This window comes from Persicitalea jodogahamensis (assembly GCF_014651615.1).
GTDB classification, from domain to species: Bacteria; Bacteroidota; Bacteroidia; order Cytophagales; family Spirosomataceae; genus Persicitalea; species Persicitalea jodogahamensis.
Genome location: NZ_BMXF01000003.1, coordinates 115,344 through 173,014, shown reverse-complemented (window position 1 = coordinate 173,014; position 57,671 = coordinate 115,344). Strand labels below are relative to the sequence as shown.

50 protein-coding genes and 1 pseudogene (2 of these 51 cut by a window edge) are annotated in these 57,671 nt (G+C 51.2%); 18 read left to right on the top strand and 33 right to left on the bottom strand.

Translation table 11 applies throughout. From position 1 onward, the window contains the following. Positions 1 to 551, top strand: partial view of a trans-sulfuration enzyme family protein gene (locus IE117_RS16085; protein WP_189565510.1) — the end only. The gene continues 610 nt to the left of window position 1, outside the view; the window shows 551 of its 1,161 coding nt (coding positions 611-1,161); the start codon falls outside the window, past its left edge; the stop codon is at positions 549 to 551. A gap of 6 nt (positions 552 to 557) precedes the next feature. Here the strand turns inward: IE117_RS16085 and IE117_RS16080 are convergent, their stop codons facing one another. Continuing rightward, on the bottom strand, positions 558 to 1,817 hold the full coding sequence (locus IE117_RS16080; RefSeq protein WP_189565509.1) for a TlpA family protein disulfide reductase: 1,260 nt from the start codon (positions 1,815 to 1,817) through the stop codon (positions 558 to 560). Between the two features lie 157 nt (positions 1,818 to 1,974). Here IE117_RS16080 and IE117_RS16075 point away from each other — a divergent pair, with 157 nt between their 5' ends. Then, positions 1,975 to 3,099: a trans-sulfuration enzyme family protein gene (locus IE117_RS16075; protein ID WP_189565508.1), complete on the top strand. Its 1,125-nt coding sequence runs from the start codon at positions 1,975 to 1,977 to the stop codon at positions 3,097 to 3,099. Here IE117_RS16075 and IE117_RS16070 read toward each other — a convergent pair. Next, entirely contained in the window at positions 3,078 to 3,932 is an 855-nt protein-coding gene (locus tag IE117_RS16070; RefSeq protein ID WP_189565507.1) for an SDR family oxidoreductase, read from the bottom strand. The two genes, IE117_RS16075 and IE117_RS16070, sit on opposite strands and share 22 nt — an antisense overlap. A 97-nt stretch (positions 3,933 to 4,029) precedes the next feature. Here IE117_RS16070 and IE117_RS16065 point away from each other — a divergent pair, with 97 nt between their 5' ends. Next, positions 4,030 to 6,600, top strand: coding sequence for a DUF5686 and carboxypeptidase regulatory-like domain-containing protein (locus IE117_RS16065; RefSeq protein WP_189565506.1), 2,571 nt, complete (start codon positions 4,030 to 4,032; stop codon positions 6,598 to 6,600). 49 nt (positions 6,601 to 6,649) lie between these two features. Here the strand turns inward: IE117_RS16065 and IE117_RS16060 are convergent, their stop codons facing one another. Both IE117_RS16060 and IE117_RS16055 read right to left on the bottom strand, forming a co-directional pair. Continuing rightward, positions 6,650 to 7,729, bottom strand: coding sequence for a phosphotransferase enzyme family protein (locus tag IE117_RS16060; RefSeq protein WP_189565505.1), 1,080 nt, complete (start codon positions 7,727 to 7,729; stop codon positions 6,650 to 6,652). Positions 7,730 to 7,806: 77 nt separating this feature from the next. After that, positions 7,807 to 9,651 carry a M1 family metallopeptidase gene (locus IE117_RS16055; protein WP_189565504.1) on the bottom strand — a complete coding sequence of 615 codons (1,845 nt, stop codon included), beginning with the start codon at positions 9,649 to 9,651 and terminating at the stop codon, positions 7,807 to 7,809. 120 nt (positions 9,652 to 9,771) lie between these two features. Between IE117_RS16055 and IE117_RS16050 the strand changes: the two genes are divergently transcribed. From IE117_RS16050 to IE117_RS16040, 3 genes are all read left to right on the top strand, one after another. Further along, positions 9,772 to 11,649, top strand: coding sequence for a CocE/NonD family hydrolase (locus tag IE117_RS16050; RefSeq protein ID WP_189565503.1), 1,878 nt, complete (start codon positions 9,772 to 9,774; stop codon positions 11,647 to 11,649). 65 nt (positions 11,650 to 11,714) lie between these two features. Continuing rightward, positions 11,715 to 13,073 (top strand): hypothetical protein, encoded by a 1,359-nt coding sequence (locus IE117_RS16045; protein WP_189565502.1) that lies wholly within the window; start codon positions 11,715 to 11,717, stop codon positions 13,071 to 13,073. A gap of 231 nt (positions 13,074 to 13,304) precedes the next feature. Beyond that, the gene (locus IE117_RS16040; protein WP_189565501.1) at positions 13,305 to 14,579 is read left to right on the top strand and encodes a DUF5690 family protein; all 1,275 of its coding nucleotides are present in this window, start codon (positions 13,305 to 13,307) and stop codon (positions 14,577 to 14,579) included. A 17-nt stretch (positions 14,580 to 14,596) separates the two neighbouring features. On the opposite strand, the gene IE117_RS16035 is transcribed toward IE117_RS16040, so the two are convergent. After that, on the bottom strand, positions 14,597 to 14,923 hold the full coding sequence (locus IE117_RS16035) for a LytR/AlgR family response regulator transcription factor (protein ID WP_189565500.1): 327 nt from the start codon (positions 14,921 to 14,923) through the stop codon (positions 14,597 to 14,599). 35 nt (positions 14,924 to 14,958) lie between these two features. Here IE117_RS16035 and IE117_RS16030 point away from each other — a divergent pair, with 35 nt between their 5' ends. Together IE117_RS16030 and IE117_RS16025 are read left to right on the top strand one after the other, a co-directional pair. Further along, positions 14,959 to 15,267: a hypothetical protein gene (locus IE117_RS16030; RefSeq protein WP_189565499.1), complete on the top strand. Its 309-nt coding sequence runs from the start codon at positions 14,959 to 14,961 to the stop codon at positions 15,265 to 15,267. A 1,136-nt stretch (positions 15,268 to 16,403) separates the two neighbouring features. Then, on the top strand, positions 16,404 to 16,694 hold the full coding sequence (locus IE117_RS16025) for a 3-keto-alpha-glucoside-1,2-lyase-like domain-containing protein (protein WP_189565498.1): 291 nt from the start codon (positions 16,404 to 16,406) through the stop codon (positions 16,692 to 16,694). 933 nt (positions 16,695 to 17,627) lie between these two features. On the opposite strand, the gene IE117_RS16020 is transcribed toward IE117_RS16025, so the two are convergent. From IE117_RS16020 to IE117_RS16010, 3 genes are all read right to left on the bottom strand, one after another. Then, positions 17,628 to 19,145, bottom strand: coding sequence for a PKD domain-containing protein (locus IE117_RS16020; RefSeq protein ID WP_229581019.1), 1,518 nt, complete (start codon positions 19,143 to 19,145; stop codon positions 17,628 to 17,630). A gap of 156 nt (positions 19,146 to 19,301) precedes the next feature. After that, positions 19,302 to 20,300: an alpha/beta fold hydrolase gene (locus tag IE117_RS16015; RefSeq protein WP_189565497.1), complete on the bottom strand. Its 999-nt coding sequence runs from the start codon at positions 20,298 to 20,300 to the stop codon at positions 19,302 to 19,304. Further along, positions 20,297 to 20,860 (bottom strand): hypothetical protein, encoded by a 564-nt coding sequence (locus tag IE117_RS16010; protein ID WP_189565496.1) that lies wholly within the window; start codon positions 20,858 to 20,860, stop codon positions 20,297 to 20,299. The genes IE117_RS16015 and IE117_RS16010 overlap by 4 nt, the downstream gene beginning before the upstream one ends. Positions 20,861 to 21,746: 886 nt before the next feature. Here IE117_RS16010 and IE117_RS16005 point away from each other — a divergent pair. Then, positions 21,747 to 21,950: a hypothetical protein gene (locus IE117_RS16005; RefSeq protein ID WP_189565495.1), complete on the top strand. Its 204-nt coding sequence runs from the start codon at positions 21,747 to 21,749 to the stop codon at positions 21,948 to 21,950. Positions 21,951 to 22,139: 189 nt separating this feature from the next. On the opposite strand, the gene IE117_RS16000 is transcribed toward IE117_RS16005, so the two are convergent. The 8 genes and pseudogenes from IE117_RS16000 to IE117_RS15960 form a co-directional block, all read right to left on the bottom strand. Continuing rightward, entirely contained in the window at positions 22,140 to 22,511 is a 372-nt protein-coding gene (locus IE117_RS16000; protein ID WP_189565494.1) for a hypothetical protein, read from the bottom strand. 183 nt (positions 22,512 to 22,694) lie between these two features. Next, the gene (locus tag IE117_RS15995) at positions 22,695 to 23,081 is read right to left on the bottom strand and encodes a T9SS type A sorting domain-containing protein (RefSeq protein WP_189565493.1); all 387 of its coding nucleotides are present in this window, start codon (positions 23,079 to 23,081) and stop codon (positions 22,695 to 22,697) included. A gap of 205 nt (positions 23,082 to 23,286) precedes the next feature. Continuing rightward, positions 23,287 to 24,021, bottom strand: a pseudogene (locus tag IE117_RS26430) (outer membrane beta-barrel family protein). 55 nt (positions 24,022 to 24,076) lie between these two features. Continuing rightward, the gene (locus tag IE117_RS26425; RefSeq protein ID WP_189565492.1) at positions 24,077 to 24,709 is read right to left on the bottom strand and encodes an outer membrane beta-barrel protein; all 633 of its coding nucleotides are present in this window, start codon (positions 24,707 to 24,709) and stop codon (positions 24,077 to 24,079) included. Positions 24,710 to 25,062: 353 nt separating this feature from the next. Further along, positions 25,063 to 25,452, bottom strand: a complete 390-nt coding sequence (locus IE117_RS15975) for a hypothetical protein (protein ID WP_189565491.1) — start codon at positions 25,450 to 25,452, stop codon at positions 25,063 to 25,065. Positions 25,453 to 25,871: 419 nt separating this feature from the next. Next, entirely contained in the window at positions 25,872 to 28,328 is a 2,457-nt protein-coding gene (locus tag IE117_RS15970; RefSeq protein WP_189565490.1) for an ABC transporter permease, read from the bottom strand. Positions 28,329 to 28,518: 190 nt separating this feature from the next. Next, positions 28,519 to 29,667, bottom strand: a complete 1,149-nt coding sequence (locus IE117_RS15965; RefSeq protein WP_189565489.1) for a serine hydrolase domain-containing protein — start codon at positions 29,665 to 29,667, stop codon at positions 28,519 to 28,521. Between the two features lie 26 nt (positions 29,668 to 29,693). Continuing rightward, complete coding sequence (locus IE117_RS15960; RefSeq protein WP_189565488.1) at positions 29,694 to 30,272, bottom strand: hypothetical protein; 579 nt, start codon at positions 30,270 to 30,272, stop codon at positions 29,694 to 29,696. A gap of 324 nt (positions 30,273 to 30,596) precedes the next feature. Between IE117_RS15960 and IE117_RS15955 the strand changes: the two genes are divergently transcribed. From IE117_RS15955 to IE117_RS15930, 6 genes are all read left to right on the top strand, one after another. Then, positions 30,597 to 31,457, top strand: coding sequence for a DUF4440 domain-containing protein (locus IE117_RS15955; RefSeq protein ID WP_189565487.1), 861 nt, complete (start codon positions 30,597 to 30,599; stop codon positions 31,455 to 31,457). A gap of 139 nt (positions 31,458 to 31,596) precedes the next feature. After that, positions 31,597 to 32,799 (top strand): sensor histidine kinase, encoded by a 1,203-nt coding sequence (locus IE117_RS15950; protein ID WP_189565486.1) that lies wholly within the window; start codon positions 31,597 to 31,599, stop codon positions 32,797 to 32,799. Beyond that, positions 32,771 to 33,562 (top strand): LytR/AlgR family response regulator transcription factor, encoded by a 792-nt coding sequence (locus IE117_RS15945; protein WP_189565485.1) that lies wholly within the window; start codon positions 32,771 to 32,773, stop codon positions 33,560 to 33,562. The genes IE117_RS15950 and IE117_RS15945 overlap by 29 nt, the downstream gene beginning before the upstream one ends. Positions 33,563 to 33,731: 169 nt before the next feature. After that, on the top strand, positions 33,732 to 35,048 hold the full coding sequence (locus IE117_RS15940) for a glycosyltransferase (RefSeq protein ID WP_229581017.1): 1,317 nt from the start codon (positions 33,732 to 33,734) through the stop codon (positions 35,046 to 35,048). Next, on the top strand, positions 35,039 to 35,506 hold the full coding sequence (locus tag IE117_RS15935) for an anthrone oxygenase family protein (protein WP_189565484.1): 468 nt from the start codon (positions 35,039 to 35,041) through the stop codon (positions 35,504 to 35,506). Before IE117_RS15940 ends, IE117_RS15935 begins: the two co-directional genes overlap by 10 nt. Before the next feature lie 145 nt (positions 35,507 to 35,651). Beyond that, complete coding sequence (locus IE117_RS15930) at positions 35,652 to 36,140, top strand: lipocalin-like domain-containing protein (RefSeq protein ID WP_189565483.1); 489 nt, start codon at positions 35,652 to 35,654, stop codon at positions 36,138 to 36,140. Positions 36,141 to 36,592: 452 nt separating this feature from the next. Here the strand turns inward: IE117_RS15930 and IE117_RS15925 are convergent, their stop codons facing one another. The 9 genes from IE117_RS15925 to IE117_RS15885 all read right to left on the bottom strand — a co-directional run bounded on the left by IE117_RS15925 (position 36,593) and on the right by IE117_RS15885 (position 43,936). After that, a complete protein-coding gene (locus IE117_RS15925; protein ID WP_189565482.1) occupies positions 36,593 to 37,372 on the bottom strand; it encodes a carboxypeptidase-like regulatory domain-containing protein in 780 nt (259 codons plus the stop codon). A gap of 99 nt (positions 37,373 to 37,471) precedes the next feature. Next, positions 37,472 to 38,011 carry a dihydrofolate reductase family protein gene (locus IE117_RS15920; protein WP_189565481.1) on the bottom strand — a complete coding sequence of 180 codons (540 nt, stop codon included), beginning with the start codon at positions 38,009 to 38,011 and terminating at the stop codon, positions 37,472 to 37,474. A 130-nt stretch (positions 38,012 to 38,141) separates the two neighbouring features. Beyond that, complete coding sequence (locus IE117_RS15915) at positions 38,142 to 39,149, bottom strand: peptidase associated/transthyretin-like domain-containing protein (protein ID WP_189565480.1); 1,008 nt, start codon at positions 39,147 to 39,149, stop codon at positions 38,142 to 38,144. Positions 39,150 to 39,293: 144 nt separating this feature from the next. After that, positions 39,294 to 39,920 (bottom strand): hypothetical protein, encoded by a 627-nt coding sequence (locus IE117_RS15910; RefSeq protein WP_229581015.1) that lies wholly within the window; start codon positions 39,918 to 39,920, stop codon positions 39,294 to 39,296. Between the two features lie 69 nt (positions 39,921 to 39,989). Then, a complete protein-coding gene (locus IE117_RS15905; protein ID WP_189565479.1) occupies positions 39,990 to 40,460 on the bottom strand; it encodes a nuclear transport factor 2 family protein in 471 nt (156 codons plus the stop codon). A 5-nt stretch (positions 40,461 to 40,465) separates the two neighbouring features. Further along, positions 40,466 to 41,083, bottom strand: a complete 618-nt coding sequence (locus tag IE117_RS15900; RefSeq protein WP_189565478.1) for a YceI family protein — start codon at positions 41,081 to 41,083, stop codon at positions 40,466 to 40,468. 206 nt (positions 41,084 to 41,289) lie between these two features. Then, positions 41,290 to 42,315, bottom strand: a complete 1,026-nt coding sequence (locus IE117_RS15895; RefSeq protein ID WP_189565477.1) for a c-type cytochrome — start codon at positions 42,313 to 42,315, stop codon at positions 41,290 to 41,292. A 216-nt stretch (positions 42,316 to 42,531) separates the two neighbouring features. Next, on the bottom strand, positions 42,532 to 43,092 hold the full coding sequence (locus IE117_RS15890) for a hypothetical protein (RefSeq protein WP_189565476.1): 561 nt from the start codon (positions 43,090 to 43,092) through the stop codon (positions 42,532 to 42,534). A gap of 52 nt (positions 43,093 to 43,144) precedes the next feature. Next, entirely contained in the window at positions 43,145 to 43,936 is a 792-nt protein-coding gene (locus tag IE117_RS15885) for a carboxypeptidase-like regulatory domain-containing protein (protein WP_189565475.1), read from the bottom strand. Positions 43,937 to 44,133: 197 nt separating this feature from the next. Between IE117_RS15885 and IE117_RS15880 the strand changes: the two genes are divergently transcribed. Next, the gene (locus IE117_RS15880; protein ID WP_229581013.1) at positions 44,134 to 45,243 is read left to right on the top strand and encodes a sensor histidine kinase; all 1,110 of its coding nucleotides are present in this window, start codon (positions 44,134 to 44,136) and stop codon (positions 45,241 to 45,243) included. Here the strand turns inward: IE117_RS15880 and IE117_RS15875 are convergent. From IE117_RS15875 to IE117_RS15860, 4 genes are all read right to left on the bottom strand, one after another. Then, the gene (locus IE117_RS15875; RefSeq protein ID WP_189565474.1) at positions 45,221 to 45,997 is read right to left on the bottom strand and encodes a LytR/AlgR family response regulator transcription factor; all 777 of its coding nucleotides are present in this window, start codon (positions 45,995 to 45,997) and stop codon (positions 45,221 to 45,223) included. The genes IE117_RS15880 and IE117_RS15875 overlap by 23 nt on opposite strands. Positions 45,998 to 46,053: 56 nt before the next feature. After that, positions 46,054 to 47,160 (bottom strand): sensor histidine kinase, encoded by a 1,107-nt coding sequence (locus IE117_RS15870; protein WP_189565473.1) that lies wholly within the window; start codon positions 47,158 to 47,160, stop codon positions 46,054 to 46,056. Then, a complete protein-coding gene (locus IE117_RS15865) occupies positions 47,157 to 48,218 on the bottom strand; it encodes a sensor histidine kinase (protein WP_189565472.1) in 1,062 nt (353 codons plus the stop codon). The genes IE117_RS15870 and IE117_RS15865 overlap by 4 nt, the downstream gene beginning before the upstream one ends. A gap of 168 nt (positions 48,219 to 48,386) precedes the next feature. Then, positions 48,387 to 49,082: an outer membrane beta-barrel protein gene (locus IE117_RS15860; RefSeq protein ID WP_189565471.1), complete on the bottom strand. Its 696-nt coding sequence runs from the start codon at positions 49,080 to 49,082 to the stop codon at positions 48,387 to 48,389. Between the two features lie 332 nt (positions 49,083 to 49,414). On the opposite strand from IE117_RS15860, the gene IE117_RS15855 reads away from it, so the two are divergent. Together IE117_RS15855 and IE117_RS15850 are read left to right on the top strand one after the other, a co-directional pair. After that, the gene (locus IE117_RS15855) at positions 49,415 to 49,849 is read left to right on the top strand and encodes a hypothetical protein (protein ID WP_189565470.1); all 435 of its coding nucleotides are present in this window, start codon (positions 49,415 to 49,417) and stop codon (positions 49,847 to 49,849) included. A gap of 42 nt (positions 49,850 to 49,891) precedes the next feature. Beyond that, positions 49,892 to 50,188, top strand: a complete 297-nt coding sequence (locus IE117_RS15850; protein WP_189565469.1) for a hypothetical protein — start codon at positions 49,892 to 49,894, stop codon at positions 50,186 to 50,188. Between the two features lie 11 nt (positions 50,189 to 50,199). On the opposite strand, the gene IE117_RS15845 is transcribed toward IE117_RS15850, so the two are convergent. From IE117_RS15845 to IE117_RS15830, 4 genes are all read right to left on the bottom strand, one after another. Continuing rightward, a complete protein-coding gene (locus IE117_RS15845; protein ID WP_189565468.1) occupies positions 50,200 to 50,679 on the bottom strand; it encodes a hypothetical protein in 480 nt (159 codons plus the stop codon). A 1,203-nt stretch (positions 50,680 to 51,882) separates the two neighbouring features. After that, the gene (locus tag IE117_RS15840) at positions 51,883 to 55,878 is read right to left on the bottom strand and encodes a fibronectin type III domain-containing protein (RefSeq protein ID WP_229581011.1); all 3,996 of its coding nucleotides are present in this window, start codon (positions 55,876 to 55,878) and stop codon (positions 51,883 to 51,885) included. Positions 55,879 to 55,931: 53 nt separating this feature from the next. Beyond that, positions 55,932 to 57,281 (bottom strand): enolase C-terminal domain-like protein, encoded by a 1,350-nt coding sequence (locus IE117_RS15835; RefSeq protein WP_374757970.1) that lies wholly within the window; start codon positions 57,279 to 57,281, stop codon positions 55,932 to 55,934. A gap of 21 nt (positions 57,282 to 57,302) precedes the next feature. Then, a protein-coding gene (locus tag IE117_RS15830; RefSeq protein WP_189565466.1) for an alpha/beta hydrolase family protein crosses the window boundary here: on the bottom strand, positions 57,303 to 57,671 show its end. 930 nt of this gene lie beyond the right edge of the window; only the last 369 of its 1,299 coding nucleotides appear in the window; its start codon lies beyond the right edge, outside the window; it ends in the stop codon at positions 57,303 to 57,305.

Genomic DNA, 57,671 nt, shown 5'->3' with positions numbered 1-57,671 from the left:
AGTACATAGGCGGCCACAGCGATACCGTTGCCGGGGTACTTACCGGTTCCAGAGAATTGATAAAAAAAGTATTCGAAAACCAGATAATCTTAGCGGGTACTCAGGCTTCTCCCTTCGATGCCTGGTTGTTGCTGCGCGGACTTCGCACCTTGCCCATGCGCCTCGAACGCATTACGCTCACCACCCGGAAAGTGGTTGAGTTTCTGAAAGGTCATCCGAAAATTGAAAGACTCATTTTTCCGTTAGACGAAGATTTTCCGCAAATCGAGCTGGCCAGAAAACAGATGTCCGGTGCCTGCGGCCTGCTGACGGTAGTTCTGAAAACTACCAGCCACGAGGCCATCGAGAATTTTACCGTCGCGTTCAAACACTTCCTGATGGCCGTTTCGTGGGGCGGATACGAGTCTCTCGTCCTGCCACAGGCGGGGGGTATGGCACCGGAAGATTTCGACCCTGCCATCGAACGTCATCGGATGGTTAGATTTTACATCGGACTCGAAGACGCCGATTACCTGCTTGCGGATTTGGAACAGGCCTTGGAGCAGTTATGAGAGCGCCTAATTGCTGAACTTCGCCAACTGCTTCTCATAAGAATCGGGTTTGTCTTTGGCCAGTTTGGCGATTGCCAACGCCTTTTCAGCAGCTTTTTTCCCTTCCTCCTTTTTCCCCAATCGGAAATAAGCTTCCGACTGCTCGCGGTAGAGTTCGGCGACTTCGGGCTTATTCTGATCGTAAGTGTTCACGGCTTTTATGGCTTTGTCAGTCCAACCTATTAGCTTTTCCGCATAGGCTGGGTCGGGAGCTTTGTCATTAAAAAAACGCATGAGGTAGGCGTAGTCGGTAGTTCTGAGCAGGTTGCCGGCTTGGTACTCATCGAAGCGGGCCGTAGCGGCCGCAGTGTTTTTCTCCCGGAAATAAGCCTCCAATTCTTTCAGGATGGTTCGCATAGATGCGATGTTGGGAGCTACGCCGAGGGATTCCAAAGCCTGCCGCATGGCGGTTATTTCTTTGGACGAAAGCTTGTCGGAACCTTTGCCGTACAAACTTTGGAACAAGATGTTCTCGCCCGCATCCTGGGCTGGCCGGGCGCCATGCCTGCTTCGATACGTATCCAGGTGCTGGAAGAAATACTGCGCCATCGGATTTTGAAAATCATTGATAAAGCGGCTGATGACATAAAATCCGTAGGTACTTTCCAGATCGTCGGGCCGGACGAAAATTTTCCCAAACTCCGTTGCCAGCGCAATCGATTGCGCCGTGTCGCGGGTAGTTTTAGCGTATTTGGCGTAGTTGATGAGGAAATCCAGGTTCCTTTCGCCGTTTTGGTATCGAGTGGCATAGGAACTGGTTCGAGTGGCGGGCGATAGTGCTTCGTTGGCGTGGCGGATTACTTCTTCAATGAATTCGGGACGGGTCGGCTTGTCCGATGGCGATGCCTGATGGATGAGCTCTCCATCGGCGTTGAAGAAAAAGAAGAGCGGAAATTCGGGGTAGTGCAGTTTTTTCTTTTCCTGCAAAGCCTTGGAGAGTGGCGCGTTGGCTTCGTACTTCGCACTCACAAATTTTGGATTGAAAAATTCGCCCACCTTATTTTCTTCCAGCACCGGAGCCAATGCCTCGCAGTGCGGACAGCCTTTCAGGTACATTTCTACAAAAACCAGCTTGCCCTGTTTCTTTGCCTCGACTGCCAGTTGATCGATGTCTTTTTCCTGAAACTGAATACCTTGCGCAAGCAGGGTACCACTTGTTCCAACAATCAAAACCATCAGCAGTGAAAGGAGCTGAATCGTTATATTTTTGTTCAAATCAGAAAACATGCTAGTCGGCTTGGTGAGTCTGTATTTTTTCAAAACAAAAATCGGGCAAAAAAATCGGTTCTTTGGAATAAAGTCAGGATTTGAATGATCAGATTCTGTAAATCCAATAACCCGTCAACCATCTGACGCCATGGCCCAACCCACGTCAACCAGTCTTATGAAACCAGAAACCTTAGCTCTCCACAGTGGTCAATTCGAAGACAAGAATGCCGCTGCCGTTGTTGCGCCGCTGTATCTCTCCACGACTTTCGAGCGCGATGAGAACTACGAACTGCCCAATGGCTACCTCTACACCAGAGCCGGCAACCCCAACCGTGAACAACTCGAGACTATACTGGCCACCTTGGAGAATGGCTCAGAAGCAATGGCCTTCTCCTCCGGCCAGGCTGCTGCCATGACCTTTTTCCAGTGTCTGAAACCCGGCGACCACGTGCTGGTACCCGACGACGCCTATTACGGTACCCCTTCGCTCTTGCAGGATTTTTTCACGAGTTGGGGTCTGACTTTCAGTAAGGTCGACACCACAAAAATCGCCGAAATAGAAAACGCCATCCGTCCCGAAACCAGGGTAGTTTGGCTTGAAACCCCATCCAACCCACAACTCAAAGTCAGCGACTTACAGGAAATTGCGCAGCTGGCCAAAGCGCATAACCTCATCAGTGTCTGCGATAATACCTGGGCAACGCCCATGTTACAAAACCCGCTCAACCTGGGTTGCGACGTGGTGATGCACTCGACCACCAAGTACTTGGGCGGGCATAGCGACGTGTTGGGCGGAGCGTTGATTTTCAAGAAAAAAGGAGAACTGTCGGATCGCGCCCGCCAACTCCAGACACTGGGCGGGGCAGTGCCGTCGCCTTTTGATTGCTGGCTGGTGGTGCGGGGTATCAAAACTCTTGCCGTGCGCGTGCGGCAGCAATCCGCCAACGCGCAACAGGTCGCGGAATTTCTGGAAAGCCAGGAGGCCGTGGAAAAAGTACATTATCCGGGCCTGGTTTCTCACGCGGGTTTCCATACTTCCCAGCGCCAGATGAGCAGCGGTGGAGCGATGCTTTCAGTCCAGGTGAAAGGCGGAGCCGACGAGGCGCTTGTCTTTATCAAAAAACTAAACCTGTTCACGCCGGCCACCAGCCTGGGCGGCGTGGAAAGCCTGATCGAACACCGCGCCTCTGTGGAAGGGCCGGACACTCTGACGCCCAAAAACCTGCTGCGGATTTCGGTAGGTCTCGAACACGCAGAAGATTTGATAAACGACCTGCGTCAGGCTTTGGCGGGTTTATAGTCTTTGACAAGTTTTTCGCTCAATTCCCAGAGTTTGGTCGCCAGAAACTTGCTCTGGGCATCTTTGCTGGGCGTTTTGGGTTTGCAATCATCAAAGTACTTACCCGTGGTATCGGCCACCTCGGGGGAAGAAGCCAGGTAAATGCTCGTCTGCGCGCCTTCCTGCGGGGATTTGGCAAAGGGCCGGGCCAGCCACATGACAATACTGCCGAAACTGGAAAAACCAGAGCCGAAACTCGTCGCCACAAAGCCGGGATGCAAAGCGTTGGAGGTTATTCCCATGGGTTGCAGGCGTTCCGCGAGTTCGTTTGAAAACAGAATATTGGCCAATTTGGAGTTTCCGTAGGTTGTCCAGGCGCTGAATTTTTCGGGCCTCACAAGCTGGTCGATTTGGAATTTAGCGAACTGATGCGCTCCCGACGATACATGGACGATGCGGGCGTCTTTGCCCGCCTTCAAAAGGTCAATCAGGCCGGTAGTGAGCAGAAAGTGCCCTACATGGTTTACGGCGAAAGTCATCTCGATATCTTGTTTGGAAAACTCCTCGTGATCCATCATCAGTCCGGCATTGTTCACCAATAGGTCGATACGGCTATGGTTGGCGTGAATTTTTTCCACCGCTTTTTGTACGGATTTCAAATCAGACAGATCGCATTCCACGAAGGTAGTTTCAGCCTGATCGCCAATCTCCATTTGCAATGCGTCCGCTTTTTGTGCGTTTCTAGCCAGTAGTATGAGATTATAACCCCGTTTGGCGAGTTCCAGAGCAGTAATTTTACCTATGCCTGAGGTAGGACCGGTGATAAGGGCGATTTTTTTATTGACGTTGGACACTTGATTTTGGTTTTGTACACTTTATAAACTCTGCGGACCTAACTTACCAGCAAGAAGCAATGTTCGTTTGATTCAATAATTCTTGCCTTTACAATAAATGCGCCAACGATTCTTATTTCTTTTCCTGCTTCTCACGAACGTCAGCCTGGCAGGCGGAGTACGCGGCCTGATCGCCACGACCCGAAACGAGCCGCTGCCCTACGCGGGCATTGTGGTACAAGGCACCAGCAACGGAACACTTGCCAATGCCGAAGGCCGCTACGAACTTTCGCTCCCGGCGGGAAAGTACGAGCTGGTTTTCCAGTATCTGAGCTTCAAAACCGTCACCAAAACGGTCACAGTGAGCGAGGATTTCCTGGAACTGAACGTGATTTTGGAAGAGCAGCCGCTGAACCTTGACGCGGCGCAGGTCGGCAAGGGCAAGGAAGACCCGGCGTACAGCGTCATGCGGCGGGCTATCGCCAAGGCGCGCTTCCACCAGTTGCAGGTGCGCAGCTACACTGCCCGTGCCTATACCAGAAGTACCGCTTTGCCCACTAAAATTCCTTTTCTGCTGGAACGCCGCCTGAAAAAGGAGGGCGTGCAGGAGGGCAAGGCTTTCCTGAACGAAAGCATTACCGAAATCACCTACCGACGCCCCAACACCTACAACCAGAAAATTCTGTCCACCCGAAACAGTCTGGATAACAGTACCCCCACACCCAATCAGTACGTGCTGGCGAGTTTTTACAGCCCCGAAGTCGGGGGAGCGACCACGCCGCTTTCCCCCAAAGCCTTTGCCTATTACAGGTTCGAGTATGAGGGCTTTTTCGAAGACCGGGGCGAGATCGTGAACAAAATTAAGGTCATACCCAAAGCCTACGGCGAGGGTACTTTCCGGGGCAGTCTGTATATTATCGAAGACCGCTGGGCCATTCATAGCTTCGATCTGGAAACGATTTATCAGGGGTTGAAAATCAGGGTAAAACAGCTATTTAGTCCGGTGCAAAACGTGTGGCTACCCATCAACCAACAGTTCAGGATCGAGGGCGGGTACCTGGGTTTTGCGGGGGAGTTCAAATACGTGGTGTCCATGAATTATCAGAAACTCAACATTGATCCCAATCTGAAAGAAGACATCACGATTCTGGATCATAAAAAGGAAGAAAACGCACCTGCGGTATCAAGAAAGGCGGATCTTGAAAAAATGATCGAGCAGCAGAAAGAGTTTTCCACCAAGAATTTCCGGAAGATTATCAAGGAATACGAAAAGGAAGAAAAAAAAGAACGCAAAGCCGCCGGGCAGGACGTACGGGCGGTTCGGCAGGATTCGGTCATCGTGGATTCGCTGGCAAACAAGCGTGACACAACCTACTGGGAAACCCTGCGCCCCGTACCGTTGACGCAACTGGAAGTCAAAAGCTATAAGATTCAGGACAGCGTGCGCATCGTCAGGCAGGAAAAGTTGGACAAAGACAGCACCCGCAATGACTCCACGAGTTTCAAACCCATGCATTTGCTGACGGGCCACACTTATAAGTTCCGGGAGCGCAACTACCTGACGTTCGAGAGTCCGGCCAGCTCCCTGGCCTACAATACCGTTGAAGGCTATGTCTTCGATATGGCCCTGGAATGGAAAAAGCGCTGGGGAAAGGATTACGAAGCAGGAATCAAGCCTCTGGCGCGATACGCTTTGGGGCGAAACAGGCTAAACGGCACTTTGCAAAGTACCCTGGGCAACCGGAAGTGGAACGCCAGCGTAGAAGGCGGTGAATACATCTACCAGTTCAATCCCAACGCCCCCATTTCACCAGGCCTGAACAGTCTGACGACGCTGCTATTCGAACAGAATTTTCTGAAAATCTACCAAAAGCAATTTCTCCGCGCCGACTACACCTACCGTTACCTTGGGGGTATCCTTACTTTCTCGACGGGGTTGGAATTTGCCCGGCGTAACGAACTTTCTAACCTTGAAAAAACGCAAACCTACATTGATTGGAAAAGTCGCGCTTATACCCCCAATCGACCCGACAATGTGGAGATTGCCAACGCAGGATTTCCGACGCATCGCGCCTTGCTTTGGAACCTGAATGTGAACGTCCGTCCCTGGCAAAAATATGCCATCCGAAACGGCCAGAAACGCTATTGGTATAACAAAGGACCGACATTTCTGCTGGGCTTGAAGCGCGCCATTCCTACGAACGATCTGGCCCCCGATTATACTCTGCTGGAAGGCTCCATCCGCCAGAATTTTGATACGGGACCGCGTAGTAATTTGCGGCTGTCGGTCAGCGGCGGTAGTTTCTTATCCCAAGAAAGAATGTACTTCCCCGACTTCCGCCACTTCATGGGGAACGAGTTTTTCTTCCAGAATGGCGATATGCTCACCAGTTTCAGGATGCTGCCCTATTATCAGTACAGCACTTCAAACAAATTTTTTCAGGGCCACATTTTGTGGGATTCGCAGCGCTTTGTCCTCACCCGTCTGCCTTTCGTACGTTTGGCGGGGCTGAGCGAGGTTTTACAGGTGCATTATCTGAGTACACCGGCGGTGAGGAATTACACTGAGCTGGTGTATGGCTTGGACGGTATTATTCGCCTCTTCCGGGTGGAGGTGGTGGGGCAATTTACTGGCAACAGGTACCAGGGACTTGGACTGCGCGTGGGTACGACGCTGCGCCTGCGTTAACCGGAAGTGTACCCCTCACGATCAGTCGTATTACAGGCAATGAATGTACCTATTCCTGGCTAAGGGCCTCGGAAATGATCTCCCGCAGACGATCTTCCGTCCTATACAAATCTTGTAAAAGTACCATCTGATTCTTCGCCCGGTCCAGATTATGCTCAGGGTACTTGACGGGATAATACACGTCGCCATTCAGGTAATCGGCCAAAAAGCGAATACCCTGCATGTACACCAGAAATAGCCCTGAATAAAAAATGGCCGATTTCTCCGTCTCCGTCAGGACGCCCTTCATTTCCGAAAGGTAGCCTTCGATCAAAGCTTTGTAATACTCCTCCCGTACCACGACCTTCTCAAATTCAACACTTTCTTCCGAAACCGGGCTGACATAGGTGCGCACCATATCGCCAAGGTCAGATATGACTTTTCCGGGCATCAACGTATCGAGGTCACACACGGCAAGCCCGCGCTGGGTGTCAGCATCGAGCAGGACGTTGTTGATCTTGGTGTCATGATGCATCAGGCGGTCAGGGAAATCCGGGTTTTGCATCAGACTTTCGTACGTAGCCACGATCTCGCTTTTATCCAAAAAATAAGCAACCAGCTCCACAGCTGCTTCCCGGCGACTTTCCGGAGCCGCTGCAATAGCGTCCTGGAACTGTCCGAACCGAAAGCTCAGATTATGAAAATCAGGAATTGTCGCCTCAAATTTGGCTAAATCCAGCCCGTCCAGGTTTTTGGACAATAGGCCAAACTGCCGTGCCGCCTCATAGGCCTGCTGAGGCGTGGTGGCTTCGTTGATGGAAGTTGAATTGGGGACAAATGGCGTCAACCGCCAGGATTCGCCCTCCAAAACTACCATCTCCTCCCCCGCCAGCGTAGGAATGGGCGCAACGAATAGATAGTCAGGATGATGCTTGGTCAGGTACTTTGCCGCCAGCCGTAAATTATGAGCAATCGCTTCAATCTGGAATACCGCTGAGTTAATCCTCTGTAAAACAAATTTCCGCCCGTCCTCACCCTCTACCAGGAAAGTAGCATTGATATGCCCCGAACCAAAATGCCTCGGTTCTGGCAAAGGAAATACATCATAAGCGGCCAGGATTCGCTCGAAATCTGTAGTCTTCTCAACCATTTTCTAAGGAATAGGAAAATGAAAAGAAGGGTAGCTTCAAAAGAAACTACCCTTCTGCATTGTTGCTTTGGGTCTTTCTATTCGGTCACCTTCACTCTCGGCACTTCCGTCAGCGTAGGATAAACGTTGTTATCCGGCTTAATATCAGCCATGCGGTGCGTAGGGTCGATCAGAATACGCTGAATGGTAGTCACGGGTCGGTCAATGGTGAAGCTATACTCAGGATACACCCAGGGCCAGTCGGGCAACAGGGTAGTTTTGCCGTAAATATTCTCCTGCTTTTCGCCGCGCATCATTTCCAGCGGAATATAGAAATTCTCCTGCGTGCCGTCGGTATAGCTTACCACTACGTCGAGCGGCATGGGCAGCTTGCCGTGCCGATCCAGCACAACATTGGTTTTGTTGCCGCTGGGCAGCACCTCACGGATCCCGTAGTCGATGGTGCGGGTCGTGCCGACCCAGTCTTCCCAGTACCAGTCCAGTTCCAGGCCCGATTCCTTTTCCATGATGCGTTTGAGGTCGGTAGGGTTGGGATGCTTGAACACCCACTCCCGGAAGTAGCGCTTCATGCCCCGGTCGAAGGCAGGCTGTCCGATGATGTAGCTCAATTGGTGCAGGAAAAGGGCTCCCTTCGAGTAAGCCGCCGTGCTGTAGGCGCGATTGGTGTTGTAGTGGTCCGACTGCGTGGTCATGGGTTCTTCCAGGCCCGATTCCACCAGCCGCTGGTACGATAGGAAGCTGCCATATTGCGGATCGCGACGCGAGGGAAAGAGGTCGGCCATCACCAGGCTGGAAGCGTAGGAAGTGAAGCCTTCGTCCATCCAGGGGTACTTCGACTCATTGGTACCCAGCAGGTTCTGAAACCAGCTGTGAATCGACTCGTGAACCGTTACGCTCACCAGTGATCCCAGATTGCCGCGTCCCGTGATCAGCGTCGCCATCGGGTACTCCATACCGCCGTCGCCGCCCTGAATTACAGAGTACTGCTTGTAGGGATAACGGCCAAAGCGCTCGTTCATAAACTTGAAGCAACGCACGGCGTAGGGTTCCATTTGCTTCCAATAATTGGTCGTGTCGTTCTGGTAAAAGAAATGCAGGTCCAGTTTATCGTCCACTTTCACGACATCGTGGACGTAGTCGGGGTCGGCCGCCCACACGAAGTCAGGTACTTCAGGAGCCACAAAATGCCAGGTCAGGCGGTCGCCCTTTTTATGGTTGACGTCCTTTTTAGAGTAGCCGTGGCCAATCTGGTCGGGATTCTGGAGGTAGCCCGTCCCGGCAATGGTGTAGGCGGCGTCCATGGTTATCTTGACATCAAAATCGCCCCACACGCCGTAGAATTCGCGGGCGATATAAGGGACGGCATGCCAGCCTTCGTAATCGTACTCGCTCATCTTGGGGTACCATTGCGCCATTGAGTAGTCGATTCCTTCTTTGTTATTTCGGCCTGTGCGGCGAATCTGAACGGGTACTTGCGCCTCGAACTCCATGTCGAAGGTCGTGGTAGTTTTGGGCAGAATCGGCTCATTGAGCGTCACTTCCAGAATGGTACCGACAACCTGGTACTTCACCGCCTTGCCTTTATGCTTCAGAGTTTTGACTTTTTCGTAGCCAATTTCGTCAGGCGAAAGTTTGTAAATCCGATCCATCACGCGCGAATCGGGGTCGCTGATGGTACGCGAGCGAACGTCCATCTGGCTGCCGGGTTGGAAGGCGTTGAGGTAGAGGTGGTAAAAAACCTTATCGAGCGTGTCGGGAGAATTGTTGGTGTATTGTAGTTTCTGCGTTCCGGTGTAGCGGTGGGTCTTGGCGTCGAAGTCGATATTCATTTCGTACTTGACACGCTGCTGCCAGCGGTCGGACTGGGCAAAACTGTGAACTGCCAGGCCGAGCAGCAGGCAGGAAAAAAGCAATGGCTTCATGAATTAAAGTTGTGATGGAATAAAATCGAAAGATCAAAATTAGGCAAAGTCATTGTTTTACCATCTAATTTCTGAAATTTGGGGCAACCAGAACCAAATAATACTTAACCCCAACCCACAATGCGCGCATTTTTCTTACTTCTTGGTCTGCTTGTGTTTTCGACCGTGCAGGCTCAAAACGACCAGGCTTTCATTAAAGAAAACTACACCAAGACGATTTACGACATTCCGATGCGGGACGGCGTGAAACTGCACACGATTCTTTACACGCCCAAGGACATTTCAGACACCAAAAAGTACCCTTTCCTGATGCAGCGTACGTGCTATAGCATCGCGCCTTATGGCAAGGACGAGTTTCCGACCCGCCTCGGCCCCAACCCTTACCTCATGCGGGATGGGTACATCTACGTCTATCAGGACGTCCGCGGTCGCTACATGAGCGAGGGTACCTGGACGAATATGACTCCACACATCGCCGACAAAAAAGGCAAGCACGATGTGGATGAGGCATCGGATATGTACGACACCATCGAGTTTTTGCTCAAAAATGTCGCACATAACAACGGCCGCGTGGGTCAGTATGGTACCTCCTACCCTGGGTTTTATACCACCGCCAGTTCGCTGAGCAAGCACCCGGCTTTGAAAGCCTCTTCCCCCCAGGCCCCCATCGCTGACTTCTTTTTCGACGATTTTCATCACAATGGTGCCTTTACGCAGGGCTATTATGGTACTTTTCCGGTGTTCGGCATCCAGCATCCTGAACCCACCACCAAGTCCTGGTTTACCGACGAATTCATTCAGGCCAAACCCGACGGGTACACTTTCAACCTGAACATGGGGCCGTTGAAGAATTTTGACAAGTACTATAAGGACAATTTTTTCTGGCAGGAAACGATGAATCACTCCAACAAGGATGAGTTTTGGCAGAAGCGCGACATCCTGCCGCACTTGAAGGGCGTCACTTCCGCGTACATGACCGTCGGTGGCTGGTTCGACGCCGAGGACTTGTACGGTCCGTTGAATACCTACAAAACCATTGAAAAGAACAACCCCAATGCCTATAACACCCTGGTTGTCGGACCTTTCGGACACGGCCGCTGGGGCCGCGAAACAGGCCATACGCTGCACAATGACATCTACTTCGGAGATAGTCTCGCGACGTTTTACCAGAAAAATATTGAAACCGAATTCTTTACCCACTTCCTGAAAGGGGCGGGCGATGGTAAAACCGGCCTGCCCGAAGCCTACCTATTCAATACGGGTCGTAACGAATGGCGGAAGTTTGAGCAATGGCCCGCGACTCAGGCCCAAAAACAAACTCTGTATTTCCATAAAAATGGTAAACTAAGCTTCGACAAGCCCACCGCTGCCAGCGCCTTCACCGAGTACATCAGCGATCCGATGAAGCCCGTCCCCTACACCGACGACCTCACGCAGATGACGGGTTTTACGCCTTTCAACTACATGTCGGAAGACCAGCGGTTTGCGGCTACCCGCCCCGACGTACTGGTATTCGAAACCGACGTACTCACGGAGGACATCACGCTGGGTGGTGAAATCATGGCCAAGCTCAATTTCAGCACGACCGGTACCGATGCCGATTTTTTTGTAAAACTCATCGACGTTTATCCCGATGATGAAAAAAACCACAGCTATATGGTGGATAAGGAAGTGGTGCTGGCGGGCTACCAGCAGATGGTGCGCAGTGAGGTGATGCGGGCACGTTTCCGCAACAGCTTTGCCAAACCCGAGCCGCTGAAAGCCAACACGCTGACACCGCTGGATTTCCGCTTGCAGGATGTGCTGCACACCTTCAAAAAGGGCCACAAAATCATGGTACAGGTTCAAAGTACCGCCTTCCCACTTTTCGACCGCAACCCACAGAAGTACGTCGAAAATATTTACAAGGCCAATCCTGAAGATTTTATCAAAGCCACTCAGCGGATTTACACGCAGTCAAACGCAGCGAGTGGACTGGAAGTGGAGGTGTTGAATTAACAATCAGAAAGAACAACTGGGATACATCGCCAACCGAATCACCGTACATCCTGATTATTTATTAAATGACCCCATCCGAAGAACCCTCCCCCGGTTCGATTTCGTCCGCTGACCGGGAGAAACTCCGCGAACTGACCGCCCAAAGCTGGGAGATGGAACTGGCCATCTCCGGCGTGGCGATCTTCGCGGTTCTGCAACTTCCCGATCTGCTCGATCAGGGGTTCGACTACCTTCGCTTTAACCTCATCACCCAAACCGAGGGCTTGCCCGGCCTACTACCCCTGTTGGCTTTAAGCATGACCAAGTCGGCCTGCTATGTGCTATTCCTGGCGTTTCTGGTCAATTTTGTCATGCGGGCCTATTGGGTAGGTTTGGTGGGGTTGCTGGCAGTTTATCCTTCCGGGATTCGCTACGACAGGATACCCTTCATCTCGACTTTCGCCCAGGAGCAGATGGAAAAAGATCTGGGACCGCTCGACCGTTACATCGTTCGACTCGACCGCCGATGTAACATCGTGTTCGCCACGGCTTTCTTGCTGGTTTTAATGATATTTCTGATTGCGAGTGCGTACGTGCAGGCCCTGGTCGTGTATTTGCTGCTGCGTCCGGCCCTGCCGGTCGAGGTATGGCAGATGCTGAAAATTGCCGTATACGCCATAGTAGCCCTTTACTTCGTGGCCTCGGTTGTCTTGAGCCTGAAGCAAGCGAGGCAACATCCGGTCGGCATCAAACTCCAATATGGTGTCCTACGATTCAATCAGCTTTTGATGCTGGGTGTTCACAAACCCATATCGTATATTATCAATACCTTTTACAGCAACATTTCCACCAAATATATTCTCCGAACCATAGTAGTTGTGATGGTGGTATTTATGGGGTCGTTTTTTGTGGAATTCACAGCGGATCTTTCAAGAACAGATCGTAGAATTCAGGGGCTTGCTTCCCGCCACCTATACACGGCCCGAATCGATGAGCAGTATGTCAACCCGCTGGCGTACGACAATTTACGGGATGAAAACGACTATCTCGCACAGGCCAGCATTCAGGCCGATGTGATCCAGGAGCCGTACATCCGGCTATTTATCGCCTATCCCAAAACCCTGGATACTTTATTGAAGGTGGCGGCGAAAGAACCGATAATGGACGACAGCCTGTCAAGGCAGGATCGACGACAACGGTACGCCGACTGGAGCAGTGAGGTATTGACCCGCATTCTGCATGTCACCGTCAATGATTCCCTGTTTGCTCAGCCCGAGGTACTTTTCACCCAGCGCGGAGTGCACAATCAGCGGGGCTGGCAAATGGTGCTGATTCCCAATAATCTACGGATAGGAAAAAATCTGCTCAGGGTAGGTCTGAAAACAGAGGGGCGCTCGGAACCGGATGAACTGATTGCTATTCCTTTTTGGTACGTGCCTAATTAAAAAGTTATGGTCTTCCCGTTCTTCGACCGCAACCCGTAGAAGTGCATCGAAAATATCTGCAAAGCCACGCAATGGGTATATTTGATGCAGGGAATCGGATTAGCAGGTCAAAGGGACGGAATAAGAAGAGTGTGACAAAACCAATCGAGAGTTCGCAATTTCTTAACGCGCTTCGTTTTGGATATACCCTGATTGTGCGCGTATTTGCATTTTCTAAAACCCGCCTCCCGCTTGAAAAAGAACCCTGAACTCTACACGACCGCCCTCGGTGCCATTGCCGCCTTCTGCACCTACACCAGCATGTACGGCTTCCGCAAGGGCATCACGGCGGTTCAGTTTGAGGGCATCGCATTCGGCGGCATCGACTACAAAATCTGGCTCATCACGGCGCAGGTACTGGGTTATGCCGTTTCCAAAGGCATCGGCGTTAAAGTTGTGTCGGAGATGAAACCCCACCAGCGGCCCTGGTACGTGCTGGGGCTGATCGGGTTCGCCGAGTTTGCGCTTTTGGGATTTGGTCTGGTACCTGCGCCCTACAATATTGTCTTTCTTTTCCTGAATGGCCTGCCGCTGGGCATGGTGTATGGTACCGTGCTGGCCATGCTGGAAGGCCGCAAGCAAACCGAAATCCTGGTGGCGGCGCTGACGGCTTCGTTCATATTTGCGTCGGGACTGGTCAAAACGGTCGCTTTGTTGCTAATGCAGCAAGGCGGTGTGAGTGAAGTGTGGGCACCCTTCGTGACGGGCGTGATTTTCGTGGTACCCTTGCTGTTGTCGGTTTGGGGATTAAGCCGCCTGCCCGCGCCGAGCGAGGAAGACAAAATCCTGCGTACCGAGCGGCTCCCAATGAATCGTCTTGACCGGAAAAAATTCATGGGTACTTTCCCGACTGGCCTGACGCTGCTGATTATTTCCTACGTTCTGCTGTCAGCCTTCCGCGATTTCCGCGACAACTTCGCGCCCGAGATTCTGAAAGGTACCATGGACGGCAACCCCACGATCTTTGCTCAAACCGAAACGCTCATTGCGCTCATTATTTTGGGATTGATGGCCGGGTTGCGTTGGGTGGACGATCACTTCCGGGCGTTTACGCTCATCAATATACTGATGATTGCGGGCGCCGTGTTGGTCGGATTAAGTACCTGGCTTTACCAGCTTGGTAGCGTGTCGGCCAGTGCGTGGTTCATGCTTACGGGCTTGGGAATGTACATGGCCTACGTCCCCTGCAACGGCCTGTACTTTGAGCGACTGGTCGCTACCTTCCGCTATGTGAGTACGGTCGGCTTCATCGTGACGCTGGCCGACTGGTACGGGTACCTGGGCAGCGTGGCGGTACTTTTGTACAAAAACTTCGGGCAGGCAAATCTGAGTTTTCAGGAGTTTTTCGTGTATGGCTGTTACGGACTAAGCGGGTTGTATATTCTGCTGACGGTATTTTCGTACGGCTCGTTTCGCAGAAAATACAAAAAAGGGCTGGCCGAACTAAGTACCGCAAGTCTGGTGTAAAAACGAGCTCTTACCGTTTATGCCGAAATTGTAGTCAACACTCCCTTTCGCCGCCGCGATGGCGCTATTCTCGTTCCGTCAGTAAGCTGCACGCAGCCATCCTTCCAGATTTTCTGGATGAATTCGGGATTGATTACATCTCCCCGTGTGATTCTTGTGAAGCCATACGGCCGCAGACGTTCCTCGATTATTTTCATGGTAAGGGATACCAGTATCTTCCGGCCATTGGCCTGGTGAATGAAAGTATAGTTGCGGTCGGCTTGCAGGCGAACGATTTGCTGCGGAGACAGGCGGCGATGTCCGCCCACGCGAACTTTGGGGAGAGAGAGACAGGGTACTTGCATGGTTCAGAACGTTGAGGTGAGTACTAAACAATGGCGTGGATATACGCCACCTCAAAGGTCTGGAATTACTACCTGAGCAGTACGGGTACTTTGCCTCTTCGCTCGACGACCCACCGCTTAGCGACAGGTACAAAACCTTGGCCAGATTCCGGGCGCGAGGCTCTCTCGAAATCAATCCCCCACCTTGCCAATTCCCGGGCAAAAACGCCCCCGTACGCCGGGTCGCCAAAAACCTTCTCAACTCGATCGCCATACCAAAGAATACCGCTTACCAGAGGCAGAGAGGCGGAGCCATCAGCTTTGTTTGCCGAATGCACGTTGACGGCCCACAGACGCCCGTATGAACTAGCAACTCGCTTTTCCGTCCGTTGACCTTCTTGTGCGGGTCGAGACCACGGTGCCTGTTGATCATCGAAGCTATTTCAACACTTTGGCTGTCAATACAGAACACCGATGGGTATGCTTCGCGATTCTGTCGTTTTCGATCCATCTGATTTAACTCGCGGTTTATTCTTTCAAGGATTCCATCGGTTTTCCAATTGGCAAAATAATAGTACATGGCTTGCCAGGGCGGGTAATGGCAGGGCAGGTTTCGCCATCACGCGGGCGGCCCCGTGGCAGCCCGTACTCAAGAGCTAAAGAATAGCGTTCACGACTTCACGCAGGTCAATTTTTCGTTTGCGATTGAGAGGTAAAAAGGGCGATATTGCAGCCCACTGGGGGTCGGTCGGTGCTTGCCACTGTTTGGTCATAACTTTGCATTTTGCCGGGCCGCCGGAGCGGTCAATACAAAGATGACATAACTTCTCAATTTCCAAACACGCTCTAAGACCTGAATTTGAGTCTCTCCTGTGCAGATATAGCGAGTGATTCCGCTGTATATGCATGGGCTAGAACCCCTTCCCATGCTTGTGCGAAACCCAGCCCCTTTCAAAGCAGCTGCAATGGCTATCTAAGTCGAACCGGGTGTTCGCATGGTATTGGCCGGTGGCGCCGTTTTGCATTTATTCACCTCCACGCGAACTTTCCGTCGACTTCTCCCCTTTCAACCTCTTTCTGAGTCAGACTTTCGGGTGGTAGTACACATTCTTATGATCGTGAGCTGAGGCGGTGAACAGAACCTCGGGGGCAAAAGTGAAGGCAAATCTGCAAAAGTATTACTATGTGCGGGTAGTACACCGGCCGGCATTGCTTTCCACGGTACCGAGCGTGATCTGCACTACCAAGTTTCGGTGGGCAAAATCGTCATCAATCAGAATCCCGGCTTTCGACCTGTAATTCCTGAACAATATAAACATATGGTAAGGGATGCCTTTAAAATTGAACCTGGAACCAGCAAAATACACTACTCTGTCAGTCTGGTTATCATGTTGTCTTCAGTGATCGGCTATGAAAGTTTTGCACACCCAAAGACGGATACCCGTTTTTTTAATAAAAATGATCTTATGGGGTGGTCCGCGACAATATAAAGTACTAGTCGGTGGAAGATGGCGCCATCGTGGGGCAGGATACGCAGAAAGTAACCAGAAATCAGTTCCTGTGGTCGGATGTCAAGGTGACTGATTTTTATCTCAGCGTCTATGTGCTCTTGGAAAACAATGACCGCAATACCGGAATTCAGTTTCGTTCCAAAAAAGCCGACGCGTCCGGTCAGGCACCAGCTTATCAGGCCGATATCGGTAAGGATGTATGGGGGAGGCTCTACCACGAACACTACCGGGAAAAACTTGACTGGTCGGACCGGGGTGAGAAAGCGGTGAAGCCCCTTTAGTGGAATAACTATGAAATCCTGGTTTCCGGTGACCGAATCTGGACATCCATCAATGGCAAACTCGCCGTTTCGGTCAAAGACCCGGGCGATGACCCTCCCGGATATATTGCCTAGCAGAACCACAGGCGGTCAGATACCGGATCAACACCCTCTTGCATAACCCCAAAGTGAAACTGGCCGGACTGAACGAGGCCCAGCTTGTGAAAGAGCTGAAACCTTCGCTCAGCAAGTTAGCAAGATCCCCCCTCTCTCTTAGGGAAAATGATGTGATCGTGTTTGCTGGAGGTACCAATATCGTGAACATGCGAAGGAATGGTTACCTAGAATCGCTCTTGCTGGCCGCCAATCCGGGCGGAAAGGCTGCGAACACTTGTACAATTGGACGGAAACGCTGCTTAACCCCTAGTCCAAAAATTTGCGGATAAGACCAATCCAAGGCAAATCCTGTTAGCGTCGCTTCAAAGCCAGAGTGCGCTGGATTTGGACCTGGCTATCAGCGCAACGATGAAAAAAATAAATCTATCTAATAACTCCATAAACAAATTCAAAGAGATTTTATCTCTGGTATTGGATCGCAAGGGCGGGGTACATCTTTGACAACTGCGCTTTCTGCTAAAAGCTTTACAAGGGAAAAATTGTTGTTAGTATTGGAGGTACTTGCCGTGCAGGGGATCAATAACTCTGAGTTGAAACACTGCTCAACAAAAAGGTATCCATTTTTTTGTGGCACTTTGCCGATTTAAAAGAAAAGTGAAAAACCACCGATGGTTTAGTGGTCTGTTTCATTGATTAATAGATAGTTGAGACTGCTGTAATTCGTATGGAGCAACTTTTTGAAACGGAAAAAGCCGCTGATGAAGCGGCTTTTTTTTGGTTTTACCTCACCCCCTGCTCCCTCTCCTTTCCTGAGGAGAGGGGAGAAGTAAGCACTTTTTACTTTTCGATGAGGACATTGGTTTGGGCGTTGGACTCGAAGGTGTTGGCTGTGGTCAGATCGGCGTTGGCCGAGGAGCCGTAACCTATCAGGATGCCGTAGCCACCGCTGCCGCTGATTTTGGTATTCTTGATGGTCATGGTGGCTTTAGTACCCCAAATTGCAATGTTGGCTTTCTTGGCCGACACTATGATATTTCCGCCCGCATTGCGCACCTCGGCATTCTCCAGGACGGTCTTGGGATCCGCCGAGTAGCAGATAATGCCGCGCCAGTAAGCTGCCGAGCCGTCGGCGCTGGTGAAAATCACTTTGTCTTTGGTAGTACCTATGGCCGAAAGGTAGCCGCTGGTATTGATCCGGATTACGGCGTCGCGGTTCATTTCCAGCGTTACGGAGGGGTTGAGTTTCCAGCCTGTGTCAACGGTCAGTTCACCGTTGATGCGGTAGGGAGCTTTGTCGGCAAAACCTCCCCAAACTACCTCCGCGCCGTTTTTGAGGTTCGAGGGGGTCACTTCCACCACGTTGCGGCCATTATTGCCTTTGAAGGTCGTGAAATAGTCCAGTTTGGCCACGTTGGCGGCGTCGAGCAGGATACCCGCTTCGGTATTGTTACGGAAACCATTTTCGGCAAATTCGCGCAGGATTCCCTCTGGGTAAATATAAATCCCGTAACCGTCGTTGTCGGTGAATGCCGAGTTCTTGATCGCCATCTGCGCCTTACTTCCCCCTGAGAAAAACAGTGCCGCCTTCGTGGTGCTGTAAATGGCACGACTACCCGCGTGGCTTACTTCCGCGTACTCCAGCACATTTGCATTGCTGCCCGAGTACAGCGCGATACCTACCCAGTAGCCCTTGGTTTTCTGGACGCCCACAAACTTGATCTTGCTGGCGGCTTCGCCCTTGGCGATGAGCAAACCGCCGTTGTCGTTGACGTTCATGCGCACATCGCGCTCGAAGGCGATGACCACGCCGGGGTTGATGGTCAGTTCGTGGTTCACGTCGATGTTCTTGGTCACGATGTAGTCGGGCAGGTCGGGGTTGGCGATACGATCCACCAGGGTGGTTTTGACGGTGATGTTGGCGTTGATGGCCAGCGGCTCGGCCACGCTGGCTATGACAAGTACTTTATCGGTTCCTTTCCCGTTTGGACTGGTCACGGTCAGTTCGAGTTCGTACTCGCCCACTTCGTCTGGCTTGAAGGTGGGCTTGAATGAGGTGGCGTCAGAAAGCGAAACGGTACTTTTGGCGGGCTTGCGGAGGATCGTCCACTGGTAGGTCAGTGGCTTGCCCTCGCTGCTGGCCGAGGCAGAACCGTCGAGCGTAACTACCTGTCCGACCTGCACCGACTGGTCGTCCCCGGCTTTAGCGGTGACGGAGTCATTCGGCTCTACTTCGGGTTTTTCTTTACAAGCGGTAGTGAGAAAGAATCCAGTCAATAGAAGGAGCAGCCAACGGCTGGCGGCGGCGGTTAGGAATTGGGTACTGTGGTGTTGAAAAGTTTGTTTTTTTGTTTTCATGGCTGAAATTGAATTGATTCGGGATTGTCCCGGAGAAGTTGGTTTGAAATTTTTGCCGAAAATAGGAGCCGATTTGGGGCTAATAAAGCGTTGAGTGGATGAAGCGTTAGAATTGGTTTCTGAACTGGTAGAAATCATATTTTGGCTGTCATCTGCTTATCGCACAAAATCCAGCACCGCCCGGTTGAATTTATCGGTTTCTGTAATGAACGGCTCGTGCCACGACTCGCTGAAGTACACCTCGCCAACGGAAGCATTGGTTAGAAATTTTTTCGTGGCTTCCCCTACTTCCACCGGAACTACGCCATCCTTTACGCCCCAAAAAAGACCGACGGGAATACGGATGTCTTTCAGGAGCGGGCCCTTCTCGAAGCGCCGACTCTCAACATTTCCGTAATAACTGTAAGCTCTCCCGTGCGTAAATTGAGCCAGTGCGGTGTTGGGGGAGTTAAAAGCGTAGTCGATCAGGTACTTTCCATTATCGTAGAGCGACACCGGATTGCCGCCCAGTTTGTACATCCAGCGGTAGATCGGCTCCCACTCGATTGTCGCAGCATTATGGGGCGTGACTGGGTGTGCCAGCAGGTAGGTTTCGGCCTCGGTGTTGCCCTTCCGCTTTGCCTCGCGCAATGCCCACTCCCGCACGGCGGCCAGCCAGTTGGCGAAGGAAAACATGCCATTGACCACTATCACACCCGCCACCTCTTGCTGGTTATTTCCCGCGGTAAGGTACTGCCAGGAAAGTTCGACGCCGAAGCTGTGGGCCAGTAGATGGATTTCTGCGCCTGGATACTGCTTTTTCAGCAGTTTCAGAACGTATCCCATATCCTCGCTGAACTGGGCGTAGCGCAGGGTACCCTCAGCCACTTTTCCCGATGATGCTCCAGCCACCCGCTGATCCCAGTAGGCGACCATCGCCTCAGCCTCCAGTCCCTTGAGGTAGTAACGGTAGCACATGGCGCAGTCGCCCGGCCCGCCGTGGACGTACAGAATAATCTTATTGGATGGTCGGTTGCCCTTAACCCAAATGGGCATATCGGCTCCCTTGTTTCGCAGGAAAAGGGTGTTGTTCTCGACGGGTTGCGGGTCACGGTCGCCGCAGGCCAGCATCATGATTAGGCTGGCAAAGGAAATAAATTTAAAGAGCGTTTTCATGGTTTTTTAAGGGGGAAAGCAACACCAGTTTCCAGGCTAAATCGCATGAGCGCCGAGGTATTGTATGGACGTTGTTGCATCACATTCAAGCGAGAGAACCATGCCAGACGTGCCTGCCGCTGCATGGATAAATCTTTTCCTACTCTCACAAAAACGGTTGGTAAGAAGGCGTTTTGTCCGGCCCAGCGTACCCGGCGCAGGTCACCCGATTCGTCGGGCGTATAGGTAGTGCCTTCCAGGAAGTAGTAGGAGGAAGCAGGCGCAAGACCCAGCTCGAAAATGCCACCGCGTCGGCTTGTGCGGCGGTAGGCCAGTTCGGGAAAAAACACCAGCCCGATATGGTTTTGGGGGTGGCGGTACACGGCCAGGGCTGGTCCTGCCAGCAACTCCTTTCGGGCCTGGTTACGCTCTCTGACGCGGTTTTTTAACGACCATTCGGCGGCTATTTTAAGGCCATAGTGGGTGACGGTTTCGCCGTAGTAGCCTACTCGCAATGACTGGGCCAACGTATTGGTTACAGTCAATCGAAGCAGAATGGAAAAGATAAATAAATATCTCATAAATGAACTGATAACCTTATGCTTACTGAATGGAGGTGTTACTTTCCCAGAATCCTAGGCATTTCTCATCCAGCGATTTGGGCAATGGGGGGATTTATTTGCATTAACGTCGGGGGCAGTCTCCATGTGTGCCCACACGTTGCCCACACGTAAAGATTTACCCCTTCTTCGTAATTGATGACTACAGGCTTAGGGTTCATCACGGTGATTAGAGAAAGACTCCAGTCTCCAGGCAGCACCGTATGACGGGTTACGGTATGAACCTCTGTATCAAACCCTCTTGATAAGGGGTATTTCCAGCTTCCGGGATCGGTCTGGTAGGTCGCGCGGTGCAACCCGGGGTGGCACGCCAGGCACAGCACGGCGAATGCCAGACCCGACAAAAACTTTAAACGATTATTCATGGCTGCTTTTGTTAATTGGTTAGATGGGTCAAAATTGGCAGAAGACATCGACTAGACCAGTGGCTAATTCTTTGAAACGGTTGAATGAACCTTTAAAGCGCACAAACCCCAGGCTGGCTTTCCGCTGAACGAAGCCTGGGCGCAGCCCCGCGAAATGCCTCATGGCCCTTCGGGTCAAAGCTGAATGACTGAGGTTTCACAAGCCCAAAATGTCCTTTCAACCAGTAGATATTCTGGTTTAGAAAGAAGCAACAAGATCACTGCTTTGGATGGCAAGTACTTTGCTCGAAAATTTGAAAGATATCGAGTAATCAAGCGTAAAACCCATGCCACTCCAATACCTGTCCCACCCACTTCCTGGCATAATAGTAGGATCATTCACATCTGTCACTTCACTGGCGCTGGGAAAATATTTTCTAGCCATCCGAAAAATGAATGGCACAGGGTGATTTCCAACGGGCAGTGCGCTTTATCTGACAGCATTGGCCTTTCTGGCCATTGTTTACATTTTCTTGCAACGGGATGCCCGCCCGCCCCGCATGATGCTGGAGGTGGTTCCTGCCTTCCCACTCGTACTGGTAGTTGGCCTGACCCCGCTGGGCCATTCGCTCCTCCGCCAAGCTTCGCTTTCTTCCGAATCTTCCGTAACCGGTACTGGAACAGCGGAAATTGTCAAACAATGGTAAGGAGTACCGGCAAGCCAAAACGAATTGATTGAAAGGGAGAAAGCGGTCTCTCAATTATGAGAGAGACCATTCTTTTACTTTTCAACAAGTTGAAGTCCAGTATTCTCTCTGTCTTTGCCGCTCTGGATTTTCGGAATAGGTTTCGGGTACTCGAAATCACGCCTACCTCTTGGTTCGTCAAACCTGACTTCAGAGGGGCCTTATCTTCCAGCCGAACTGCAACTGCTGACGCTTGTGTTCGAAGGTGTTACCATTGGCCGTGAACGATCCCTGGGCGCCATGCTGGTACAAGAATAATCGTCCTTCCATGAGTTCAAATGGCTGGAGCGTCATGTCTTTCCCTAATGAAACCGCCATCTCATAGGATGCATGACTTTTGTCATTGTCCGTATGGGCCAATCCTGATTCGTAAGGTTTGCCATCCCGGCTGAACGAGTATTTGCGCTCTTTGCCAAAGTTTATAGTTTCGGTATAAATCAGGCTGTCGCCCTGCACCTTCACCTGCGTCAGCCCGAAAGTAATCGCGTTGAGATTCCGGATACCCACGAGTTGGGGTTTCATTATTGGTCCGATTTATTTCGGTTTTTCACAGCCAAGCAAGAACAAAACAACGACTGCAAGACAGTGGGCGAGTATTTCCCTACATAGTCCATTTTTTGTTTGAAGATTGCACTGATCAAATTAAAAGCCGGCAAGCGGTCAGGCTAACCGCTCGCCGCGTACAACAAAAAATGGCTGCCGGAATTAGCTTAATTGGAAGGAACGCTCCGAATTCCAGCCGATCGTCAGTGTTTTAGTGGTAGTCTGCTTGCCGATGCTCACCTGGATAGTGTAGCTACCCGCTTCCAACTGCGAGAGGTCGAGGAGTTGATTGGCCCCTTTGCGAAGGTCGATGGAGTTGCGGTAGAGGGTTCGGGGGCCGTTGAGTACTTCAACGGTTGCCATTGCGCTGAGCTTGGAGAACCGAAGCTGCAGCTTGTTGCCGCTGCTCATGTACATCGCCATTTTATCCGTAACTACATACGACGACTTGGCGGTCGAAGTGTTTGTGCCGTCAGCCGCACTGCGGGCATCGGGCTGGGCGGCCAGGCTCAGGGCACAGGCCATTGCGAAAGTGATTAAGGTTTTCATTTGCTAATAGATGGTTTTGGTAAAAAAAATGATATAGAACGCTGAATGACGCCGGTCTTTCAGCAGTACAAAATTGGGTGATAGGCATCTCTTCCGGAAGGGAGATTCTCTGAAAGGACTTATTCCGTGCCTGAATTGCTATTTTTAATGTCTGAAATGGAAATCTGTCCCTACTGCGCAGTTGCCCGCCGTTTGACCCGCTCAATCAAACCCGCCCCTGCTCATCCTCCACGCCCGTACGACGCTGCCGGGCTGCATTCAGATTGCGGTTGCCAAAGTTGCAGGCGAACGCCACCCGCGCTACGCGGCTTTCGAAGCGTGAAACGAACGACAGGTTCGTAAGCCCGTAGTTGGTGCGTCCCGCATTACGCATCGTGTAGAACAAGTCTCTGACGTTGAGCCGTAGCGTGGCGGCTTTTTTCATAAGATTTTTTTGCACTCCCACGCTTACCTGTCCCTGGCTGCGAAAAAACATCTGGCCGTACACGCTGGGCGAATTGTAAAAAGCGGTCAATTCTGCTGAGAAGCCGTGAAGAAACAGGAAATTTTGGCTCAGGTAGGCATTAGCCGAGAATTGCCGATAATTAAGCGGCAGGCCCGCTTATTCGGCATCGTAGGCGTTCAGGAATATGTCCACGCTAGGGCGTAGTGTCCACCACTTTACGGGTTGCCAGGGCGAGCTCAGATTCAGGTTGACGTTGTGGAAGGTTGCCACATTGACTGTCGTTACCCGAATCTGGTCACCTATCTGGTCATTGCCGCCGAGCATGGCATCAGATGTGTGGTTGTAGCTTAAGCTAACACTTGTTTTACCCTTATAGCCGTACCCAATCTGAAAGGCATCAGTATACTGGGGACGCAAAAATGGATTCCCTGCAAGGTAGGTGCAGGGGTTCATGACGTAAATTATAACGGATTGAGTGTTTGGTAGCCGGGTCAGTCGATTCGACGACTATACGAAACCCGCCACTGGTGCGTCTTGCTACCGTTGTATGTTATGAACGCACTTGGAAAAAAGCCGAGGTACGGCGGTTCACCACCTTACTAAGGGTCAATGAGTTTCCTAACGAGTAAGTTTGCTCGGCGCGCAGACCGCCTTGAAACACCCACTTACCACACTTGCGGCTACCGTTAACATAAGCCGCCGCGATGGTTTCGTAGTAAAGGAACTGGTTGCTGCGCTGTGGATCGGGTACGTAATTGCCGGATTCGGTTTGAGTCTCAAATTTCAGGTCGTTATCGGAACTGACGTACGAAACCTTGGCCCCGGTTTCCAATCTGGTTTCTTTACCCAAAGGATGGGTATAATCAGCCTTGATGGAACGGATTGTAACGCTCGAGAGCGGGATATTGCGTTGCAGGAGTGCAGGACGGATTTCCCCGTTTCCTGACCCGAAGTACTTCGTGTACATGTTATCCTCGGTTTGAATCCCCACCTCCGCCAGGTCGAAGTCAGCTACAATTTCCCGGCCCAGGTTGTCGAAACGATGCTTAAGGTTGGCGTTGGCCGAGAGCCGCTGGATGTCACGGGTGGAAGCGTAAATCATGGTGACTGTCTGGGTGAGGTGATTTTGAGTGTTATATACCAAGTTCCGGTTGTTGATCCGGGCAGTGTTCGCACTCATCATTCCGTTAATCTCACACCCACCGTGGTACGTTTACCCAGTATGTAATCGACCCCAAGCTTGAAGGTGTGACTCTGGCTGGTGTTAGGCCGATCACCAAGATTAACCAAGCGGGTCAGCGAGTCCCCTTTGCCAAAAAAACTCCGCGCGTCTACGTTTCCAAAACTTTTGCGGTAGTCGTAATTATAGGTGGCAAACAGACTTCTTTTGCCCGTTCGGTGGTTGAGTGAAAAGCCGGGTGAAGATTTGGGGTAGCGTCCGTACCCGCTGCTGAGGGTCAGGATGCCGTTAGTTTCGTCGGTCCGGGTACCTCGCTTGAGGCGGATGTTGATAATGCCCGCATTGCCCGCCGCATCCTACCGGGCCGAAGGATTGGTGATGAGTTCGATGGTTTCGATGCTGTTGGCAGGCGTATTGCGCAGCAGGTTGAGTACCTCCTGCGCTGAGAGGTACGTAGGTTTGTCATCGATCATCATCAAGATACCCTCACGGCCTTTCAAAACAATGCGCTCACTCTGATTATCCACCAGGACGCCGGGCGCGCGTTCCAGGACTTCAAGGGCGTTCCCGCCGCTGGCCACGATGTTGTTCTCGACGTTGATGACTGTTTTATAAGGTAATTGCTCGACGAAGGGCTTTGCCGCCGTTACCTTCACTTCGCCCAAGGTTTGGCTGGTTTCACGCGACACCATTGGTAGTACTTGGGTAGTAAGCTGATCGCTTGCGATGGTGAAAGGCTTCGACACACTTCGCTCGTAGCCCACCATCGTACTGGCTATAATGTAGGTGCCGGGCTGGATTCCTTCAAAATAGTAGGTCCGGCAGTGTCGGTGACAGCGCTTTTGGCCAAGGTAGAATCGGGTCGGAGTAGCAGCATGGTGGCGTATTCCAGCGGCTTGCCGCTGGCGTCAAATAGTTGGCCCGATACAGTAGTGCGGGCGAGCGACTAGGCGTACAGATTACCTGTAAAAAGGCACAAGCCGACTATCAATAAAAAGGTAACCCGGCAGGAGCGGGGGAAGGTCGGGAGGGGGGGCGCAATACGGTTAGGATAACAATTCTTCATGGCTATTCAGATTATGGGTGTTCAGCTTTTTTGTGGAAATTTCCGGCATATCCGAATTAATGGTAACGCCGACACAAGCGCATTCCCTGCGGATGTAGCCTACTCACTTCTCAGCGACTTGACCGGATTCATCAGCCCTGCCTTCAACGCCTGAAAACTTACCGTGACCAGAGCAATGCCCAGCGCCAGCAGGCCCGCGACGCCAAACACCCACCACGCAATGTCGATCCGGTAGGCGAAGCCTTCGAGCCATTGATTCATAAAGTACCAGGCAATGGGACTGGCGACGAGCAGGGCCAATGCGACCAGCCCAACGAAATTGCGGGTAAGCAGCAGGACCACGCTCGCCACGCTGGCTCCCAGTACTTTTCGAATGCCAATTTCCCGCGTTCTCTGCTGGGTCACGAGCATAATGAGTCCGTACAAACCAAGGCAGCTAATCAAAATGGCCAGCCCCGCAAAGTAGCTGATAAGGGTACTGCGCCGCTGCTCGCGCTCGTAATTTTGAGCCAGGTCCTGATCCAGAAAAGCATAGTCAAAGCTTTTTTCGGGAAAAAACCGATCCCATTCTTTGGCAATAAATTGCAGGGTGGCGTCCATTTCCTGGGGGTGTAGTTTCAGGGAAATCAGCGTCAGCTGGGGTGGTTCTACGGTCAGCACTACGCTGGATATCGGTGCATAGAGCGATTGGTTGTGAAAATCCTGCAATACGCCCACTACCTTACCTGCTTTTCCCTCGAGGTTGAGCGACTTCCCAAGCGATGCTTCCGGCGAAGCCCAGCCAAATTCCTGCACGGCTTTTTCATTGATCAGGAAAGCTTCCGTCCGGTCAGTCATGAACTGCTTCGAAAAACTTCGTCCCGCCCTGAGTTTCAGCTGGTAGGTATCCGTAAAGTTGTAGTCAACCGCCAGTACAGACACGAACAGGTTGTCCTCGGCCGCGCGTCCTTCGGGGATGACGTTGCGCCGCACACTGCCGTTTCCAGGCGTCTGGCTCGACAACGTCACGGCTTGTATTCGGGGATTTTGCAGCAGTACCTCCCGGAAGGTATCCAGCCGCTGGTAGCTACTGTCGGAGGAAGTGGCGAATACGTTGGTAATCTTTGGGTTGCGCACAGAGGCGGTGATGATAAAATCCTGGTCGAAACCCAGCGGTCGGTTTTCGAGAAAATCCATTTGCTGCGCCATGATGAGAGTCCCGGCAATCAGCGCGATAGACGCGACGAACTGTACCCCCAAGAGTATTTTCTGCACAAGGTTGCCATTTGCCGTCCCGGTCAGGAAGTTTCCTTTCAGCGTCGCCACGGGTTGGAAGCCCGCCACCACAAAAGCCGGGTACGCGCCGGAAAGCAACCCCGCCAGCAGGGTAATCCCCATACATGCCAACAAAAGCCAGCGGTCGTTCAGGAAGTACGATAAATCAAGATGCTTATCGGTCAGATGGTTGAGGGTAGGAAGCAATAGTATAGTTAGTAGTAGCGCTAAAAGCAGCGCCAGTCCGCTTAGCAGCAGCGACTCACCCAGAAACTGGAAAATCAGTTGCCTTCGCCGGCTACCGAGTACTTTGCGAACGCCCACCTCTTTGGCGCGTCGCAGCGAGCGGGCTGTCGATAGGTTGACAAAGTTGATACAGGCAATGAGCAGCGTCAACCCGGCGATCCCCAAAAACACGTATAGGATACTCAAACTACCTACGGATTCGGGCGTATTTTGGGCGTTAGTCCGCAGGTAGAAGTCCCGCATGGGTTCGAGTCGATACTCGATACCGTCGGCTACCTGTGCGTCGGCGTGGGCTTTGATAAATTTAGGAAAACGGGCGTTCACCGTTTCGGGCGAGCGGCCTGGTCGCAGCAGCACGTAGGTGATGGAATGGGAAATGACCCAATTGTAGGGCAAGTTCTCCTGCGCCCCCTCATTTTCGGTGGCGTACATGGTTTCGAAGTTGGCCAGCAACTCGGGGTGAATGTGTGAGTTGTCGGGAAAATCCCGCACCACGCCCATCACCTTCATCGGGTGCTTGCCCTCATAGGAAATCATTTTCCCCAGTGGGTTGACTTCTCCAAAATATCGCCGGGCTACCTTCTCGCTCAGTACGACCGAAAACTTATCCCGCAGGGCATCACGCGGACTGCCCTGCACGAAGTCGAAAGAAAAAATGTCCAGAATGGCCGGGTCGGCGAAGAAGAACCGCTCCTCGTCGTACTTGAATATTTCGCCCGCCCTTTCTACGGCTACCGTCGCGGGGCTGCGAAACATCCGGGCGGTAGTTTCGATTTCCGAAAAGTTTTCGGCCAGCAGCGGTGCCACCGGTGGGGGAGTCAGGGCCAGGGGTTGCCCCATGCCCGCAAAACGTGGGAGGTAAGCGATGCGGTAAATACGGTCGTACCGCGCTTGGAACTGATCGTAACTCAATTCATGCCGGACGAACAGCATGATCAGAAAGCAACAGGTCAAGCCTGCGGAAAGACCAATGATGTTTATGGCCGAAAATACCCTGCTGCGCCAGAGGTTACGGAAGGCGATTTTCAGATAATTGCTCAGGATAGAAGAACGCATCGACTGGAAAAGGATAATGGTAGATCAAAAAAACTTGAACTCGCTACCGTTGGCCCTGAATGGGCTTGATGTATCAAAGCAAAATGGATTCAGGCAATCTGATAAATGCCTGAACAACAAGCCACAGAATGATGCAATAATGAATTTTACATATTAATCAACCCATCGAAAAGCTGAATAGTGGTAATCATTAAAGCTCCTTCTCCAGTAATTTATTCACAAACGACTTGTCGGCCCCGCCGCCATTATTGCCAAAAAGGACAAAAGTGGCCTTTCGGTCTGGGAAGTAAAACCAATTGGCATCGACTCCCAGCAGATTGCCGTTATGTCCCCAGGCCACGCCAAGAGGTGAAGTGTAAGAATCCAGCCCAAGACCATACTCCGTCGTTCCTTGCCGTATGGATGGCAAAGTCATCATCGCTTTTAGGGAAGCCGCGCTGACGATTTTTCCACCAAAAAGGGCGTCACTAAATCGAAGCAAGTCCCCGGCGGTCGTAATCAGTCCACCACTTGCCCGTCCTTCACTATCGGCACGGTCCAGCAGAGATACGTCCATGAGTTTGCCATTTGTGTAAAAATCCGCATATCCACGCACTACATTCCGATCATCGCGCGGCTCGAAGTAGGTTTGGTGCAGGTCGGCGGGTTGGAAAACAAGTTCATCGAGTACCGCTTGTAGCCTCTTTTCGCTTTTCTTTTCCAGTATCATTCCCAACAGCCAGTAGTTGGTGTTGCTATAGCCGAAACGCTCGCCGGGTTCGAACTGCAACTTCCGCCCGTACACGTAACGGGCCAGAATATCGCGCGTGGACATCGCCAGTCGTTTGGCTGGATTATTAAGTAGATCGAGTTGATACTGGGCGTCATCGTTGACCGGATCGAAAATACCACTGGTGTGGGAGAGCATTTGCCACAGCGTAATCCGGTCGGCCCCGGCGATATGTTGGAGCATCTCCGGCAGCAGTTCGCCGAGGGTGTTTTCCAGTTGGAGTTTGCCCTCCTCCTGCAACTTCATAATGGCGACAGCCACGAACGTTTTGGTGATGCTGCCCGCCCGAAAGGGATCGGAAATCTGCAGATTACGCTGGCGCTCGAGGTCTGATTTGCCAACCGCGCCCGTCCAGAGCGGTTCACCTGCCCGTTTTAGCAACAGAATATTACCGGGTTGCCGCCATTGCTTGTTAAATGTCGAGAGTGCCGCCTGATATTGGTCATTTTTGGGATGATCGCGATAGGGGCTATCTGTTTCCGTCGTATCGGGTGCTACCTGCGACTCCTGGCATCCAGCCAATGCTAGACCCAGGAAGGCGGCAAGATGAATGATTTGTTTGGTTTTCATGGCCCATGAATAAAATAGTGAGGGTATTATTTTGGAAGATGCAATTGCGTTCCCGCGCTAATTGCCTGATGGGGCAAGACTACGGAGCGGAAAGGCATTTCGCCAAACAGTTCGTAGCGGGCAAAAAACAGCGCCCGATTCGGCAAGCGGTACCCGATACCCGTCTGCAAGGTCGGCATGAATTTGAATTGTGCGGCCGAAGCCTTTCGGTAAGTACCCGTGCTCTCGTCGCAGGTGTACGACGGGGCGACGGGCCTCAGGAGCAAAGCACCGCCTCCAACCAGGGCATCCACAAAAAAGCCGCCGACGAATTTTCGGTATCCCACTGATGTGTTGACAAACCATCCGCTCTGCACCTGCGGATGGTGGTAGTAACCCGCCGCTACGTTTTGAATTGTCTGGGAGCCGGGCCGGTTTCGGTAATAGAACTCGGTGCCGATTTTCAGACCCAGGCCACCTTTCTGCATGTGACTGAACGTGGGAAGGCTGATCGATTCTGCAAAAACGCTAATCGTCAACGGTACTCCAGGCCGACTGGCTGGAGGCGACTGAGCAATGGCCACGCCCAAAGTACAGACCAGTGCTAAGGTGAAGGATAGTTTCATGCCAATAAGTTTTTTTTGTAAAAAGACCCGCCAAATCTCACTTGGAATTCGACGGGTAAAATTGGACATAGGAAAGATGAGCAGTATATCCCATTGTTTGAAATCTCCCTTTCACTTTTTGAAGTGAGCAATCTGCCACGTGAGTTGTAAAGCCTGGTGGAGCTTGGTCAAAATTTGTGAAATAGCGTTCAGTTGGTTTTCTCGGAAAGGGCAGTTGAAAGGATATTCAGGCTGCTCGGACAATGGCCGGGGGCCTTCGGATAATTTTAGGAGTTTGCACGTAAGCGTTCCGGTAGTTTTGAAAAAAAATCAACCCGAAACTCTATGATACAACTTTACCAATCACTTTTCTTGCTCGCCTACGTCTTCATGCAAAGTGAAGCCACCACGGTTCAGGCTGACTATGAGGCGCTGGTGGCTGCTGAACGAGCTTTTGGCCGACAGGCAAAATCCGATGGCATCCGGCGAGCCTTCCTGGATAATCTGGACGAGCAATCGGTGGTTTTCCTGAACCAGAATTTCGTGGCAGGGCAAACTGTTTACGATCGGCAGCCTGACGGGTCGGGCTTGCTAAGCTGGCGACCTGCTTACGCTGAAATTTCTGCTTCGGGCGATTTCGGGTACACGACCGGACCTTACGAATTCAGCCGACGGGCGACGGACGACGAACCCACCGTCTTTGGACAGTACACCAGCGTTTGGCACAAAACAGAAACCGGGCGGTGGAAAGTGCTCATCGACTTCGGCTGCAACCATGGGAAGCCCAACCAAACTGAAACTCCCCTACCCGCACCAGACCAATTCGGGACAAAAAAAACCGCAACAATTGATACGGCGATAACCAATCGAGAGCTGTCACTGGCTGATTCGACCTTCGCCAGTACGGCTCGCCAAAGTGGACTCCGTGCTGCCTATCAGCTCATTCTACCTAATACTGACTCCCTACGAATCCTTCATGCCGGTCACCGACCTTATAAGGGTTTGGCTGCCCGCGAGAAATTAGGTACCCTACCCCAGGTCACACAGGTTCAAACCCTCCGCGCCGTCACCTCCCGAGCCGGGGATCTGGGCTATACCTACGGCTTTGTAATCTTCAATGAGAAACGGCGCGGGTACCTGCGCATTTGGCGAAAACGAAATAACGGATGGCAGCTGGCCCAGGAAGTGTTTGCAGAAGCTGATTAACCGGGGATATATTGTTGAGCCGCCAAGCTTTCAAACGGCAAAAACACCCGTTCAAACAAAATTTCCTGCGGCAAAAAAAAAGTGCTTTTTCAGGCCTGACCTTTTCTCTAAATTCACGGAGCTTTTATCCCAGACTCCCATGAATAATTTTATCCAACATCTGCTGCGCCGTGCCGATTTACCCGTCACGCCCCGCGAGTTCTGGCGATACGCCCTGCTTTTTTGGGGTGTGCTGGCGGTAATCTCCTACGTGCAATACACCCTTGTTTGGTTGCTAAGTAGTTCTCCGACGATGTACCTCTCCGAATCGGCGCAATGGCTCATCAATTACCTGATGTGGATGGGCCTCACGCCGCTGATTCTCTATGCCGCCCAGCGTTTTCCGATCCGGCTGATCACGAGGCAGTGCCGATGGCCCCGTACTATTTTTATGCATGTGCTCATCGCCACGGCGCTGGGCTTTTTGGTAGCGGTTGTGTCCTATCTTCTGGTGCGGCCGTTGCACGCCTACGAAATGGGACAGTGGCTTGACCAAAAAACAATACTGGTTTGGTTTTTCTACAATTATTCCATCAATATCATCACGTACCTTTTGGTCATCGTAGGGTATAGCATCATAGTCAATGGTCGTCAGTACAGCGCCTTGCAGGCACAGAACCACGCCTATGAGCTTAAAAACGAACAACTGAAAACCAATCTTGCCGATGCGCGGCTTCAATCGCTAAAAATGCAACTCAACCCGCACTTCCTGTTCAATACCCACCACGCCATTGTCAGTCTGATGCTGGAAAACGACACCCGCAAAGCCATAGACATGGTAACCGCTCTTAGCGATCTGCTACGGGGGGTACTGGCGCGTCAAGACGACAATTTCCTAACTTTGCGTGACGAGTTGAACCTGACACGGCAGTACCTGGCCATTCAGCAAATCCGTTTTCAGGATAGGCTCCGCATTGAATACGACATCGACCCAACCACCGAGAATTGCCCCGTACCTCAACTGCTGCTACAACCGCTGGTTGAAAACGCCGTCACCCACGGCGTGGCAGGAATGGCGGGTGAAGCTCTGGTGCGTATATCAACCCGCCAGCTCGGGGAAGACCTTCGCATTGTTGTGTACGACAACGGTCCCGGCTGTCGGCTATCCAACATCAGCCGGAAGGGCACGGGTCTAGGACTTGCCAACACCCGGACTCGTTTGCATCAGGCATACGGTGCCGGTGCTCACCTGAAATTCGAACAGCCGCCCGGCGTCGGCACCTTTGTGACGATGGTTTTCCCATGCCAAAAAAGTCCCTTTACCGCTCCCACTCATGACGAATCATCGCTTGCTCATCATTGACGACGAGCCACTGGCCCGGCGCGTCATCCGTACTTTCCTGCAAGCTGACCCGGCCATCAGCGTGATGGACGAAGCGGGCAATGGGACCGAAGCCGTCATCAAAATTCTTCAGCATCGACCCGATTTGATTTTTCTGGACATCCAGATGCCTGAGTTGGACGGCTTCGAGGTCTTGAAGGAGATCTGGCCGCACCACCAGCCTTTCGTGGTATTTACTACGGCATATGACCAGTACGCACTGCGGGCCTTTGAGGTCAATGCGATCGATTATCTGCTGAAGCCCTTTAACGAGTTGCGCTTTCACCAGGCCCTGGGCCGGGTGCAGGAGCGGCTCACCCAGCAGACGCAACCGCGCATCGAAGCCCTTGTCAACCAACTGATGGCCGAGCAAGCTTCCCAGCCACGCGGAAACTACCTTCGCCGGATTCTAGTGAAGGAAACTGGTCGAATGTATCTGGTAAAAACCGAAGACATAATCTATCTCGACGCCGATGGCAATTATATCACCCTGCACACATTAAGTCGCAGTGGGATTCCTGAACGCCATACCATATACGAGAGTCTGACAAGTCTGGAAACCAAGCTGGATCCGGCGGATTTCGTGCGGATCAACCGCTCTTACATCGTCAACCTCAATTACATCGGTACGGTCGAGACCTACTTCAATGGCGAGTACATTGTCCATATGAAAACCGGGCAACAGCTCAAATGGACACGCAATTATCGGGAGAATTTAAAGGCATTTTTTGCGAAGGCAGGGTAAGGAGTGATAAATGATGGATTTTAAATCCTGGACTTGAGGAGGTGCCCCTTGCATTAAAAGTGGGATGTTGCTGTTCAGAGAATGATTAAATTAGTTTGGATAAAGGGGCTGTTGGAAGGGAAAATGAGGCATTTATTTTGAAGAAATCAATTTTCAAATAGTCAGAATAATGCAGAAAAAAATCCTGTTTGCCACCATGCCCATGGACGGCCACCTCAAACCGCTGACCGGGTTGGCGGTTCACCTCAAAAATTGCGGTTATGATGTCCGCTGGTACAGCGGCCCGAGTTACGCCGCTACGGTCGAAAAACTTTCGATTCCGTATTTCCCTTTCCACAAAGCCAAGGAGATCAATCAGGACAATCTGGAGCTTGTATTTCCCGAGCGACAACGGATCAAAGGCACAGTACCACGCTTGCGCTTCGATATGGAGCACATCTTCCTGCGCCGCATCCCGGAATTTATCGAAGACCTAAAAAAAATTAGGGAAGAATTCAATTTCGATCTGGTGGTGTGCGATGTACTCTTTGCCGCTTCGCCCTTAATCCAACCAGTTTTCGGTGTTCCCGTAGCCGCAGCGGGTATTGCTCCGCTAGGAGAAAGCTCCAACGACCTGCCACCCGCCGGCATGGGCATGGAACCCGCCCAATCTTTCTGGGGACGGCGCAAGCAGGATTTTTTGCGGCTGGTAAGTCAGGAAATCCTTTTCAAATCCTGTACCCGGATTTTTAACCAATACCTTCGCCAGTACGGCATTCGTCCGCAGGATCGGTTTTTCCTGGATACTCTGGTACGGCACGTGGATGTATATTGGCAAAGTGGCGTGCCGGGCTTCGAGTATTTCCGTTCTACCACCAGTCCTAATGTGAAGTACGTGGGGCCATTATTACCCTACCAGGTCAGCGGGACATCCGCAATACCGGATGGCATCGATTCTGCCAAGTACCGCCGAATGGTGTTGGTGACCCAGGGAACCGTCGAACGCAACCCGGAAAAGCTGTTGGTGCCTACCCTGTCGGCTTTCGCTGACGACCCGGCGACGCTGGTGATTGCCACAACGGGTGGTTCCTTCACCCAAGAATTACAATTGCGCTTCCCGCAGCCCAATATATACATTCACGATTTCATCGACTTCGCCGCGCTGATGCCGTTGGCCGATGTATTCGTGACGAATGCGGGTTATGGGGGCGTATTGATGGCAGCCAGCCACGGACTCCCGATGGTGGTCGCCGGCGTCCATGAGGGCAAGTCCGAAATAGCGGCTCGTGTAAACTACTTCCGGCTGGGCATCAGCTTAAAAACCGAACGGCCCGGCGTCGAGCAAGTCCGCGAGGCGGTGGAGGCTGTTCTCAAAGATCCAAACTACCGCCGGAACACCGAGCGGCTGAGCCGGGAGTTTTTGGAATACGACGCGAACCGGATTTGCCAGGAATCGATTGAACGGCTGCTGGCCCCCACTCCTATTATCCCCGAGTTATGGTTTTGAAAACGATTCAATTCATCCAGGTTCTGCTGCTGTGCATTATCGCCGGGCAGGCCTTTTTTTACCTCATTGGCGGAACGGCGGGCGTTCGCTACGTATCAGTCCACGCATTCATCGAGCAGCGGAAGGCCATCGATATTGCGATCGGCCCCAATCTAAAAATTCTTTATCCGATGTGCGCTTTAAGTGGAATTGCGGTGCTGATCCTACTCCGCCAGCAAATCCATACCCTGACTTTTTGCCTTTCGGCCGCGGCCCTTTTGCTGGTGCTGATCGACATGGTCATTGCGGTGAAGGGGAACGTGCCAATCAACCAGCAGATGATGGGTTGGACTGCCACGGTCCACCCGGCCGACTGGGCAACAGTACGCGACCAATGGCTTGCGTATATGCACTGGCGGCAGGGATGTAGCATAACTGCCTTGCTATGTCTGCTGGTCAGCCTCTTTTCACGATTGTAATCGACGTATTCCGCCAGCCACACCGCATCAGCGGACGGTCGATTCGGATAACCCAAGTTTCATTCTGGATAAAGACAAAAGGTCGCTTAACCCTGGTGCCGTTGTTTTGCTGCCCAAACCAATCAAAAATTTATTAAAAAAAGTCATGAAAAAACAAACTGCTCAAGGATGGCACGTGCTACTCGTGCTAGCCCTCTTCTATCTCAATTCCTGTAAAACGGAAAAACCCGGTGTGAACCCCGATGGCAAGCCCGTTTTCGTCGACAAGAAATGGCTCGCCGTCTCAAGCACGGTTAGTCCGAAAATCGACCTCAACGGCGACGGCATACCTGACGAGGACTTGTACGCCCCGCTGCCCGACTGTGAGAAGGACGATAAGATAAGTTTCCGGGGTGACGGCAAATACGTACTTGACAACGGCGGGAAACGCTGCGACGCCATTGATCCCGCCGAGGAGCAACTCGGCACCTGGACTTACACGTCCGACAATAAAACCCTTTTGATCAAAGATTCGGAAGGCGAGGAGCAGCACTGGGTGGTGCAGGAAAGCACCGCCACCCGCCTCAAAATGCAGAATACGACCGCCATTGAAGGCACTAACTACACGATAACCGTAGTGTTGAAAGCCGACTGAATAGCGCGTAGTGTAATGAAGTGTATGCTTTGCTCTGAAAAATCGCAGGAGCGCCAGGAGCTGGTGCGTTCTGGTATATAGGTTGTTAGTATGTAGAGGATTGAAAGTCCTTAAAGAAGCCCATTCCGCCCGAGCGCCACAAGGTGGTCACCAACCTGGCCGCCGGGCGGGATAAGCACGGAAAATAGCAGCCATGAAAAAATGCACCATCCAAATGACCGCGCTTAACGCGATGATCCTTAGGATCTGGCAGGATTAGTACGATTTCGATTGTGAGGTTTTAGGAAAATAATCCTCGGTTTGAGTTGCTGTCATATCGGGTGCTCCACGTATTGGTAACTACCGTTTTGTTGTGGCTGGAAATACGAAATAAATAAAAACCGATTGTTTGCATCCATCAAAAAGCCCCGCCGGAATTTCCGGCGGGGCTTTTTGATGATGTTTCCTATCATTCAGGGTTCGCTGTATTCCAGGAACATGCAGTTGGTACACGACCAATAGGGAATTTCCCCGAAGAAGTCCATCGTGACCGCTCCATCGGCTGCGTAGGTACCATTCACCCGGTTTCTAAGTTGCAGGCGGGTATCTGTTGGCTTGTACACCGCCGTAATCCGGTAGCGCCCGATAGGTACGTCGGGAATGCGGCCGTAGTACGTATCGTAGGACAACACCAGCGTTTTGCCGGCCGAGCCATCGATGAGCGGGCCAACGGGCGTAAAGGTAAACTCGACGTTCTCCGCATCGTAAGGGCCTTTACCCACTTCATTACTTACTTCCACCGAGCCCCCGTAGAACGCCCCGGGATTGTCAGACTTTTCACCCGACAGCCGCCACTCGAAATGGCGCACGGCACCCTCGTCACCGGTAAAAGCATCAGCCGTGTTAGGCGCTAGGTCAAGCCGGTAACTCTTACCATTATACGTGCGTCTGACCTGGGCGGTGGCCCGCCAGCTTCCGTTGGGTGTTTGTACCCGATACAGCCCGTTGGCATCGGTATTGGTGAGCAGGTTGGTATTGTAAAATAGCGTATTGTCGATCACCACTTCTACACCCGACAGAGGTTTTCCCTGGGAATCGACCGCTTTGCCCGTTACGTAGCCTGCTCTGGGCTTATCGGGATCACCACCGCCCGGATCAGGTGAAGAGGTGTGGCAACTAGCACTGGCCAGTGATAGGGCCAGCATCGCGCCAAGGCAGGCGCGTTGCGTTTTTTGGAGGTTGTTTTTGTTCACGGCTTGTTTTGAAATTTAAATTGTAAACTCTTTCAAGTTTCTGCCTAAGACTGAGGGAGCTTTCTGGCCGATACCCGGGCTATCCTGGTAAAATTCGGTTTAATTGTCTGAACGAGCATAGTGTAGCTGTACCAATTCCTTTTCGAAATCCTGCGTTTCTAAAAGCTTAAGCCGTTGTTGGGGTTGACCGCTATTGAATAAGGGTATGCCGTCTCCTAAAAGAATCGGTACGATTGAAATATAAAATTTATCAATCAGATTATCCTTCAACAGCCCGTTTACCGTTTCTGCTCCGCCGTCGACAAAGATGTTCCGACCCGGTTTCATTTTCAGGCCTGAGACAAGACCCTTCAAACTATCGATATAAAACTTAACGTTTCCGATCGCTGGTCGCTCCGTGCGGGTAAGCACATAAGCGTCTTTATTGCTATGGGGAAAATCGTAGCCCATAGCGATCACTTTGTCATAGGTGCGTCTTCCTACGATGACCGCATCCACGGTCTTGATGAAGTCAACATAGCCATAATCCTGGCCTTCCTGCTCGACAATTGACAAAAAAGTGAGATCATCATTGGGTTCTGCTATGTAGCCATCCAAACTCATGGCGATGTAAAGAATGACCTTCCTATCCGAAATCATACGAATGATTAAAATGGTGGTGAGAGAGCGTGTAAACTTGGGATTCCATTCTTGGCTTATGATTCGATTTTTTGGGAACACCCAACAAGTCACAAAAAGTACCGGCCATCAGTTCGCCGGTAAGAAATTCTTATTCCACAACCTTAACCCAAATTTGTAAGGAGCCCCAGTTACTCCGATTGGGAAGGGTAGTTGAAGCCTGAGAATTAGTTTCGGGCGTGAGCAGTAATTTTGCCGTTCCGGTTGCTGTGGCGGGCTTTAGACCAAAATAAGGATACGCGTTCGCATACCGTCCCACGGCTTCCATACTAAGCGCCGGCCCATTTTTCATCCTGGCATCAATTGTGTATTTCCCCACCGGAACATTCATAATCAGAAAGTTATATTCATACTGGCTGACTTTCTTATTGATTACAAAGGTCTTTTGTTCTCCGAACAAACCGGGACCGTCCGGGGTAAGTGTCACCTGAATTTCGGCATTTTCGGGAATATATCCCGGAGGGTTATACACCGACGAAGCATCGATCACATTGTAGGTGATGTACAACGACCCGCCCGCAAAATTCGTGGGATCTTTGGGGCGTTGACTTATGAGGTCCCTGTTCAGAACTCCATAAGATAGGAGAACGAAATTCTTGACCAGGCCGTCCGCCGAAGGAAAACTACCCAATTTGCCATCCGTAGCGTAAAGGCTCATGGCCGCCCTGCCCTGGCCGTAGTCGATGGTGTAACCAGCGGCATAGAATTCAGCCGCACCCCAGGGAATCGATATCTCATAGTAGCCGTTGGCATCGGTGTCATCAGAGGCTCCCGAATAGTACCCTCCCGTTGCCGTAGACCTTATGCCTATGTGAGCACCTTCCAGGGGTTTACCGCTCAAATCGGTCACATACCCGCGCGCAATTCCTTTCTTAGGTTGCAAAGTCGGGAAATTGGGCATCCTGGGCATTGTGTTGCCCATCACGCTCACATAGTCTTCCTCCGCACCGAGGGAAAAAGTGGCTTCCCCCTGCACTACGGGCAAAGCGGGTTGCTCGCCCCATTCGCTGGTCTGTCCGCCCCCGACCGTATCAGGATCTTTGCACCCCAGCAGCATCAGGGCAGCCAAACACAACAATTCAATCTTTGTCAAAAACATAAATAGCAGCGTTTATTGTAAAAGTTTCGAATTTTCAGCCTTGTCGAGAATTGATGTCTGGTGTGGACCGTTTTTGGAAATACATCCTGTCTTTGCGAAACACCAATATCGACGGTTCGGGCTTCTTGTTTGTAAGTGTTGTTCCTAGCTCTCTATATCCAGATCCTCTATCCATTGCCTGGCTTGCGCTGGGTCAATGAAAAAATGTTCCCTGTCGCTACCGAATCTCGTTTCATACATATCCATTTTGGTCTCGTCCTGATGCGCGTGTGCTACCCCGACGCATTTTATGCCCCTCGCGTTCCTATAGGTCATTGTTTTAGCCTCCTCTTCAAATAGGTTCACGTAGCCCACTTTCCAGCCGTAATTAGCCAGTATCAAGAGGACAACGCCTCTGAATCTCTTATGTGCGTCAATGTTAACCGCCTTAAATCCATGCATGTTGACAAAAATTTTGAAGGTCGAGTCGTCTTCAATCTGCTCTAAGGTGCTCCCGAAGGATTGTTCCCACTGTTCGATATCGCCTTTGTCGACGTCTCCGCTTATTTGCGTTACGACTAACCTTTTTTCAGGGTACCAGTTTGTTTCGGTATTCTTCGCACTTACCATTGCATTATGAATTGATGTTTCCGATGTTTCTTTTTGATAATGAAACCAGGGTCTTGAAAGCTGTTGACTTTCTCTGGCCCGCTTTAAGACAACATGATCAGCGGTATCCTTTAGGGTGTGGCCTTCAAGTTCGATACATGCATGTCGACCAAAATCATACATGACTGCGTTTAAAAAGCTGCCTGACCAGCGGTCCCTAGTCAGGCAGCTTCCAGGGTGGAAGTCAATGGCCTATTTTATCACTATGGGCAAATCACTGATAATCTGCCAATCGTCTTTTTCATTCTGCACCAGAAACAGGTACTTGTGCATGGCCGGTACGCCTATTTCTCTAAGCATTACATCCACCATTGCGGTGTGGCCTGTGACACTTATTTGCCTGAATTCTTCTTCGTATTTCGTTCCGCCAATCTTGCCGTCTTTCATCATTTCGAGATACGTTTCCCGCGTGATGAGCGTAGTGCCCGGCGTCCCGCGAAAGCGGTTCGCGGTCACCCGGTAGTCTGGATGCAGTACTGATTTGAGGGTCTCGATGTCGCGCCTGGCGGTAGCCTGGTCAAAGATCGCCACAGCTTGTTTTATTTCCGTTTCCATTTCATTGTCCATTTTTTGGGCTAGCGTGACCGTAGAATCCACTGCCAGTACCGCGCCCAGACAGGCATGATACGCCTTTTGTAGATTTAGCCGTCTTTTAATTATCATTGGATTCATTTTCGCTTGCCCGTTAGTTTCAGGTGGATGTCCATGGTAGGCAGGATGTTTTGATCCGCAGGGAGATTAGGATCCGCCGCGTAGTTCATCCCCCATTTCGTTCGATCTACTTTCAGGGTGGCATCAACGGAAAGCTGCCCGTTGCTTAACCCGATTTTAGCGGGAAACACGACAGGGTTGCTTTTGCCCAGCATCGTCAGTTCACCGCTCACCAGGTGTGTGGCCCCCGGCACGCCTTCACTACCTGTGTAAGGTGACACGCTGGCGATGACATAGGTGAGGTTGGGGTGCGCCGCCATGTTGAAAAAGTCAGGACTTTGCAGGTGATGCACCAACTGGTGTTTGATGGAGTCTACCGGTAAATTAAAATTGACGATGGACGACAGGGGAATCGTAAACGAGCCGCCTGTCACTTTCCCATCCTCGACCGTTAGCCGATCGCTTTTGACAGTGATAGCTCCTTCGTTAAAGTACCCCGTCCGCAGGTACCCTTTCCATTCAGCAACGGATTTCTGTTCGTCGAGTTGGTAGTTGTCGGCTCCCGGAGTGTCGGGGTGGCAATTCCAGAGTAGTCCCGAGAGGACCAGGTAAATTGGCAAAACGATTTTTTTCATGGCTGTTTTTGAAAATAGACTGGAATAAGAATGGTATTGGATCAGAAAAGTGAACAGGACCCTGAACACTTTCTGAGGGCAAAATTAGCCGTGGGTAGGCGGAGGGAAGTCAGTTTTTTCTGAGTAGTGGCAACGAGTATTCGTAGCACCGCATTTGTAATTTAAAAATTTTACAAACCTGAATCAGGACAGTGTGGTTAAAATGATCAGGCTGATTGAGGCCTGCCAACGGCATTGCCTATCCTCGCGCTGGCCTTAAAAACTACCACCCGCTTCCGCACGGGTTTTACTGTTCGCAGGTAGTCGTAGATCGCCTCCAGGTCCGACTCGGTCATCCCGGCGTACAGCGTCCATGGCATCACCGTGTTGAATCCTTTCCCGGCGTCAGGAGCTACGAAATGGGGTGGGTCGAATGCCTTGAAGCGGGCTACGAAATCTGCTTTAGACCAGCGTCCGATGCCCGTAGCCGGATCGGGCGTGATATTGGCCGATCGGAGCGTTCCGCCGAGCAGCTTGACCGACATTCCCCCCGCAAAAGGGGCCAGCTTTACCAACTTTCCGGCGACACGTTCGGTATGGCAGTCGGCACAGCCCGCCAGTTTAGTCAGGTATTGTCCGTAAGCCACCCCGGCAAAAGCCGCAGAATCCGAAGACAATGCGGTGCGGTGCGGAAGCATCCTTAGGCCCAGCCTTACTGGCAGAGGTGTGACCGAAGACGGCACCTCATTAGCTATCGGATCGAGCGAGCGCAGGTAGGCGATGATCGCTTTTGCGTCGGATTGCCGCATCTGATGATAATTGGTGTAAGGCATTAGTGGAAAAAGCAGCTTGCCCGACTTGGACACTCCTGCGGTTATGGCATTGAGCAATTCCTGATCCGACCAGTCTTTAAGCGCGTGGGGCGTGAGGTTTCGACCGTAGTAGCGGCCCGGCAGCCCGTAGTTTTTCCCGTACTCCTGCCCGCCCGCACCCAGGGTGCCTGCCACAATCGGTCCGCTCAGTTTGGTCCAGTCACGCTGGGAGTGGCAGTCCATGCACACCGCCACGTGATTGGCGAGATATTGCCCGCGATCCACCAGAGTAGGAGCGGGATACACCTGGAATTGCGCTAGCTGCCTCCCGTATGCCTGTCTGGCTTTTGGACGAACACAATTGGCCAGGCACGCCAAAATGAAGCACATGACCAGCCAAAGGATATGTTGGCTCAGATATCTTTTAGATTGAACAATCATAATTTTACGCAGAAAGGTATCAGTTTGTCAGGGGCTGAAACTCCTCCCTAACCACTCGCTATAATCAAAAAGGGTGGCATGGGATAGGCGATACAATACTGAATTTCAAGCACCGGCATTAGGTGGTATTCACCAATATTGGCGTGCAGCACTAGATCGTCCAGGAAATGCTCCCAGGTAAACGGCGAATGCATGAATACCCAAAATAGAGCCTACTCATGGGATACTAATGATTGAATCAGATTCATGGCTCGTGAAGACAACCAACGCCAATAGCGTCCAGGCAAGGGCGGTATGGGCATTGGTCAGGTGGAACCCAAAGGGTAGCTTACTCCATACCAGCATGGTAAAGGGTAGCCATAGACCACACATTAGGGGTATATAGCGTTTCCAACCCCGCAGGCGTCTAGCTCGAATCACCGCGATGCCCACCCCGATCATCACCAAGTTACTGATGGGCCAGAACAGATCGAGCGTACGGTAGAGCAGGGTATCATGCTCAGGCAGAATGATTTCGTAAAAATTATAGAGGTTGGCCAGAACCAATGTGACCAGAACCGTAGGCATAATGATTCGCCCCAGGCGGTCGGTACCTGCCGCACCAAGCTGCTGCAAACCGGCCATGCTGCATAGCCAGCCCGTGATGTAAAACAAGTCGAAAAAACCGCTGAGTGGGGTAGTGGTGTATATGCCCGACGAGGATACATTGAGATAGGTATTGAAGGAAAGGAAGGGCGCTCCCAGCAGGCCCAGCGTTCCGAGTACTTTGGTGTTCACGGTGTTTTGATAGAAGACGGTGAAAGGATAAGTTCAGGGTACCTTATCGTGACTACCGGTTTGTGTAGCCAATGCCCAGCATATTGGCGCGGGTAGCCGATTCTCGACCTATAAAGTCAATTGTTACGGAAGGCGCGTAATCGCTGCCTTCGAACGCGTCGCTCACCCGCAGCTTTTGGCCCGTGGGCTTGTACACTGCCGTCACGGAATACCGTCCGATGGGTACGTCCCGGAGGAAGGAATCGTACCGTTTCTTCATGCGCAGGGTCAGAGTTTTGCCGGTAGAGCCATCGATCAGCGGGCCGACAGGTGTGAAGGTGAACTCGATATTTTCGTTGTCGTCCAAATTCATGACATTCGGATCGCGGAACAGCTCGACGGTGCCGCCGTAGTATAAATCGAGGCTCAGATCCGGCACGTGTCCGGTGAGTTTCCACTGGAAGTTGCGGACGGGTTTCTCGTTTTCCGAAAATGAATCGGGATTTTCGGGATGTAGGTTAATTTTATAAACTCGGTCGTTGTAGAGTTTCAGAATGTACCCCTTCGCCATCCATTGGCCCATGTCTTTGACCAGTTGGATCTGATAGGTGCCGTTGGTCGTCGTGCTTATTTCGGAGCCCCGGCCTTTGAGGACGGTGTTATCGGTATAAATCGTGGCTTGGGACAAGGGTTTTCCACGGGGATCAGTGACAGTTCCGACCAGGTAACCTGCCTTGCCACTGGCGGGCGGTGTATCGCCAGGACCGGGATCTGGCGTGGTCATTTTGCAGGCATTTGGTAAGAGGGTACTTGTCAAAAAAAAGGGGATAATCAGAAGAGAATGAAGTGTTCGTAACGTTTTCATGGCTTGGTTTGAATGAGTGGTTTGGGGAAATGAGGACAGGCGTGCGGCTGCCTTGATTTCAAAAGTAAGGCTGCTCCTTAGCGTTGCGAAACAACTTATTGTCCAGAATGATCATTTGAGTGTCCGGGCTGTGATAAATCGTGGATAAACGGTACATAAACCGTTGATATTTTTCCTTGAATCCAGTAGTTTTGAGAATGGATTTTACCCGCCTACACACCGCAATTCAGCTTTTCACCATGTATGTGGAAAGGCACCGTCCAGCCTACCTTTCGGAGCGGGAATGGTGGTTTCACCTGCTGTCAATGCCGGTGATTTATCCAATTGGCGGGTACATTTTCATGGGGGAGCGATTCTTTCGTGACCCAACTACCTTTGCCATCGGCATGTTGACTGGTATCGCGCTGCACTGGATGTCAGTATTCAGTTATACCTGGGTCGTCAAGCGCGTAATCCGGCAGTACCCCGGAGAGCATCAGGCCACCCAGCGGTTGCTGGTTATGTTTCTGGGCGTAAGCCTGTTGATGATTGCCACCGCCTACTTCGACCTGTGGGTATTCAGCAGCATACCCGGTACGGGCGTACATTTTTCGTCCCAAATCCTGAAAGCGCTGCTACTGTTCGGCGGGGTCTTCAGCATCGTGTTGTGTCTGATTCTGGGTTTGTTTCATAGTTATGCCCAATGGCAGGAGCGTCAAACCGAAAACGAACAACTGAAACGGGAAGCGCTGCAACAGAAATACGATGCTCTGAAAACCCAGATCAATCCACACTTTTTGTTCAATAGTCTGAGTTCAATTTCCTGCCTTATCGGTGATCAACCGGTGCAGGCGGAGCGTTTTGTTGATGATCTGGCCAAGGTGTACCGGTACATGCTCCAGACTGGGACACGTACCCTGGTACCGCTCGGCGATGAACTGACATTTCTCGATACTTACGCTGGCCTGTTGCGCGTGAGGTATGGAGACAGTCTTCAGATCAAACTACCCACGGAACGCGAAAATGTGATAGGACAAATTCCTCCTCTGAGTCTTCAGGCACTTATAGACAATGCTCTGAAATACAACAAAATGTCGGTTGAAAGTCCGCTTGTCATCCATCTGGAACTGTTGGGAGAGTCGGCCGTCCGGGTAACCAATACTCTGCAACGTAAGGCCCGGGTAGTGGAAACTGCCCAGCCGGGCCTTTCCAGCCTAACCGTTCAGTACGAGCAGTTTGGCCATGTGCCCATCCGGGTGGAAGAGACTGACGGGACGTTCTGTGTGACGCTACCACTCCTGCAGCTTATTTCCCCATCCATTTCTTAAAGTCCGATACTTTTTCCCGGCTGACCAGCGCCTCCCGGTCGAAAACAGGGCGCAGGGTGAGGGCCAGGCGGTTACCGAAGTAGGGCTGCATCTGCTCGACGGCTCGGTGCGTGACGAGGGCGGCGCGATTGATACGAAAGAATTGGGCCGGATCGAGATCGCCCGAAAGCTCGTCGAGGGTGTAATCCACCAGAAACTTCTGATTGGTGTGGGTTACGAAAAAGCTATACCGCTCTTCGGTGTAGAAATACGCGATATCGCCCGTTTCAATCGACAGAAGCCGCTGCCCCTGCCGCACCAGAAAACGCTTGCGGTACTCTTTGGGTTGTTGCTGTACCTGCAGATCACGCAGAATTTTGTCCAGATTGAAGGCAGCCGCGTTGGCAGCGGGCTGACTGGCGCGCAGGTCGGCAAATTTTTTCAGGCTGCGTTGCAGGTCTTCCTTTTGGATGGGTTTCAGAAGGTAATCGATGCTGTTGACCTTGAACGCCTGAAGCGCATATTCGTCGTAAGAGGTAGTAAAAATGATAGTACTTCGTATATCCACCCGCTCAAAGATTTCAAAGCTTTGCCCATCAGAAAGCTCGATGTCCATGAAAATAAGGTCGGGCGCATGATGATTATTGAGCCAGTCCACCGACTCTTCAATGCTGCCCGTAACGCCCCGCACTTCGAGGGTAGGGTCTGCTTCGGCCAGTAATTTGCGAAACTTGCGCACGGCCAGTTCTTCGTCTTCAACGATCAATACGTTCATATAGGAATACGGATAAGCAAATAGTTAGTTCTTTGAGACAGTCAAATATTATTCACCTAATTCAAAAGGGGTAAAAGCAAGGCAAAGTGATCATTCGTTTCCTCGATGGTAATGATGTCATTTGCCGAGGAGGACGGATCGAGATGCCGCTGCGCCAGTAGCTGGTACTTGGCTTTGATATTGTTCAAACCTACCTGATTGCTAAGTACCCTGTTGGCTTTGCGCTGTAAATTATTGCGTACCAGCAAGTACCCTCCCGGCGAAGATTTTATTTCGATCCGAAGCGGTTTGCTGGCATGGGTGATGTTATGCTTCACAGCGTTCTCGACCAGCATCTGCAAGGTCAGGGGCGGGAGCAGACTGGCTCGGTCGGCCTCCTCGATGGCCAGTTCCAGCTCGATTCCGGCACCGTAGCGAGTTTTCAGAAGATGAAAATAGGATTGGATAAATCCCAGCTCAGTATCCAGGGTAGTTAGTTCACCGTCCTGGTCGGTAGTATTGCGATTGGTTTGCAACAGGTAGCGGTACACTTTCGCCAATTCATCCACAAATTCCTCGGCGCGCTCGGGCTCGTCTGCGATTAATGACGAAAGGGAGTTGAGGGTATTGAACAAAAAGTGAGGATTTACCTGATTTTTCAGGCTCTCGTACTGACTTTGCAGATTAGCCTTCTTAAGCTGTTCTTTTTCGAGCATGTTTTCCCGCCATTTGGTCAGGGAATAAATACTCTCAAAAACCCCCACCGATACAATATTGGCTACCACATTGAACAGAAATATGCGGAACACGGCCCCCGGCTGGGCAACATAGCCAAACCAATGGAAATAGGTGTAACCCCATATCGCCCCCAGAATGAAAATGGGCGTCACGAACATGAACACCGCCAGCAGCAGGAGCAGCCGTTTGACGGTTTGGTGCAGGCCGGGGTACCGGTCCACTACCTGGCGGGTCAGGCTGTCCAGAACAACCTGACAACCCACGGCCAGGCTCGTGTTGAGCAGAGTAGAGCCCACAAAAATGCGCCAATGGCTGAAATAGGAAGCTCCCAGCAGCAGGTAGGTGATCAGCGGAATGAACCAGGGCAAGACTACCAACAACTGCCAGCGGAACTGTTTGGTCAGTCGGGACCAGGGCTCTGGGATACTTATTTGGAATGCACTCATGCAGTAACGGAAATTACTTCCGCCAGGAGCGGAAGCCTGATGGAAAATTCAATGCCATTGTCTGACACCTCTACGGCCGGAATCGGTAACGTAGCGTACTTGGCGAGCAGCGCCACGAGTTCATCGGGGCCGGTCAGGAGCCGCAGGGGACGAGGCTGGCGGTTATACGCCACGCGCAGATCCTGCTCGCGGGTGGTGATGTGAACAACAAGCGGTTTTTGCATACTGACGACGTTGTGGCGAATGGCATAATCGAGTAATAGTTGTAATGAGAGCAAAGGCAAAATAGCGGATCCCCGCGCGGGATCGACATCGATATGTACTAAAATGCCGGATTGGTAGCGTGTTTTGAGTAAATAGATATAGGAGTTGATAAATGAGATCTCGGCGCTGAGGGTCGTGAGCGATTGCGTCGAGGTACTGAGCCGATAGCGGTAGACCTTGGCGAGATGATCCACAAACAAACTCGCTTGCTGCTGATTCTGCCCGATGAGGGCCGAGAGCGAGGTAAGGGAGTTGAAAAGGAAGTGAGGGTCGATCTGCTGTTTAAGCGTATCGAAATCGTACTGTAGAGCCGCCCATTTCAGTTGTTCGGTCTCGACTTGATTCTCCTGCCAGCGACTGTAGGTATACTGGATACCCAGCACAAAGCAAAGCAGAAAATCAAAAACTACCCCCAGAATGATGATTGCCCGGACCGTGCCCCACGAAAAGGGCCGTTCGAAAATCGGAAACAGGCTGTACACCCACACATCGAAAACCGCCAAACCCACGGTGAGCGTGGCGACTGCCAGGAGCGCGACGCCATTGCGCTGCCTTACCTGCTGTACATCAGGGAATTGACGGATGATAATTTTAACCACCACCGTAAGCAGTATCAGGGAAAGCCCGTACAGCAGCGCTACCAGAAGGGTACCCCACAGAAAAACCACCGGATCTTTGAAATACCGCTCATGCAGGAAAAAGTAGTTGCCCGCCGGGAATAGGACGGGTATCATCAGCACATGGTACCTTAGTTCGGTACGGGTAAACAGCGGACTGGGCAATCGGACGTTCATGTCGGTTGGGTGATCACGGTTTGGCGGTCCGGCGACCCTACGTGATTCACACCATTAAATGTAGCGATTCTCTTATCTCGCTATTATGCCAGAGCGGCATAAATTGTTGGATCGGGCGTATGAATTGAGCAAACAAGTACGTGAACTGTAAATGCCGCTTGCGTACATCTAAAAGCCAAAACCGACAGTGAGCTGCCAGAGCGACGAACGCGTTGACACATCGGCCTGCGTGGATGGTTCGCCTGAGCTGAAAACAGATTTGCCCAATCCCCCCTCGCGCCGTAATTCGAACTGCATTCCCGAAAAGGATAAGCCAATGCCCGCCTGGTAACCCAGCTGAGCTTGCCGGACGGTTTGGCGCACCGACTGGCTGTTATATTCCTTTAAAGCTCCTTTCAAATCTCCGTCAAGTACCCGCAGGGAGGCCAGCGGCCCGGCGTTCAGGCGCAGCGGGCCAAGCTTTATGCCCAGCAGCAGAGGCAGGTCTATGGTACCAACCTTAGCATCGAACGAGCGGGTTTCGAGCCCCTGACGGATGAGGTCCATTCGGCCCCCTTTTACCGAAAAGAGAATTTCGGGCTGGACGTAAATTTTCCTGCCTATGCGGGCGTAGGCGCCGCCTACCAGCCCCGTCGTGTGCCCCTCGTTTTGCTGGAAGAAATCATAGACGATTTTACCGCCCGTAAGTACGGGCAGGCCGTCCGCACCCAGCCGGGGTGTCTGGTACGAGAGGTCGTCGAGCTGCGAAAAATTGGCACCTACTTTCAGACCCCACGAAAATTTTTTAGCAGGTAGTTGTGCCTGGGTGGGTGAAGAAAAGCAAAGGACGAAAAGGAGAGGCAGAAGATTAAAAAGATTTTTCATGGCTAATACTTTGGTTTGGTTCGCCACAAAATTGTTGCAGGACCCTGTACTCCTGAATTCCCTGTTGCACCGGTCGTTGGTTTCGTTTCTCCAACTGCTGTTTCCCGTCGCTGAATTGATTTTCAAATGATCAGCAAAGCAATCCGGTTTTTTCAGATCTGCCTTTATCCGAATTCATCCCGCAAAAAGCACAGTTCAGACATTCGTTTTTCCGATTGGTGGAGTCTGCTAGTCCGGAAATACACGCTTGCTCCCAACTTTGCATTACCGGACGATCAAACTCCGGCTTTCAAAAACCATTTTTCATCTTTTTCACAAAAATTCAAACAGCCATGAAAAGTACCCTGTACCTGCGCCGCATTAGCCTGCTGATGCTCCTGATCACCGTCACGCTCTCGTCCTGTAAGAAGGACAAGGAGGACGTGGCCCCCGACGCCGCCACGACCGTGGCCGGTAACTATGCCTACTCTGAGATCACCTTTAACGGTAAGACCCTACCTGCCGACCAAACCAATCTGAAAGGTAGCGTCGGTATTACGCGCCAGACGGCCACCCAGGTAACGATCAATATCAACCTGCGCAGCAAAAGCGATAACTCGGAATTCATCGTCGAAAACGTGGATGGCATTGAGGTGGCCGACCTGGGCAACGGTAGTTACGGGCTGCGCTACGACGGCGAAGAGTTCGCCCAGGTGAAGGATGAAAAGATTATGATCAAAGGTGTAGATGAAGATGGCGTCAACTTTACCATCACCGCCACGAAATAAATATTAGGAAAAACCGCATACGTCAACTTTTAAAAAACAGCCATGAAAACAGTCAAAAAATTTACTCTTCTGGTCCTGGCCGCTATTACTGTGGCGGGTTCCCTTAGCAGTTGTGCCACCGTTTTTGGCGGCAAAGTGGTCGAAAGCCAGAAACGCCGTCCTGCGCAAGGGGAGCCACGGCGGGAAGTGAAAGTAGGAATGCTGGTCGCTGACATCCTGTTGTTTCCGCTCGTGAGCCTACCCGTGGATTTTGCCACTGGAGCCATTTATAAGCCCAGGACCGTACCAGATCCAGAGAAGCCCACACTCAGCGGTGCACAGGGAAAGGTGAAAAAATAATGTTCATAAGGTTAGGTTAGAGAAGTGAAATCCCCGGCTGAGATTAGCCGGGGATTCTTGTTTTGCCTTTCTTGCCTTGATTGAATTTTGCGCGATCCGAGTATACCTACCTTGACAGTGTACGCAAGTGTTTTAACTGTTCGAAACTCATCTTGATTGATCAGTTCAAGGGAAACTTTGGACTCATCGGCTGGGTCGGTGATGCTGGCTACCCGCTGCAGCCTTCTTGAATACTCAGCCGTTCCGGAAAACCTGACCACATCGTCATAGGGACGCCAGCGTTTAACGAGGGGCTCCACAAAAATGTCATTTTGTATCCCTTCCAGCATATACAATGTTTCAGGCACACAAATATCATTTTGAAATCCTGAATTCATACTAGAAGCCCCGCTGTTCTTTTGACCCGAGGCCGGGCTGCAAGCCCAAGATTGCATGAATGCCAAGAGCAGTAATCCAACATTGTATTGCCCAGAGTCAGGTAAATAATTCATGATAATTACTTTAATAGTTACGCAATTAGAACTTAGCAGGGGTACTTGATAAACTAAGAATAACGACAATTTACATTGTGGCAAGTAAAAGAATTGTTAAGAAAAATAAAACCCTCAACAAGTGTCCGACCACTAAATGGAAGTCAAGATTATTTCATAGGTTTTCACAACTATACTTTAAGCAAAAAAGTGCATTTAAATAAGATCTCAGTCAAAGGAGAAGGCTTAGATGTTGTTCAAGAACACGGGAAGATAAAAGTAAATCAAACACATAAATAGTAAGCGTATGGGTTGACTTCAAGCTATCGCGTTTTGACAACAATGGTTTGAAGTTCACAACTTACCTATGATTTACGAAGTAACCAATCCTGCTTTAATTAAATCTTTCGGCTTTCATAAACTTTTCCTGTTAAGATGTTTTTATCTGTCCAATTGCCGGGAGCGGAATCAGTTTGATTTCCCGATCGAATCAAGCACAATCAGCTTAGGCAGGCAACGAATAGCAGGGCATTTACCTGACCAGGCATGATTAGACAACATGGGAGATCGGCCTTGTTGCCATTCCTGCACCTTATGCCTCCCCTTCAGATTTGTTTAAATTCTTCTAGCTCGCCCAGAACTCCGTACAGCGAAATCTCAGGAGTCTCTCATAGCCAGGCACAGTTAGAGTTCATCCAATCATTATATCCGATAATTAAACATTATCGGATATAATGAAAGATTCTTCAAAATTATCTCAGGCAATGCCAGGATCCCATTTCTGTCTACTAAATTATTTTGAGGAAGGAGGCTACGACTAAATGAGAGCAGAAAGGGATGACTAATAATAAAACCAGCAGGTTAGCACTAGATTCAATAAAACAAGAATTACCTCTGAATTTTGAGGGTATCAAATTCAGTGGGCAAATAACAACCTCGTCCACTCATCGAAGACGTGGCTGTCGTTCATTGGTATCAATGATAATGAAATGAGCGTTTTGGCCTAAATTTCATCTCCGCTTTCGCATGTTTTGAACTCTGCCCATACGCGTTTTCCGCTGCGGCGACTCAATAGCTTCTCTAATAAGTTGTGGTTAATGTTTCCAATAACCACAACAGTATTTAATGGGCCGTATTTGGTAGACGGGCAGGGCTAAGTTTAAAAGAGCTAGAATGCATGATTTTCACCAAAATAAAAGACAAAACTGGACCAGTATTCAATGATTATTTTTCAGGGTAGAATAGGACCGGTTTAGCTTCCTCTATAAAGGGATTGTATTCATCATACCCGTTTTCGTGGTTGCGGGTATCCCGACGAAAATTTTCGTCAGGCTTGGGGTACCAATTGATCAGGCGTTTTGAATCCGTATCGTTGTGGGTACTTTCTTTGCTGATCCCATTCCCATTCTCAGCTTTGACCCAGTACTCAGCAATTGATTCTGTAGGGATACTTTTATCTAAGAACGTCGATTCTGGCCCACTGTAAATTAGTTGAGCGCTGTCAGAAGCAGAATCCTTCGCCCGGCGGTAGAGGTAATACCTACTCGCGCCTAAAATCCTGCCCCAAGTTAAGCACTGGCCCCGCTCCTCGGGCCGGACCAGCAGTCCTTCGGGAGCATGCGGGACCTGATCTGTAACAAAGATCGGGTACTCGTCCGAGGCGACACTCCACCCGCCTTTTCCTTTTGCCCGTACCCGCACGTGTATTTTTGTTCCGTTGGCCAGTCCCGTCAGCGAGGTAGTTTGGCCTTTGATCATGTCCTTACTAGTTTTCCAACTCTCCCCACCGTCTAGACTCATCTGGAGCTGATAGGTATCGGCACCGGGTACTTGATTCCAGGATACATTACCCCCCTGGCTACGATGGGTAGTACCCAGAATGACGGGTGTCGAAGGAATAACGCCTGTGCTGTTCCATTGCCAGACGTAGGTACCCGGAGACAGCGTCAACTGTACTTTATTGGAAGAAACTGCTTTACCGGAAAGCGGTTCTCCATCCACATAAAACATCATTTCCTTGTTTGCTCCCGCTGGCCGGGTAAATATCAGGCTGATTTCCTGTTGCGCCTGAATCACTCCCCGGAATCCATCCTTGTCAGATTGCAGGCTCAGGCTGCTATTGGTACTTGGATTTAACGTGACGAGGATGCCGGGAACACCCAGTTGGTTTCCCCGAAAAAGAGCCGCATTATAGGATTTATCCAAATTCTGTTGAATAATTCCAGACGTTCCTTGAAAGCGCATCCCGGCCTGATTGAAAACTACCTCCGTGGAATTGCGAAAAACGTAATCCGTGGCGTTCTCTTCCTTTCGAACCAAGCAACCATACGCTGTTTTCTGGGCCTTGATGCCTGATTTGTGCGAAACGAAAGTTAGAAAATCTCCTTTTCCGTCATAGTACCTGCCTTTGGTTGAAAGTACCCCTTTGTCATCATGGTAATTACTTTTTGATGGCTGAATATCCGCGTCCTGCAAAGGCGCGCCCGGCGAAAGCTGCTGGATAAAAGGGAAATCGTCTTCCTTGCCCACAAACCAGGAGAAACGGCCTTCGGTTTGGCTGTCTTCGACGTCATCAAAAATCACGATGTAATCGCCGCCGGATTGCAGAACGGAACGAGAGTGGTAGTCGGGCTGCACTTCCTCATTGGCGTTCACCTGGGCAAACTGGGCAAAGCCAAAATCAGAAAGCGGCTCGGTCAGGTCGTTTTGGCCGACACTGCGGTAAGGGCCCAAACTACGGTACCCTCCCAGCTTTTTCACACCGAAGTTGGTACAACGCTCTACGTCGCCGAAGGGCGCATCGCCCACGTCCTCGATGCCATTGTGACTATAGCGCTTGCCGTTAGCATAGTAGTAAATCACCCCGTTTCCCCCATTAGCCGCCCGGCCCCAGCGGTAGTTGGGGCCTTCATCGATCTGTTGCAGGTGAACATACGTTTCGTTGGGAGCGCCAAAATAGTGACGAAGCACATAGCCATAGCCGGTATATTTCTCGGAGCGCAAACGAGGCTTGGTTCCTTTATTTTGGCTAAACTCCGTTCGCAAAATTCCGCCCCAGGGATCGAATCGGCCGACTTTATATTCAAAACCATGATCGTCCGGGGAAGTAACATAAAATAAATGTTCGGCCAGCAGCGGGTCATAATACGCCATTTCCTGTCCCAGCATCCGCAACAGATTGGAAGGCGTGAGCCCGTGGGCGTGAGCCCCCTGCGGCGGATTCACGCGCCGCCCGTCGGCCTGTTCCAACGGAGCGGTCAGGCTGTTCAGCAGCCAGTTGGCATAAAGCGAAAGGTTGGGTTGCAGGAGTCGGTTACGCCCATCGTAATGGTGATGCAACAGGAAACTGGTTCGAAGCGTGGGTTTGAGGTACGCCCAGGTGTAGGTTGCCAGGTTTTCGGTCCAGCGGCCGCCCTTCGCCTGCCAGGCCGGAACGTCCGGACGAACGTGGTACTTCATGTTCAACGCAACCGATTTTTCATAATGGTCGGCCATGTCCTGAGCCTTGGGATGATTCGGGAAAATAGCGGCCGCTAAACCCGGTACGCCTTTAACGTCAGCCAGAAAATTAGGATGACCGCTCAGCATGGTCCGCATGGGCATGAGCGACTCGTCCATAAAGACATAGGTCATGAATAGAAAAGCCGCCCGAAGATGCTGGTATTGGTCAGAAGACATTTGGGCACTGTACGCATCCCAAGCCGGAAATATATCCTCATAAAATACGCGGGTACCCACCGGATTCGGACCATTGGCTCGTTCCGACTGATCGGCTATTTTCCCGACCTGATTTTCCAGGCTTCTTTCTAAATCTTTTAGCTCGCTAGCCGCCTTTCCATCCACTGGTTTGAAAAACAAAGGTTGTTTTGATTCCTTCATATCGTAATCCAACACCCAGTTTTTAACTTTATCCAGGGGAATCCAGCCATACCACCGCCGGAGGTAGTCGATATAGGCCAGTGGTTCCTGGGTTCGGTTGACCTCCTGAATATCTTTCTGGTGCGGATAAAGCGCGAGTGCCGTCGATCTAGTACCCTGAACCAGAGGAAAATGCCAGCGCAAAAGATCCGCGTTATACAGAAAGCGAATACTCAGTTTGTCCGATGAAACCCACAACGCATATTCCCCATCATCCCATTTTTCCAGGTCTTTGATGAAAAGCCCAATGGATTGATTTTGAGATTCGTTCCAGAAAGCGGCGGTAGGTATTTTCCACCAACTAATCCAATTGTCGTAAGGGGAAATTTCAAAGGGCAATTGCCCACCTGTCCGGCTTTGCTGGTCGTACGGCAACTGTGGATGTTTTTGTGCCGTAGGGTCAGATGGCGCCCCATCAATGGGTTCCCAGGCAACATTATCGTAGTTTTTGTTTTTGGGATCACTGAAACCGCTTCCGGTACGATTAGGCGTGTAGCGATAATCCGGCTTGAAATTATCCCAAACCAACTGCCAGGCTAAGGAGTCGGCGGAGTCGAAGCCCTGCATCGTTTCTTCCAATTCCAGAAATTCCATCCCCGCTACCAGCCGCACGGTCGCGCGGTACCATTTCTCCTTTTCAAATTGATAGTTCAAGGTATACTCAGCCATGAGAGGCCCAAGACTACCTTCGGTGAGCGTGAATGAAGTAAGCGGCTTCTTTAGATCAAAGTACCCTTTGCCAAGCCAAGCCGTTCCATTCCCGATGCGCAGAACCGGGGGCCATGCTTTTCCTTCCGAATCCACAGAAATGGGTAACTCGATCTTGATCAGGCCATTGGCTAAAACCAGTGAATGGCTATATTTCTGTACCGTAACAACCGAAAAAACGGGTGTTGCGGCGGTTCGATTATTCGGGCTGCCAGCAACCAGCCGAAAGGTTTTATCACCACCCGAAGGCAGATCAGACAGAAAATTAAGGGTCGCTTTTTGGACTCGGCCATTTTTTTGCTGGACCTCCGAAAGCTGAAAAGGAATCGGGCGATCCGTCGCCGTGTCCCATAATCTTAAACTATCGGGAGGTACGTCTGCCGCGGTAAAATCAACAATGTACCGGAGCCGGGTGAGCGGCCAGTTCATTGTTGGATGTTTCAAATCATCCCGAAGCCTGATCTCAATTCCCTGCTGTTGCCAGTTAGCGGGGGCAACGAGCGTAGGTAGTTCGGTTTGACCCAGCAGGACAAGCGGAGAAAAAAGTAAGACAAGTACTTGTGAAAGCAGGGAACGATTAAAGGTCATGGCCATACAGATTACTTTTTTGCGGGGAGTTGGAATCAGAGAGACTTACGCCTGTTGTATTAGGGTCGAATAATCGTCCCGTCCTCTCTGCGTACCTGCCAGGTAGAGGTTTTTCTGAGCGGGTACTTGGCGGCTTCTTTCTCGTTGATATCCACGCCCAGGCCCGGTACTTCGTTCACGTACATGTACCCATTTTTCACGTAAGGGCTTCCAGGGAATACTTCAAGTACCTTATCTGAGAAATTCACGGCTTCCTGAATCCCGAAATTCCAGATGGCAAAGTCGATATGACAATTGGCCGCATGGCCAACCGGCGAAACGTCACCCGGCCCGTGCCAGGCCGTTTTGATATTGAACCACTCCCCGAGCCGGGCCAATTTCATCGCGGGAGTGATGCCGCCGATCTGTGAGATATGGCAGCGGATATAATCGAACAAGCCTTCGACCATAGGCTGTTTCCACTCGTTCTGATTATTGAACAATTCGCCCATGGCGATGGGAACCGTGGTAGACTGCCGAAGTTGTTTGAACCAAGCCATATTTTCCGGAGAGAAGGGGTCTTCAATGAAAAATGGGCGGTAGGGCTCCAGCTGCTTAATCATATTGATCGCGCCCATGGGCTGTACACGTTCGTGGAGATCGTGCATTAACTCAATCTCCTCGCCACACCGCTGGCGCACCACGTCGAACATTTTTGGTATGGAATTCAGATACGCCTGTTCATTCAGGTACCCGTCGCCGGGATAGCCATAGCCCGCCGCTTTGAAGTCAGGTGTTCCCGATTTTGCCGTTTTATAGCCACTTTGAATACGCAGGTACTTGAAGTCCTGATCCATGAATTTCTGGACATTCTCCGCTAATTGTTCGGGCGAACTCCCACCCGCGTGGGTATAGGTTGGAATCGCAAAACGCACCTTTCCGCCCAGGAGTTGGTAGACCGGCATGTTGGCGCGTTTGCCTTTGATGTCCCATAAAGCCTGATCCAGTCCACTCAGCGCATTGTTAAGTACCGGCCCATTCCGCCAGTACGAACTAACATAGGCCGACTGCCATATATCTTCGATGTCGTCGACATTGCGGCCGGCACAAAAGTCATTGAGGTAGCTATCCACAGCGGTGACGACCACTTCGGCCCGTTGGTTGAACGTGGCGCAGCCGAGCCCGTAGAGCCCTGGCTCGGTGGTTTCCACTTTAACCACTATAAGATTATGACCCTGAGGTGCGGTCGCAATTGCCCGGACGCTCTTAATTTTGATGGGCGCCATCCCTTTGGCGTAAGCCGGGGCTTCTCCGTTTTCCTGGATTAAAGGTTTGGCTACACTGTCAGTACCGCTCAATAGGCCGATGGCGGAGCCAAGTCCCATCATTTTTAAGGCATTCCGGCGGGAATTGTCAGTCATTTTTTTCATGGGGATGAATAGTTACATTAATTAATTACGCCTGACTAAATAGCTAGAGACGGTAATGGGGCGGTCATCAGAAACACTACCGTAGCAGTCCAATGCTTTACCAATCACACTTGCCGGTAGTTCGGCGTAGTACCAGCCGCCGCGGGCCGCCCGGGCGGGCACGCTCTCCCAGACTCTCTTTGTCCAGGATGAATCCGCCAGGCTGTAAAAGACATTCGCTTGCTGAATTGGCGTTTTGCTTTTCACCCGGAATTTGACGGTAATCCCGGCGTTGCCTTTTTTGGGAGAGGCTGCCGAAATAGTTGTGATGAGAGGGAACGGGTACCCTTTATTTTTCAGGTAGTAATCAAAATAGGGTAATTCCATGCTGGTCCAGCCGACCTGATTGGT

Bases quoted from the DNA above. Each gene is read 5' to 3' on its own strand.
- IE117_RS15900 (WP_189565478.1), bottom strand. From the start codon at position 41,083: ATGAAAAAAATCGTTTTGCCAATTTACCTGGTCCTCTCGGGACTACTC.
- IE117_RS15875 (WP_189565474.1), bottom strand. From the start codon at position 45,997: ATGAACGTATTGATCGTTGAAGACGAAGAACTGGCCGTGCGCAAGTTT.
- IE117_RS16060 (WP_189565505.1), bottom strand. From the start codon at position 7,729: ATGGTTGAGAAGACTACAGATTTCGAGCGAATCCTGGCCGCTTATGAT.
- IE117_RS15845 (WP_189565468.1), bottom strand. From the start codon at position 50,679: ATGAATTATTTACCTGACTCTGGGCAATACAATGTTGGATTACTGCTC.
- IE117_RS15965 (WP_189565489.1), bottom strand. From the start codon at position 29,667: ATGAAAACCAAACAAATCATTCATCTTGCCGCCTTCCTGGGTCTAGCA.
- IE117_RS16000 (WP_189565494.1), bottom strand. From the start codon at position 22,511: ATGAAACCCCAACTCGTGGGTATCCGGAATCTCAACGCGATTACTTTC.
- IE117_RS16020 (WP_229581019.1), bottom strand. From the start codon at position 19,145: ATGAAAACAAAAAAACAAACTTTTCAACACCACAGTACCCAATTCCTA.
- IE117_RS15865 (WP_189565472.1), bottom strand. From the start codon at position 48,218: ATGAACGTCCGATTGCCCAGTCCGCTGTTTACCCGTACCGAACTAAGG.
- IE117_RS16055 (WP_189565504.1), bottom strand. From the start codon at position 9,651: ATGAAGCCATTGCTTTTTTCCTGCCTGCTGCTCGGCCTGGCAGTTCAC.
- IE117_RS15935 (WP_189565484.1), top strand. From the start codon at position 35,039: ATGGTTTTGAAAACGATTCAATTCATCCAGGTTCTGCTGCTGTGCATT.
- IE117_RS15835 (WP_374757970.1), bottom strand. From the start codon at position 57,281: ATGAAAAAAATGACTGACAATTCCCGCCGGAATGCCTTAAAAATGATG.
- IE117_RS15880 (WP_229581013.1), top strand. From the start codon at position 44,134: ATGGATTTTACCCGCCTACACACCGCAATTCAGCTTTTCACCATGTAT.
- IE117_RS15905 (WP_189565479.1), bottom strand. From the start codon at position 40,460: ATGATAATTAAAAGACGGCTAAATCTACAAAAGGCGTATCATGCCTGT.
- IE117_RS16080 (WP_189565509.1), bottom strand. From the start codon at position 1,817: ATGTTTTCTGATTTGAACAAAAATATAACGATTCAGCTCCTTTCACTG.
- IE117_RS15995 (WP_189565493.1), bottom strand. From the start codon at position 23,081: ATGAAAACCTTAATCACTTTCGCAATGGCCTGTGCCCTGAGCCTGGCC.
- IE117_RS15940 (WP_229581017.1), top strand. From the start codon at position 33,732: ATGCAGAAAAAAATCCTGTTTGCCACCATGCCCATGGACGGCCACCTC.
- IE117_RS26425 (WP_189565492.1), bottom strand. From the start codon at position 24,709: ATGATGAGTGCGAACACTGCCCGGATCAACAACCGGAACTTGGTATAT.
- IE117_RS16065 (WP_189565506.1), top strand. From the start codon at position 4,030: ATGCGCCAACGATTCTTATTTCTTTTCCTGCTTCTCACGAACGTCAGC.
- IE117_RS16035 (WP_189565500.1), bottom strand. From the start codon at position 14,923: ATGCAAGTACCCTGTCTCTCTCTCCCCAAAGTTCGCGTGGGCGGACAT.
- IE117_RS15910 (WP_229581015.1), bottom strand. From the start codon at position 39,920: ATGTATGATTTTGGTCGACATGCATGTATCGAACTTGAAGGCCACACC.
- IE117_RS15955 (WP_189565487.1), top strand. From the start codon at position 30,597: ATGATACAACTTTACCAATCACTTTTCTTGCTCGCCTACGTCTTCATG.
- IE117_RS15860 (WP_189565471.1), bottom strand. From the start codon at position 49,082: ATGAAAAATCTTTTTAATCTTCTGCCTCTCCTTTTCGTCCTTTGCTTT.
- IE117_RS15950 (WP_189565486.1), top strand. From the start codon at position 31,597: ATGAATAATTTTATCCAACATCTGCTGCGCCGTGCCGATTTACCCGTC.
- IE117_RS15945 (WP_189565485.1), top strand. From the start codon at position 32,771: ATGACGAATCATCGCTTGCTCATCATTGACGACGAGCCACTGGCCCGG.
- IE117_RS16075 (WP_189565508.1), top strand. From the start codon at position 1,975: ATGAAACCAGAAACCTTAGCTCTCCACAGTGGTCAATTCGAAGACAAG.
- IE117_RS15870 (WP_189565473.1), bottom strand. From the start codon at position 47,160: ATGAGTGCATTCCAAATAAGTATCCCAGAGCCCTGGTCCCGACTGACC.
- IE117_RS15885 (WP_189565475.1), bottom strand. From the start codon at position 43,936: ATGAAAACGTTACGAACACTTCATTCTCTTCTGATTATCCCCTTTTTT.
- IE117_RS15840 (WP_229581011.1), bottom strand. From the start codon at position 55,878: ATGGCCATGACCTTTAATCGTTCCCTGCTTTCACAAGTACTTGTCTTA.
- IE117_RS16010 (WP_189565496.1), bottom strand. From the start codon at position 20,860: ATGAGATATTTATTTATCTTTTCCATTCTGCTTCGATTGACTGTAACC.
- IE117_RS16050 (WP_189565503.1), top strand. From the start codon at position 9,772: ATGCGCGCATTTTTCTTACTTCTTGGTCTGCTTGTGTTTTCGACCGTG.
- IE117_RS15895 (WP_189565477.1), bottom strand. From the start codon at position 42,315: ATGATTGTTCAATCTAAAAGATATCTGAGCCAACATATCCTTTGGCTG.
- IE117_RS15960 (WP_189565488.1), bottom strand. From the start codon at position 30,272: ATGAAACTATCCTTCACCTTAGCACTGGTCTGTACTTTGGGCGTGGCC.
- IE117_RS15850 (WP_189565469.1), top strand. From the start codon at position 49,892: ATGAAAACAGTCAAAAAATTTACTCTTCTGGTCCTGGCCGCTATTACT.
- IE117_RS15855 (WP_189565470.1), top strand. From the start codon at position 49,415: ATGAAAAGTACCCTGTACCTGCGCCGCATTAGCCTGCTGATGCTCCTG.
- IE117_RS15920 (WP_189565481.1), bottom strand. From the start codon at position 38,011: ATGATTTCGGATAGGAAGGTCATTCTTTACATCGCCATGAGTTTGGAT.
- IE117_RS15970 (WP_189565490.1), bottom strand. From the start codon at position 28,328: ATGCGTTCTTCTATCCTGAGCAATTATCTGAAAATCGCCTTCCGTAAC.
- IE117_RS15915 (WP_189565480.1), bottom strand. From the start codon at position 39,149: ATGTTTTTGACAAAGATTGAATTGTTGTGTTTGGCTGCCCTGATGCTG.
- IE117_RS15930 (WP_189565483.1), top strand. From the start codon at position 35,652: ATGAAAAAACAAACTGCTCAAGGATGGCACGTGCTACTCGTGCTAGCC.
- IE117_RS16015 (WP_189565497.1), bottom strand. From the start codon at position 20,300: ATGAAAACGCTCTTTAAATTTATTTCCTTTGCCAGCCTAATCATGATG.
- IE117_RS16045 (WP_189565502.1), top strand. From the start codon at position 11,715: ATGACCCCATCCGAAGAACCCTCCCCCGGTTCGATTTCGTCCGCTGAC.